At 24.9% G+C, this 42308-nt stretch carries 43 protein-coding genes and 3 pseudogenes; 37 read left to right on the top strand and 9 right to left on the bottom strand.

Going from position 1 to position 42308, the window contains the following annotated elements; genetic code table 11:
- Nucleotides 1-62: 62 nt before the first annotated feature.
- The 7 genes from CSGHG_RS05845 (at nucleotide 63) to CSGHG_RS05815 (ending at nucleotide 6562) form a co-directional block, all read left to right on the top strand.
- Entirely contained in the window at nucleotides 63-1817 is a 1755-nt protein-coding gene (locus CSGHG_RS05845; protein ID WP_010293418.1) for an ABC transporter ATP-binding protein, read from the top strand.
- A 97-nt stretch (nucleotides 1818-1914) separates the two neighbouring features.
- Entirely contained in the window at nucleotides 1915-2067 is a 153-nt protein-coding gene (locus CSGHG_RS22530) for a CLI_3235 family bacteriocin precursor (protein WP_081496236.1), read from the top strand.
- A gap of 104 nt (nucleotides 2068-2171) precedes the next feature.
- Entirely contained in the window at nucleotides 2172-3608 is a 1437-nt protein-coding gene (gene ccpM / locus CSGHG_RS05835; RefSeq protein WP_026022248.1) for a Cys-rich peptide radical SAM maturase CcpM, read from the top strand.
- Nucleotides 3609-3631: 23 nt separating this feature from the next.
- Entirely contained in the window at nucleotides 3632-4750 is a 1119-nt protein-coding gene (locus CSGHG_RS05830; RefSeq protein ID WP_010293415.1) for a TIGR04066 family peptide maturation system protein, read from the top strand.
- A gap of 14 nt (nucleotides 4751-4764) precedes the next feature.
- Complete coding sequence (locus CSGHG_RS05825; protein WP_042316083.1) at nucleotides 4765-5061, top strand: peptide maturation system acyl carrier-related protein; 297 nt, start codon at nucleotides 4765-4767, stop codon at nucleotides 5059-5061.
- A complete protein-coding gene (locus CSGHG_RS20000) occupies nucleotides 5062-6207 on the top strand; it encodes a S8 family serine peptidase (protein ID WP_010293412.1) in 1146 nt (381 codons plus the stop codon).
- Nucleotide 6208: 1 nt separating this feature from the next.
- Entirely contained in the window at nucleotides 6209-6562 is a 354-nt protein-coding gene (locus tag CSGHG_RS05815; RefSeq protein ID WP_162130906.1) for a hypothetical protein, read from the top strand.
- Between the two features lie 75 nt (nucleotides 6563-6637).
- On the opposite strand, the gene CSGHG_RS05810 is transcribed toward CSGHG_RS05815, so the two are convergent.
- The 3 genes and pseudogenes from CSGHG_RS05810 to CSGHG_RS19995 all read right to left on the bottom strand — a co-directional run bounded on the left by CSGHG_RS05810 (nucleotide 6638) and on the right by CSGHG_RS19995 (nucleotide 7871).
- Nucleotides 6638-7006 (bottom strand): DUF6483 family protein, encoded by a 369-nt coding sequence (locus CSGHG_RS05810; RefSeq protein WP_010293410.1) that lies wholly within the window; start codon nucleotides 7004-7006, stop codon nucleotides 6638-6640.
- A gap of 209 nt (nucleotides 7007-7215) precedes the next feature.
- Nucleotides 7216-7293 (bottom strand): annotated as a pseudogene (locus CSGHG_RS25050) (hypothetical protein); the annotation flags it as partial.
- Nucleotides 7294-7334: 41 nt separating this feature from the next.
- Nucleotides 7335-7871 (bottom strand): Crp/Fnr family transcriptional regulator, encoded by a 537-nt coding sequence (locus tag CSGHG_RS19995; protein ID WP_010293406.1) that lies wholly within the window; start codon nucleotides 7869-7871, stop codon nucleotides 7335-7337.
- A gap of 336 nt (nucleotides 7872-8207) precedes the next feature.
- On the opposite strand from CSGHG_RS19995, the gene CSGHG_RS05800 reads away from it, so the two are divergent.
- Entirely contained in the window at nucleotides 8208-8615 is a 408-nt protein-coding gene (locus CSGHG_RS05800; protein ID WP_010293405.1) for a cupin domain-containing protein, read from the top strand.
- A 3-nt stretch (nucleotides 8616-8618) separates the two neighbouring features.
- Nucleotides 8619-8954, top strand: coding sequence for a cupin domain-containing protein (locus CSGHG_RS05795; RefSeq protein WP_010293403.1), 336 nt, complete (start codon nucleotides 8619-8621; stop codon nucleotides 8952-8954).
- 142 nt (nucleotides 8955-9096) lie between these two features.
- Here the strand turns inward: CSGHG_RS05795 and CSGHG_RS05790 are convergent, their stop codons facing one another.
- Complete coding sequence (locus tag CSGHG_RS05790; protein WP_010293402.1) at nucleotides 9097-9819, bottom strand: hypothetical protein; 723 nt, start codon at nucleotides 9817-9819, stop codon at nucleotides 9097-9099.
- Between the two features lie 411 nt (nucleotides 9820-10230).
- Between CSGHG_RS05790 and CSGHG_RS05785 the strand changes: the two genes are divergently transcribed.
- From CSGHG_RS05785 to CSGHG_RS05760, 8 genes and pseudogenes are all read left to right on the top strand, one after another.
- Complete coding sequence (locus CSGHG_RS05785) at nucleotides 10231-10902, top strand: response regulator transcription factor (protein ID WP_010293401.1); 672 nt, start codon at nucleotides 10231-10233, stop codon at nucleotides 10900-10902.
- Nucleotides 10890-12059, top strand: coding sequence for a sensor histidine kinase (locus CSGHG_RS05780; RefSeq protein WP_010293400.1), 1170 nt, complete (start codon nucleotides 10890-10892; stop codon nucleotides 12057-12059). Before CSGHG_RS05785 ends, CSGHG_RS05780 begins: the two co-directional genes overlap by 13 nt.
- 231 nt (nucleotides 12060-12290) lie before the next feature.
- The gene (locus CSGHG_RS24850; protein ID WP_328284726.1) at nucleotides 12291-12659 is read left to right on the top strand and encodes an ATP-binding cassette domain-containing protein; all 369 of its coding nucleotides are present in this window, start codon (nucleotides 12291-12293) and stop codon (nucleotides 12657-12659) included.
- 11 nt (nucleotides 12660-12670) lie between these two features.
- Nucleotides 12671-12730 (top strand): annotated as a pseudogene (locus tag CSGHG_RS24845) (hypothetical protein); the annotation flags it as partial.
- 93 nt (nucleotides 12731-12823) lie between these two features.
- A complete protein-coding gene (locus tag CSGHG_RS24840; RefSeq protein WP_328284725.1) occupies nucleotides 12824-12955 on the top strand; it encodes a hypothetical protein in 132 nt (43 codons plus the stop codon).
- A 371-nt stretch (nucleotides 12956-13326) separates the two neighbouring features.
- Nucleotides 13327-14742 (top strand): ABC transporter permease, encoded by a 1416-nt coding sequence (locus CSGHG_RS05770; protein ID WP_010293399.1) that lies wholly within the window; start codon nucleotides 13327-13329, stop codon nucleotides 14740-14742.
- Nucleotides 14743-14746: 4 nt separating this feature from the next.
- Entirely contained in the window at nucleotides 14747-15412 is a 666-nt protein-coding gene (locus CSGHG_RS05765) for an ABC transporter ATP-binding protein (protein WP_010293397.1), read from the top strand.
- A gap of 26 nt (nucleotides 15413-15438) precedes the next feature.
- Nucleotides 15439-15825 (top strand): hypothetical protein, encoded by a 387-nt coding sequence (locus tag CSGHG_RS05760; protein ID WP_010293395.1) that lies wholly within the window; start codon nucleotides 15439-15441, stop codon nucleotides 15823-15825.
- Nucleotides 15826-16077: 252 nt separating this feature from the next.
- Here CSGHG_RS05760 and brnQ read toward each other — a convergent pair whose 3' ends face one another.
- Complete coding sequence (gene brnQ, locus CSGHG_RS05755) at nucleotides 16078-17364, bottom strand: branched-chain amino acid transport system II carrier protein (RefSeq protein ID WP_010293394.1); 1287 nt, start codon at nucleotides 17362-17364, stop codon at nucleotides 16078-16080.
- 815 nt (nucleotides 17365-18179) lie between these two features.
- Nucleotides 18180-19004 (bottom strand): TraX family protein, encoded by an 825-nt coding sequence (locus CSGHG_RS05750; RefSeq protein ID WP_010293392.1) that lies wholly within the window; start codon nucleotides 19002-19004, stop codon nucleotides 18180-18182.
- Nucleotides 19005-19628: 624 nt separating this feature from the next.
- Here CSGHG_RS05750 and CSGHG_RS05745 point away from each other — a divergent pair.
- The 7 genes from CSGHG_RS05745 (at nucleotide 19629) to CSGHG_RS19985 (ending at nucleotide 25908) form a co-directional block, all read left to right on the top strand.
- Entirely contained in the window at nucleotides 19629-19784 is a 156-nt protein-coding gene (locus CSGHG_RS05745) for a zinc-ribbon domain-containing protein (protein WP_010293390.1), read from the top strand.
- Between the two features lie 210 nt (nucleotides 19785-19994).
- Nucleotides 19995-20183 carry a hypothetical protein gene (locus CSGHG_RS05740; protein ID WP_010293389.1) on the top strand — a complete coding sequence of 63 codons (189 nt, stop codon included), beginning with the start codon at nucleotides 19995-19997 and terminating at the stop codon, nucleotides 20181-20183.
- Between the two features lie 232 nt (nucleotides 20184-20415).
- Entirely contained in the window at nucleotides 20416-21264 is an 849-nt protein-coding gene (locus CSGHG_RS05735; RefSeq protein WP_010293388.1) for an STM4015 family protein, read from the top strand.
- Nucleotides 21265-21271: 7 nt separating this feature from the next.
- Nucleotides 21272-22276 (top strand): STM4014 family protein, encoded by a 1005-nt coding sequence (locus CSGHG_RS05730; protein ID WP_010293386.1) that lies wholly within the window; start codon nucleotides 21272-21274, stop codon nucleotides 22274-22276.
- Nucleotides 22260-23117 (top strand): STM4013/SEN3800 family hydrolase, encoded by an 858-nt coding sequence (locus CSGHG_RS05725; RefSeq protein ID WP_010293385.1) that lies wholly within the window; start codon nucleotides 22260-22262, stop codon nucleotides 23115-23117. Before CSGHG_RS05730 ends, CSGHG_RS05725 begins: the two co-directional genes overlap by 17 nt.
- A gap of 29 nt (nucleotides 23118-23146) precedes the next feature.
- Nucleotides 23147-24421 (top strand): STM4012 family radical SAM protein, encoded by a 1275-nt coding sequence (locus tag CSGHG_RS05720; protein WP_010293383.1) that lies wholly within the window; start codon nucleotides 23147-23149, stop codon nucleotides 24419-24421.
- The gene (locus CSGHG_RS19985) at nucleotides 24418-25908 is read left to right on the top strand and encodes an STM4011 family radical SAM protein (protein WP_010293381.1); all 1491 of its coding nucleotides are present in this window, start codon (nucleotides 24418-24420) and stop codon (nucleotides 25906-25908) included. Before CSGHG_RS05720 ends, CSGHG_RS19985 begins: the two co-directional genes overlap by 4 nt.
- A gap of 94 nt (nucleotides 25909-26002) precedes the next feature.
- On the opposite strand, the gene CSGHG_RS05710 is transcribed toward CSGHG_RS19985, so the two are convergent.
- Both CSGHG_RS05710 and CSGHG_RS05705 read right to left on the bottom strand, forming a co-directional pair.
- Nucleotides 26003-26605 (bottom strand): methyltransferase, encoded by a 603-nt coding sequence (locus CSGHG_RS05710; protein WP_010293379.1) that lies wholly within the window; start codon nucleotides 26603-26605, stop codon nucleotides 26003-26005.
- A 102-nt stretch (nucleotides 26606-26707) separates the two neighbouring features.
- Nucleotides 26708-27550: a patatin-like phospholipase family protein gene (locus CSGHG_RS05705; protein ID WP_010293378.1), complete on the bottom strand. Its 843-nt coding sequence runs from the start codon at nucleotides 27548-27550 to the stop codon at nucleotides 26708-26710.
- Between the two features lie 198 nt (nucleotides 27551-27748).
- Here CSGHG_RS05705 and CSGHG_RS05700 point away from each other — a divergent pair, with 198 nt between their 5' ends.
- The gene (locus CSGHG_RS05700) at nucleotides 27749-29302 is read left to right on the top strand and encodes an ABC transporter permease/substrate-binding protein (protein ID WP_010293376.1); all 1554 of its coding nucleotides are present in this window, start codon (nucleotides 27749-27751) and stop codon (nucleotides 29300-29302) included.
- Nucleotides 29303-29318: 16 nt separating this feature from the next.
- Nucleotides 29319-30047 carry an ATP-binding cassette domain-containing protein gene (locus CSGHG_RS05695; RefSeq protein ID WP_010293375.1) on the top strand — a complete coding sequence of 243 codons (729 nt, stop codon included), beginning with the start codon at nucleotides 29319-29321 and terminating at the stop codon, nucleotides 30045-30047.
- A gap of 125 nt (nucleotides 30048-30172) precedes the next feature.
- Here the strand turns inward: CSGHG_RS05695 and CSGHG_RS05690 are convergent, their stop codons facing one another.
- Complete coding sequence (locus CSGHG_RS05690; RefSeq protein WP_010293373.1) at nucleotides 30173-31498, bottom strand: MATE family efflux transporter; 1326 nt, start codon at nucleotides 31496-31498, stop codon at nucleotides 30173-30175.
- 110 nt (nucleotides 31499-31608) lie between these two features.
- Here CSGHG_RS05690 and CSGHG_RS05685 point away from each other — a divergent pair, with 110 nt between their 5' ends.
- From CSGHG_RS05685 to CSGHG_RS23560, 11 genes and pseudogenes are all read left to right on the top strand, one after another.
- Entirely contained in the window at nucleotides 31609-32439 is an 831-nt protein-coding gene (locus tag CSGHG_RS05685) for a MerR family transcriptional regulator (RefSeq protein WP_010293372.1), read from the top strand.
- Nucleotides 32440-32843: 404 nt separating this feature from the next.
- A complete protein-coding gene (locus CSGHG_RS05680; protein WP_010293371.1) occupies nucleotides 32844-33968 on the top strand; it encodes an SEC-C metal-binding domain-containing protein in 1125 nt (374 codons plus the stop codon).
- 225 nt (nucleotides 33969-34193) lie between these two features.
- Nucleotides 34194-34910, top strand: a complete 717-nt coding sequence (locus tag CSGHG_RS05675) for an EcsC family protein (RefSeq protein ID WP_010293370.1) — start codon at nucleotides 34194-34196, stop codon at nucleotides 34908-34910.
- A gap of 838 nt (nucleotides 34911-35748) precedes the next feature.
- Nucleotides 35749-35919 carry a hypothetical protein gene (locus CSGHG_RS23065; RefSeq protein WP_155844733.1) on the top strand — a complete coding sequence of 57 codons (171 nt, stop codon included), beginning with the start codon at nucleotides 35749-35751 and terminating at the stop codon, nucleotides 35917-35919.
- Entirely contained in the window at nucleotides 35901-36272 is a 372-nt protein-coding gene (locus CSGHG_RS25045; protein WP_081496269.1) for a GGDEF domain-containing protein, read from the top strand. The genes CSGHG_RS23065 and CSGHG_RS25045 overlap by 19 nt, the downstream gene beginning before the upstream one ends.
- Before the next feature lie 207 nt (nucleotides 36273-36479).
- A complete protein-coding gene (locus CSGHG_RS19980; RefSeq protein WP_010293366.1) occupies nucleotides 36480-37166 on the top strand; it encodes an NAD(P)H-hydrate epimerase in 687 nt (228 codons plus the stop codon).
- Nucleotides 37167-37194: 28 nt separating this feature from the next.
- Entirely contained in the window at nucleotides 37195-37854 is a 660-nt protein-coding gene (locus tag CSGHG_RS05655) for a hypothetical protein (protein WP_010293363.1), read from the top strand.
- Nucleotides 37855-38228: 374 nt separating this feature from the next.
- Nucleotides 38229-40570, top strand: a pseudogene (locus CSGHG_RS19975) (HAD-IC family P-type ATPase).
- A 264-nt stretch (nucleotides 40571-40834) separates the two neighbouring features.
- On the top strand, nucleotides 40835-41140 hold the full coding sequence (locus CSGHG_RS05645; RefSeq protein ID WP_026022244.1) for a protein kinase family protein: 306 nt from the start codon (nucleotides 40835-40837) through the stop codon (nucleotides 41138-41140).
- On the top strand, nucleotides 41088-41603 hold the full coding sequence (locus tag CSGHG_RS05640) for an aminoglycoside 3'-phosphotransferase (protein ID WP_026022243.1): 516 nt from the start codon (nucleotides 41088-41090) through the stop codon (nucleotides 41601-41603). Before CSGHG_RS05645 ends, CSGHG_RS05640 begins: the two co-directional genes overlap by 53 nt.
- A gap of 227 nt (nucleotides 41604-41830) precedes the next feature.
- Nucleotides 41831-42308 (top strand): hypothetical protein (locus tag CSGHG_RS23560; protein ID WP_010293361.1); only part of this gene is annotated, 478 nt, incomplete at its 3' end.

Below are 42308 nucleotides of genomic sequence, written 5' to 3'. Positions count from 1 at the left end.
TATATTATTTTAGTCACAAGAAAAAATATACATGTCAAATAATTTTTTAAAGGAAAGATTTTATGAATATAAAAAAAGATGACAAAGAAATAATAAATAAGATAATACAATTATTTAAACCATATAAGTGGAAAATAGTACTAGTTATTACATGTATAATAATATCGTCTGCTCTAAGTTTAATAACTCCGTTTATTAATCAAAAGTTAATAGATGAAGGGTTAGTTATGAAAAATTTCGATATTATTACAAAGTATTCTATATATACATTGATGTTAATAATTATTATTCAATGTCTGGGTATAGTTGAAACTAGATATCGTTCTTATATAGAAAATATATTGTCATATAATCTTGAAAAAGAAGCTTTTAAGCATACTTTAAAACTTAAAATGGATTTTTTTTGTAGTACGAATTATGCAGAAATAATGAGTAATTTAAGAACTGATATTAATAATATATCTCAAATAGCTAACCAAAGTACATTTTATATTGTTACAAGCATTTTTAGAATTATGGTAGGAATTGTAGGATTGATAGTTATAGATTGGAGACTAAGTATTTTAGTGATGGTAGTAACCCCAGTAAGGTATTTTCTTGTTAAATATCTTGCTAAGAAAAGAAAGGATATATTTGAAAAATTAATTGAAAATTATGAAAAATATTATCGTTGGTATGGTGATACAATTGGTGGAGTTAAAGAGATAAAGATTTGGGGGTTAGAATCATTAAAAACAGGTGAACTTATAAAACAACAAAGAAATATAATAAGACAAAATATAAAAATGGCATATTTGAGTAAGGTTAATGAGATTTCAGAAACAGTATTCACACAGATAATAACTGCACTTATATATATTATTGGTGGATATATGATAATAGGAGAAATGTTTACTATTGGAAAATTAGTTGCATTTATTACATATAGTGCCTATGTTACCGCACCTATATTTGCAATTATGAATATTGGCTATAGTTTTGCAAGTGTAATACCATCTGCAAAACGATATTTCAATTTTATGAATATGGATGATGAAATTTCTGCAAATAATGCTAAGTTAGAAGGAATAGAAAAAAATAATGTATTAGGGAATATTGAATTTAGAAATGTTAAATTTTCATACGAAAATAATCAGTCAGTGTTAAGAAATATTAACTTTAAAATAGAGTCTGGAGAAAAAGTTGCAATAATTGGTAGCAATGGGTCAGGAAAGTCAACAATTATTAATTTGATTTTAAGGTTTTTAACACCTAGTTCTGGAGAAATTCTTTTAGATGGGAAAGATATTAATTCTATAAAATTAAGAGATTATAGAAGACTTATATCTATAGTAAGTCAAGATATATATTTATTTAATGATACTATAAGAAAAAATATAATGCTTAATTTTAGAAGAACAGATGAGGACATGTATTTAGCAACAAAAAAAACTGGAGCATATAATTTTATTGAAGAAATGCCTAAAAAATATGAAACTGTTGTAGGTGAAAAAGGAAGTAAGCTTTCAGGAGGGGAAAGACAAAAGGTAGCTATGGCTAGAGCATTTATGAGAGATTCTAAAATATTGATATTAGATGAAGCTACAGCAAATTATGATATAGAATCTGAATGTAAAGTAAATAATGTAATACAAGAAAGTTATAAAGATAAAACTGTTATTATAATAACTCATAAGCCAGATATCTTATTGAAGGTTGATAAGATTATAGTTATTAATGATGGACAAGTAGAAGCAGTTGGAACCCATTTAGAATTATACAAAATAAATAACTTTTATAGAGAGATGATAACTAAATCATTAAAAGCAACTATATAATAGCCATTAACATCCTTATTTCAGTTCTCGAGAGAAATATGGGTATTAATATAAATTAAAAAAATAAATATTTAAATTGTGGAAGGGGAAATTCAAAATGAAAAAATTAGGAAAAAAGAAATATCAAGTTATTGAAACAGTTGAGGCATATGTGGGAAACTGCTCAGATATAGCAATATGCAATTGTGGTAGTGGTTCTGCATATAAATCAGTTAACAATAGAGTGTACAATGCAATGTTCTGGAGTTAATAGAGGATAAAGTAAGCTATAGTATTAGTTGAATAAGGCGTAGGATAATAAATTTTTATCCTACGTTTTATTATAGAATTATCTTTGAAAGATTGGAATGATGTATGTTGAATAGTAAACCATTAATTAAACTTTTTAAAACAAATAATAATAATTATATATATGATGTAAATAAGAATACTGTTTTAAATATTACTAATAATCAATATAGTTTTTTAGAAAATTGTATGAAAGATGATAAAAATGATTATATAGAATCAGAAGAAATAAGTAAGTTATATAAAGAAGGATTTTTATCAACTAATAAAGCAAAAGAGATAGTTCATCCTGCTGATGAATTATTAGAATTTTATCTAGATAATAGTGTGAAAATGTTAACTCTACAAATAACACAACAATGCAATTTTAGATGTGAATATTGTGTTTATTCTGGAAGTTATTTAAATAGAGGTCATTCAAATAAAAAAATGAGTTTTGAAACAGCAAAAAAAGGTATAGATTTTCTTATTAATCATTCAAAGAACCATGATGAAATCAATATAGGATTTTATGGTGGAGAGCCCTTACTTGAGTTCAACTTTATTAAACAATGTGTAGAATATGCTGAAGAAAAAGCAGATGGAAAAGAAATAAGATTTTCTATGACTACAAATGGATCACTTTTAACTGAAAAAGTTGTAGAATTTTTATACAAGCATAATTTAGAGTTAACCATTAGTCTTGATGGGCCTAAAAAAATACATGATGATCATAGAAAACTTGCTTCAAATAATTGTGGAAGTTTTGATAAGGTAATTAGTAACATTAAAAATATAGAAAAGAAATATCCCGAGTATATAAATAATATAATTTTTAATGCAGTTATTGATGTACAAAATGATTTTTCTTGTATAGATAAATTTTTTCTTGATTATGAAACAGTAAAAGATATAGCATTAATATCATCTTTGATATCTGATAATTATAAGAAAACTGATATTGACAAAAATGAAGATTATTATGTAAAGCAAGAATATGAATTGTTTAGGATATTTTACAACTTATTAAAGAAAAAAAGTATTAAAAATTGTTCTAGAATAGTTATTGAAGATTATAATGAAATATTAAAACTTTCAAAGAAGTTGATACCTCAAAAAAGATTACCAGATAAAACACATCCTTCTGGTCCTTGTATTCCTGGTACTCAAAGATTGTTTATGGATGTAGATGGATTTTTTTATCCATGTGAAAAAGTTAGTGAGTCTTCAGAAATTATGCAAATAGGACATGTAGATAGAGGCTTTGATACAGAAAAAGTAAGATATATTTTAAATATTGGTAAGGTAAATGATGAAAGTTGTAAAAAATGTTGGGCTATAAGGTTTTGTGGAATATGTGCAGCATTAATAGATAATACTGAAAATAAATTTTCTAAAATCAAAAAAGAAGAGTTTTGTAAGAAAACTAAATTAGTTTTGGAAGAACGATTTAAAAATTATTGTGTATTAAAAGAATTTGGTCATAATTTTGAAGAAAATGAAAAAATGACTTTATTTAAATAAGTAATTGAAAAGAGGGCATAAATATGGAAAATAAGTATAAAACAATGATATATCCCTTTGATATTGAATCTATACCATTATTAAGACATAGCAATCTTATTGATAATATTGAATTTACTCATGTGGTATCTCCAAATGGATGGGGAATTAGTGGAAAAGATGTAGCATGTGAAGACGGTGGACAACCTGTTGGAATAACTATAGATAGTGATTTTGCAAAGTCATTAGAAGATTGTGATACAGTACTTTTTTCTGACTATAGTAGAAAAATGAATTTAAATAAGTTTATATATCCTAAAATTATTAAAGCTGCTGAAAGTTCAAAAAATATAATATGCACTATAAAACTTGATGATGAAATTATTAATGAAGTATCTAGAATTTGTAATGAAAATAATACATTTTTTAAATATTTTAATAAGAAATGCAATAATATTGTTAATCCTGAAAGTGAAGAAATTTATCAAATAAATACACCGGTGATTTTTGTGACAGGACTAGGAGAAAGAACACATAAATTTGAAATACAATTAAATCTAAGAGAAGATTTAATAAAAATGGGTTATAAGGTATCACAAGTAGGAACACGTAACTATTGCGAATTAATGAATTTTCACTCATTCCCTCAATTCATGTATAGTAAAGCTATTACAGAATGGGAAAAAATAATTTTATTTAATTACTATATTAAAAGTATAGAAATTAGAGAAGAACCTGATGTTATAATAATTGGTATACCAGGTGGAACGATGCCTTTTAATTATGAATTTACAAATAAATTTGGAATTTTAGCTTATGAAGTTTCACAAGCTATAGCACCAGATGCAGTTGTTTTAAGCACATTATATAATAATGTTTCACCAGATTTTTTTGAGTTAATATCAAAATCTTATAAATACAAATTTGGATATAGTGTTGATTGCTATAACATTAGTAATGTATCTTTAAATATTCCAGCTAGTAGGACAGTAGAATCATTGCAATATATCACTATGGATTGGAAGTTTATTAATGAAAAGAAAAAAACATATAGTAAAGCAGAAAAACCAGTATATAATATTTTAGATAAGAATGATCCGGGTGAACTATCAGAATTTTTAATTAATAAGTTACAGGAATATGGCCAAGATGGAGTTATATGATTGGAGGAGGTTACATGAATAATTTTTCAGAGGACATTGATATAAATGTAAGATTAAATAATATATTTAAAAAAAGATTTGATATAGATTTATTTAATAATCAGTATGATATAAATATTGAAGATAATTTATTGGGAAGAAAATTTAAATTAAGAGCAAGGGATCTTATATATTTATTGTACGATATTGAAAAAGAGTTTGACATAGAGATTTCAGAATTTCATATTGATAATATTAAATTTAATAATATTAATAACATTAGGGACATTATTAATGATGCTCTAAATGAAAAAGAAAAGGAAGCTATGTAAATGGTAAATGTTGCAGTAATTGATGATGGAGTTGGCTTGGGGATATATAGTATACCTAATATTATACGCAGTATAGAGATAACTCCACATCTTATAGTAAAAGATGTGGAGGTATACAATTTATCTAATGCTAGTCACGGTACTATTTGTTCAGCTATAATAAAAAAATATTATCCCGAAGCTGTACTTACTAGCATAAAAGTACTTAATGATGAAAGTCATAAATGTATAAAGGAACAACTTATAAAGGCTATTGAATGGTGTATTGAGAATGATATTCGAGTTGTTAATCTCAGTCTTGGCACTATAGATTATAGAGATTCAGAAATAATAAGAAAGGTAATAAATAGAGCATATAGTAGGGGGATTATTATTATAGCTGCATGCAATAATAAAGATATATTTACATACCCTGCATCTTTCACTAATGTTATAGGTGTGAAATGTTGTAAAACTAACACTTTGAAAGAAGGAGAATATATTTTCAATCTATATTCTATAGATGGTATTGAAATAACAGCTTGTAGTGAGCATAAATTATTTAAAAATAATTGTGATTCAGAAGTTACAAGAAGATGTAATAGTTATGCAGCGCCAATGATTACAGCTAAAGCTTGTAATATAATAAGTAAATTTCCTAATATAACCCTTGAAATGATAAAAAAAGAGCTGTATAAGGATTCAATTAATTATAAAAATGATAAAATAAAAATAAATAATTGTAAAAATATAGATTGGATTAACAATGTTGTAATTTTAGATGAACAGGAAAAAATTGAAAAATTGAAATTGCCATATACAAATGAAACTAAAATTTTAAAAAGTATTGAAGATATAAACATTAATAATTTTGATACATTAGTTTTAAATAGTAATACAATTAAAGATTATGAAAGAATGAGTTCTTTAATATACAAATTTGAGAAGGAAGAAAGAAACTTTATTTTTATAGATAAAAAATGGAATGGTAAGGAATTGGAGTCTATATATTTAAATGAAAATATTAAATTTTGGCACCCACTAATTATAAATAAATTTTATCAAGAATCAAAAAAGGAAAAAGTTAGATGTTCCATTAATAATAATTTATGGGGATATACAAGAGAGCATGTTAACAATATTAAAAAGCTTAATAGAGAAGTTTAAAGTGGATGGTTATTATGCATTAGGTGTATCTACAGAACCAATAGGAATATTATGTGGATTAGAATATATTCCTTTTAGTAAAAATGAAAGTTCAAAAATAAAAAATAAAATTGAATTACTATATGATGTTTATGACTTTGATATTATGATTTTAGGAATAAACATTAATAAAGAGGATGATAATATAATTGAAAAAATAAATATATGCTTAGAACCAGATAAAAATATTTTTACAAATAAAATACTTTTAGAGGAATCAAAAAATATAGATGGAAATTTAATTATAACAAAAAATGATGATATAGATTTATTTTATAAAAAAATTTTAAATATGTTTCTTTGTGAAAGTGAGTAAGTTTGAAAATAGTAAATATAATTAAAGAGGTTTAAAAAGAGAAGCTTAATTCTGTTTTTAAACCTTTTATTTTCTTTAAACATTATAAATTCTTTTTACTGTATTTAGACCATCTAAAATTTCTTCTTTTGAAAAATTACAATCAATTAACTTGTCTAAAGAAAATTTATTAATTTCTTCGTAAAAAAATAATGCCAATTCTAAAAATTCAGGTGATTTGTGAGAGTATATAGCTTCAAATAACAGGTTTTCAGCTTCATTAATTTTGCATTCATTTATATATTTTATAATTGTTAGTCGTAATGCTTGTTCCTCTGTTAGTACAAGGTTATTAGTATTATTATTTTCATCAATACTATTATCCATAGATTGTTTTCCCTTTAACACATAAGCTAATCCTTGTAATGTTGTTTTTATAATTTTCATAATGTAATCATTTTCCATTTGCAAAACACCTTCTATTCTTACTTATATATATTTACTATTATATCATCAGGTTATAAAAAATGTATGTTTAAGAGATGTTTGTAATAGAATAGGAAAGTTATAAATAGTAATTTGGGGAAATTAATAAATTATAATTAAAAATATAAGTCTGGAAATTTATAATAAATTTTTAGTTATGTTTTAAAAGACATATTAGATTAATAAAGTTAATCTAATATGTCTTTTAAAATAGTTATTTGTTTTGAATTATAATCAATAAGCTTTTCATTTTTCATTTTTTTAAGTTCGCGAAATAATGAGGGTCTTTGAACACCTAATTCATCAGCTAATTGTTTTTTGTAATTGGAAGTTTTATTATGTTAGAGTTTTGTTTTTTAGATTGTGTTTTAAGAAATTCCATAATTCCTTCTCTTAAATTTTTTCTTGAAAAAATAATCATTTTCTTATTTAAATTTAATGAATTATTAGAAATAGCTTTTATGAATTCTATCATAAAAGTATTATTTTCAATAAGGAGTTTAGAAACTACTTCTTTGCTTAAGTGTGCTATTAAACAATCAGTTTTACAATGAATATTAAGGGGATAAAAGGTTCGATCTGAAAATAATAAATTTCCACCTATAATATCGTCTTTGTGGAAATTAAGCATTGTTAAAGCATTTCCATCCTCACATAAATCATAACAGTTAAGATTTCCTGATATAATAATATCTAAATTAAAACATGGTTCACATTCGCTATGTAGTATGTGACCTTTTTTATATTGTTTAAAAGTTATTAAATTTGAGTCTATATAATGTTTTAATTGGTTAATTGAAAAATCAGTAAAAAATTTGTGTTTAATCAATTCATTTAAGTACATATTATCTCCCTTTTAAAACTATTTTACAAAAAGAAACATAAGTGTCTATTTCATTTTAAGTATATTATCTATAATGTTATCAAAAGATACAAGTAAAAAATATTTAAATTTAGTATATGCAAATATTTTTAGAATAATATTGTTAAAGGTATAGAAAAACAATTATAGATGTAAAGTTAACTTGAAAGTTCTAAAATTATATTACTAAAAGTAATAATAAAAAATTTAAAATGATAATCTGTGAAATTTTCAAAAAATTCTATAGGAATTTATAAATCAGTTTTTAACAAATAATTTATTAAAACTAAATGTAGTTTTTAGAAAGAAGGTATTAATATGACTAAATATGAATTAAAAAACTTAAAGAAAATAGATATTAATAAAAATGTAAAGGAGATAGGAAAAATGCAAGAATTAATAAAAAATGTTGAGAAAGCTAAAAGTATAGATTTTGATAGTTTAGTAAGTTGTAATGAAGGACAAATAGAAACTGTAACTATGGCACAAAAAAAAGGTGTTGGTATAACAGCATTAGCTTTTGGTAAAGGAGAAGGTGTAGGTCCTCATGCAGCTAAAGGTGATGCATTAATATATATACATCATGGAGTAGCTACAGTAAAAATAGGTGATGAAATAATGGAAGCTACTAAGGGACAAATGGTGGTTATGCCAGCAAATATTCAACATCAAGTAACAGCTAAAGAGGATATGAAAATGCTTTTAGTAGTTGTTAAGGAGGATTAAAAAATGAAATATTTAAGAAATATAAAACCATTTGAAGCTGTAGCTATGACTGACATGATAAAACATACAGGAAATAAAATAGCAAGTAAAGCATTAATAGATAATGACAATACAGAGATACGTTTTTTCTCTTTTGCAAAAGGTGAAAGTATTGATAAAGAGTACTATAATATGGAAACATTATTTGTGATGATTGAAGGTAGTGCTAAAATTTTATATAAAGAAAATGATGAAGTTATAATAAATACAGGTGATATAATAGCCATGGAATCTGAAATAAATTATGGAATAGAAGCATTAACAGATGTAAAGTTATTTAATATATTAGTAAAATCATAAAATTTATAAAAGTGTATTAAGACTATATAAGAGATTAAATATAAAATTCTTATATAGTCTTTTTTACAATCTATTATTTGGGAAATTTATGATATTAAATTATATACTTACAAAATGCATATTCAGTATGTAAATAAGTTATCTACAGACCGGATATATGGCCAGTAAGTTTACCATCTTTTTCAAAGACAGATACTCCAACTGTATTCCAATAACCTTCACTATTTCCTTCTGGATATAAGTTTATTTTTAAAGAAAATGAAACTCCTGTTTTTGTTGATAAGTCAGGACCTATAAATTCAGCTTTAGCAGGTTCTATATTTATACCTTGTCCATCTTTTAGTTCAAGTTGGATTTTTGTAGTTGCTAAAGCTTTTTCTAGATTTTTCTTATCTTTATCATTTATAGGTACTAAATCATTTTCACCAGTGCTAGAATTATATTCAGTACTTACCATATAGTCATAAGCAGTAGCATCCCCATTGAAATATGACGTTAATAAATCAAGAGCAAATTCTAGTTCTTTATACTCACCTTTTACATAAGGTATTTTATTAAAATCATCACATATTTTATCATATTGCTTTAAATCTTGTATATTTTTTTTCCCTGTATATGTATCACCTAATTTCGAATTACTTGAAGCTTTTTCCTTAGATGAAGAGTCGTCTCCATCTTTTTTAGAATTATCGCTATCTTCTTTTGTTGTAGATTTTTTATCATCTGTGGAATTTTTAGAAATGTCTTGTGTAGCTGATTCTTGTTTGGATTTATTGGAGTTTTCAGTAGGTTTTGAACAACCTACTGCTCCAAATAGGATACTTGTAGATAGAACTAGAGTTAATGCTAATTTTTTTGTTTTCATAATTTTCCCCCTCTATAATTTAATGTATAGTACTTCCTTTACATAAATTCAAATATATTATAACATTGACAAAATTTTTTTCAATGTTAAAAAAATGTTAATTAAGAATATTTCAAATGATATATACAATATTTTATTTAAAGTTAATTAATAAAATATGAATAAAATAAACAAAATATTAAAAAAGTAAAAATAAAAATTTACTAATTATATATAAAATCGTTACTATGAATATTTATATATACTTTAAAAAATAATTATATTAATTGAATGCAATAGTGAATAGGAAGTTAACTTTCGATAAACATTAGTTATGATATAATTTTATGATTATAACTTTTTTATCTATAAAGAGATAAATTCTAATATATAACATTTAAAAATTAAAGAAGGTATAAGGAGAAATAAAATATGCGTTTATTAATTATAGAAGATAATATAGAATTAGCTAATTCTATGAAAATTGGTCTTGAAAAAATGGGATTTATAATTGATGTTTCTAACACTGGAGAAGATGGTGAAGAAAAAGCTAGTGTAAATGAATATGATGCAATACTTTTAGATTTAAATTTACCGGATATAGATGGATTAGAAATATTAAGATATTTACGTAAAACAATGGTTAGTACTCCGGTAATTATAATTACTGCAAGAGATGAAACATCACAGTTAGCGTTAGGGTTAGATACTGGAGCGGATGATTATATAACAAAACCTTTTCAATTATTAGAGTTAAGAGCTAGAATTCAAGCTGTAATTAGAAGATTTCATGGTAGAACTAATCCTATTATAAATATAGGAGAACTTAAACTTAATCCGATCACTAGAACCGTTGAAATAAAAAATAAACCTGTTATTTTAGCAATTAAAGAATTTGATATTTTAGAATATATTTGTTATAGGAATCCAGCTATTGTATCAAGTGAAGAAATAGCAGAGCATATATATGATGAAAGTTTCGATCCTTTTTCATCTGTGTTAAGAGTACATATTGCAAGGCTTAAAAAGAAATTAAATAATGCATATGGGAAAGATGTTTTAGTTAATATTAGAGGAAAGGGATATGTTTTATGCGTAGAGTAAATTTAAAAAGTGGGTTAGTTATAATTGTATATTCATTAATATTAACATTAGTTTTTGTTTATGGAATTTATGGAGTGAAAAACAGTTTTAATAATTTAGAAAATAATACAAGTATGAAAAATATTAAAGTATTAGCTTTTAATTCTAGTATAGAATTAAGTAAAGATAATTATTATAGAATACCGTACAAAGAAATATTACAAAGTAGTATGGATTTATATGGAGATAACTATGATGAAAAAGCAGTTATGGTATCAGAAGAATTAGTTACTAATGTTGCTCAAATTGGAAAGGTATATGTAAAAAGTGGATTGGAAGATATAATAAGTACTATTTTAATGTTTTTTTCTATTTTTATTGTAGCATCTTTTTTATTATGGATAATTTTAAGTAAAATTCATGATAGAGAAATTGAAAATATTATAAAAAAGCTTAATATGCCAGAGAATGATTTTGATCCAGCTTTGGTAAGCAGGGCTTTTGGGATAGCATATGAAAATATAGAAGATAAATTTAAACAAAATTTAGATGAGTATAAAAGATTAAATTCGTATCTATCTCATGAGCAAAAAAATGCTATAGCTATATTAAGAACTAAAATAGAGATTGATGGAAATGAAGAATATCTTAAATTTATGGATAATCTTACAGATAGTATTGATGATGTTTTAACTTTGAGTGACTTAAAGGTTGATAGTGGTATGACGAAAGTAGATGTTGCATTAATATGTGCAAGAATTTGTGATACATATAAAAAAACATACCAATATATTGATTTTGATTTTAACGATGAAAGTAATACTGAAATTTTAGCAAAGGAAAGATGGATATATCGTGCAATAAGCAACTTGATTGATAATGCAGTAAAATATGGAGAAGGAAAACCTATAAAAGTATCTGTAAAGAATAAGAACAATAGCATTATTGTTACTGTAAAAGATAATGGTATAGGAATGGATAAGAATTTTGTAGAAAAGATATTTGATAATAAATACAGAATTAATGAATTAAATAAAGATGGATATGGAATTGGATTAAGTTTAGTATCCCATGTATGTGATTTATGTGATGGAGTTATAATGGTAGATAGTGAAATAAATAAAGGATCTTGCTTTTATTTATCTTTTTCTGAATGTAAAGAAATTAAAAAGAGATAAATTGAAAAATTTGTAGAAATGATTAAAAATAGGTTCTAAAAGCAATGATGTTGGCAGCTATGAAGATAATAAGTTAGTCACCACCAGTAGAAAAAGTTAGATGTATTTCTAATTAGTGAAATTATTTTTAAAATTAATAGTCTGTTATTTTGAGTAATATCTATTGGTATAGGAATTATATATATAATGAAATATGAATCAAGAAAAGATTATTAGAAAGGAATTATCAATATGAGTTTATTGAGTTTAAAAGATGTAAGTTATATATATGAAGGTGAAAAAAATTATGTTTTTAGTAATATAAATATAAATTTCAAAAAAGGAAGAGTTTATGGTATAGTTGGAAAATCTGGAGAAGGAAAAAGTACTTTGGTATCTTTAATGTCAGGAATTGATACCTGTAAAACAGGTGAAGTATCATATAATGGTAAAAGCTTAAAGAAAATAGATAAAGAATTATATAGAGCAAAAGATATAGGAGTAATCTTTCAAAGTCATAATTTACTTTTAAATGCAACTGCTAAAGAAAATATATTATTATCCATGAATATAAGCAATATTAAGAAAAAAATAAAAATAATTATGTATATAATTTATTAGAAGATGTAGGAATTGATATTTATACAGCTAATAAAAAAATTTTCAACTTACCTGGTGGGGAACAACAATGTGTAAGTATAGCTAGGGCGTTAGCAAATAATCCAGATATAATAATTGCAGATGAACCAACAGGGAACCTAGATAGTGATACAGAAGAAAAAATTATGAATATTTTAATATCATTAGCTCATCAACGTAATAAGTGTGTTATTATAGTCACTGATTCCAAGAAGGTATGCATGTTTGTTGATGAAGTTTGGGGATTAAAGTCTGGAAAGCTATTGTTTATAAAATAAATTAATATTTACTTTATAAAGAATAAAAAGATAAAAGGATTAAAAATTTATAAGAATAAATGTAATAAGCTTGTAATTAAATAAGAAAATCAAGGGTAGTTTAAATTTTATAGACTATCCTTTTTCGTAATTTGCAGTTACTTTAGTTGTATTTGTTTTTTCTAAAGGGATAACAATAAGTATAACTTCATTTAATTAAAGAAAGTTGTTAACTAGAAGAAAAATATTAATCTTAAATTTTCTTATTTGATAAGTGAATAAATTATAAGTTCAATTTGAAACTCTATAATAAGCAATTAAGTTAACATTGAGTAAACAATCAGTTTGGTATACTTTGTTTACAATCAAAGTTTAGAAAAGGAGAGTTCAAAATGTATGTTTTAAAGAATGCTATAAAGAATTTAACAAGAAATAAAGGAAGAAATCTCTTGATTGGAATAATAACTATAGCAATACTGTCCTGTACAGCTATTTCAGTTATAATAAACACAGCTTCCAATGAGATGATAAATGGTTATAAAAACAAGTTTGGATCAGAAGTATTTATTCAACCAAATCAAGAAAAAATGCAAGAAAAAATGAAAAATGGTGATATGGAAAGTCTTAATGATAGCCCTTCAAATGATCTTAAAGAAAAACTTTCACAGTCTGAGCATCTTAAAGAAACAATATTTAGTTCTTCTTATATAGGTTATAGTGAGAAGATTAAAGCATTAGATCAGGATGAAGTTGAAAAAAGGAAAGATGAGGGTAACTCAGGTAATTTTGTTACAATGGGAGGAACTAAAAGATCGGAAAACGCTAAAGATGGTTATTTAAATATTTTAGGTGGACTTAATAAAGCTGGTATAGAAGAATTTAATAATGGTACAAGAAAAATTACTGATGGAAAAATGCCAGAAAAAAATGGCGAAGTTATGATAAGTGAAGATTTTGCAAAATTAAATAATTTAAAGGTTGGAGATAAATTTAAGGTTAAAAACCCTGATGATCCAGATAACTTTGAGCCATTAGAATTAACTATTTCAGGAATATATTATGATGGAACAAAATCTGAAAATTATGGATTTAAGCATCCTATGATGAATAGAAAAAATGAGATTATTACAACATATGATACTTTAAAATCATATAACAATAAAGTAAAAAAAGATAAAGATTTAATTAACTTAGATGCACAATATTATTTGAAAAACCCAGATTTATTAGATGCATTTAATGAGGAGGCACATAAAAAAGGGTTAAGTGACACACTTGAAGTATCGACAGATGCTACTACGTATAATAATATTGTTAAACCTATAGAAGGTTTAAAAAAGGTTTCTAGTATTTTCATGTTTTTAGTTTTAGGTTTTGGTGGTAGTATATTAATTTTAATTTCAATTTTAAGCATTCGTGAAAGAAAATATGAAATTGGAGTTTTGAGAGCTATGGGAATGAAAAAAGGAAAAGTAGCTTTGGGGTTAATATTTGAAACATTATTTATGATTGGAATTTCATTAATAGCAGGATTAACCATAGGAGGATTTTCTGCACAACCTATTTCAAATATACTGCTACAAGGACAGTTAGATGCTCAAAAAGAAGTTTCTCAAGGAATGGTATCGGTAGCTATGGGGGCAACAAATTCTGCACCACCAATAGAAAAATTAGATGTATTTTTAAGTAGTGAAGCTATTTTAGGAATCACATTAATAGCCTTATTACTTGGAGTAGTATCTATTAGTATAGGTATTTTATATATAATGAGATATGAACCAAGAAAAATATTATCAGAAAGGAATTAGAAATATGAATTTATTAAGTTTGAAAGATGTAAGTTATATATATGAAGGTGGAAAAAAAGATGTTTTTAGTAATATAAATATAAATTTTGAAAAAGGAAAAGTTTATGGTATAGTTGGAAAATCTGGAGCAGGGAAAAGTACTTTGTTATCTTTAATATCAGGACTTGATACCTGTAAAACAGGCGAAGTATTATATAATGGTGAAAGTTTAAAGAAAATAGATAGAGATTTGTATAGAGCAAAGGATATAGGCGTAATATTTCAAGGATATAACTTGCTTTTAAATGCAACTGCTAAAGAAAATATATTACTATCTATGAATATAAGTAATGTTAAGGAAAAAAATAAAAATAATTATGTATATAATTTATTGAAAGATGTAGGAATTGACATTGATATAGCTAATAGAAAAATTTTAAATTTATCCGGTGGGGAGCAACAACGTATAGGAATAGCTAGAGCACTTGCACATAATCCAGATATAATAATTGCAGATGAACCAACAGGAAACCTAGATAGTGAGACAGAAGAAAAAATTATGGACATTTTAGTATCATTATCCCATCAGCAAAATAAATGTGTTATTATAGTAACTCATTCTAAAAAAGTATGTACTTACGTTGATGAGATTTGGGGATTAAAATCTGGGAAATTAGCATTTATAAAATAACAATAGTTTTGGATTTGGAGGTAATTATGAAATTATTTAAAATGAATAAAACTGTAAAAGTTGTACTTATGTTAAATGTATGTGCAGTAGTTATGGCTTTGTTTTCAATATTTAATATATACGCATCGTATAGACATATATCAAATTTAGTTTTACAAGGATTTGATCCCAGTAAACAAATAGTAGAAGTTATTAATTTCTATTTAACTTCTATAACTCCATATGCATTTTATGGAATATCTTTGTTTACATTAGGATATATTATTAAAAGTTTTAGTTATTTATTTGAGAGTAACGGTATAAGAAAAGTAGGCAATAAATATTTAGAAACAGAAGTATTATTAGAGAATAAATATAAACAAGATGAAATGGATGATGAAATAGATGAACTTTTAAGAGAAATAGATATATAATTTAAACAGTATATATACTTATCACTTTTCATTAAAATTAACATTAAATAAATTTATTATAAATATATTAAGGGGCTGTTGCAAAACTAACTAAAGGTTAGAGGCGATAGCTTCCTTTTTTATATGTAATTTAATAAATATATGATTAATGGCAAGAAAAAATTTAAAGAGCTATTCAGAAATGTTAATAAATATTTTTTATAACAAAAGACAGGTTCAAAAAAACCTGTCTTTTACAGTATAATTATTCTACTATTCAGTTTCTGTTAAGCATACATTAGAGTCATTACTATTTACAAAATAACCAATAACTCCACCGATAATGGCTGGTAATACCCAATCAAATCCAAGTGTTGCAAAAGGCAACTTATGAATAAATGATATACTAACAAATGAGCTATCTATTACTGTAAGTAAGCTAGTTAAAAGAGTTGCATAGGCAACACCTTTATAAATTGTAGATTTAGTAAATACCTTTCTGAAACAGTTCATTAACACTAAAGCAATTGAAATAGGATAAATAACTGTTAATATAGGAACTGAAATAGAAATTATTTTATCAACTCCAAAATTAGCAACTATTGCACTGAATGTACAAATAAAAATAACTATATGCTCATATTTTAATTTTTTATTACTTATATCTTCAAAATATTTACTTGTTACAGATGTTAAACCTATGGCTGTAGTAAGACATGCGAATGCAACAATTACACCTAATATTAATATTCCATTGTTTCCTAATAAATTTTTAATTATACTAATCAATAATGCAGTTTGAGATATGTTTTTATCATAAACAGATGAAACTGTAGCACCTAAGTAGGCTAAACCGCCATAAACTAGTATTAATCCTATGCCTGCTACTATTGCAGACTTTATAGTGAGATTTATTATTTCTGTTTTATCTTTGTAACCCTTACTTAAGAATGAAGCCATTATAAGCATTGTAATTCCTCCAGTACCAAGGGCATCCATAGTCTGGTATCCCTGAGTAAGTCCTGTTACAAATAAACTACTTGAATCAATGTTATTATTTAATGTTCCGATAGGGGAAAGTATTCCTTTTATTATCAAGAAAGCTAAAGCAATTAATAATACTGGAGTTAAAAATTTACCTATTATATCAATAACTTTAGTAGGCCTTATTGTTAGAAGTAATGTTAAAGCAAAGAATAATATTGAGAAGATAATAGGATTTAAATTAAATATAGGTGCTATGCTCATTTCAAAAGTTGTTGCTGCAGTTCTTGGAATAACAAGTATAGGACCTAAACAAAGCATCATTATAACTTCTAAGGTAATACCAAATTTTTTACCGGCTCGTCCAATTACAGCTTGAAAAGAACCAGATTTAGCTACTGCAATTATAGATAAAAGTATTATTCCTACATCTGCAAAAATAAACCCTAAGAAACTTATCAACCAACCACTACCAGAAGTCATTCCTATGTATGGAGGGAAAATTAAATTGCCTGCACCAAAATAAATTGAAAACATTGCAAAACCAACAATTATTATATCTCTAAATTTTTTCATATTGTTACCTCTTTCTTTATTAATATAGGATTTCAAAAATGATTTTTAACTTATACTTTTATCAAATGATAAATTTTAATATAAATAAAAAATTATATAAAAAAGACCACACAGCATTCACTATGTGGCCTTAAGTGCCTAGGATAAAAAAACCACATAGTATTTATCTATGTGGCCTTGCATAACAAATTAACTTTAGCCATCATAGATACAAAACATTGCATGTTTGCATCTATGATTACCGTATATCATAAATACAAACCTAACTAAAGTAGCTAAAGTAATACATATTAAGTTGTAGTACAGTGGTTAAGTTTATATTATTTATCATATTAAAAACTCCTCATTATTTAAAATTTATCTTTATTTAAGGGTTATTATACAGTTCTATTAATAAAAATGCAATAAAAATTTAAACAAAATAAAAAAGTTTTCAATTTAGACTTAATAATTTCATAAATTAAGCTTTAATTAACAATATATTAAAAAACTAAGAAACATATTAGATATATAGAAAGTGTTGTTAATAGGTAGTTTTCTAATAATTTAAACTATATATTTTTATAAGAGATAATATTTATAAAAATGAAAAGACCTGTATTAAGATGGATTTTATCCTAATATAGGTCTTATATAGGGAAATAAGCTCAAATTTAAATTTATTCAATAACCTTAAAATATTTTTATACAAGATACATTGTTGAATTCTAAGCGATTCAGAGCATGTCTCACTATTTTGGGTATCCCAGCTTTGAAATGGATAATTTTAAAAGTCAACTTGGAACCCTATGTATATTAAATTTTATACAATAATATTATTTAGTTAACAATATAGACAAGATATAAAGTATGTATATATGTGAAGGGTAAAATATATAGAAAAATTTTTTATAGCCAGTACCTTTTTTATTATTGTAAAGAAGCATGAATATTGATGCAAATATCATCATCCATTGATAATTTTCAACAAATGTTACGTGAAAATTAAATCCAGATCCCATAAACAATGAAGCTAAGGATATTATTATAAAAATTAATACTTCTTTTGTTCTATTGTTTCTAAATATGTAAAGCATAACTCCAATTATAATAAATATTATACCGCCTTCAACTAACATTGGGTTAGGAATAAATATCATGATGATTTGAAAAACAATTAAAGGAATATTTTCATTACTCATAATCATTAAAGATAATGCTGATAGCAATAAAGGAAGTAACATTAGTAAAATACTTTGAACTATAATTTTAAAACTTTTGTTTTTAATTCCAAGTTTAAATTTATCTACAAATACTATGTATAGCCCAGTTAAGAATAGTGTTGCAAAAATATTATTTATTATAATCATAGATGAATCTGTTGGAGAAGGAAATAATTTCATTACAAGTGTATTTCCTATAGCCATTAAAATTGATGCTATATATAATCTTGATAAATATTTTTTTCTATTAGAAGTATAATACATACCTTCTGCTAAAGAAAACAAAAACATTGGAGCTACAAGTCTTCCAATACAATTAAACCATGTTGGAGCAAAATTAAAAAATTCATGTATGTGATCAAAAATCATAAAAATTATACCAATTAATTTAAGCTGGGTCATAGTAATACCTTTTTTATTTAGTGTTGTTAAGTTCATAAACATACGTCCTTTCTTTTTAAGTTGATAGTAAAATTATAAGGTTTAGAGATTAATTGATTATAAATTTAATCTTAAATAAAGCTTAATAAAGATATATAGGATTGCAAATTAATATTTTATCAATAACTAACAGAGTATTTTAGTTAAGAGTTATGATTATTACTACTCACTTCGTTCCTAGTAATTCTTAACGTATTTTTTTATAAATTTGCAAAGCAAATTATATTGATAGATTTTTTAAAATTATTTTTAGAAATATGGCTGCCACTTTCATCCTAAATTCGTAACTAACTACATTTATACTTATTTTTATCAACTGATAACAAAAATTTGATGAATGAACTTAAATATAAACTTGTGTTCCTATAATTTGAATAAATTAAAAAAATGTGTTTTATTAAAATAAAATAGCTTATCTAAATTTAGAAATGTGTAAAGTTAAAAAAATGTAAAAAAATTTTAAAATTGTGTTGCAATATATAAATAACTATGGTATTATAGAAAAATAGCGTAAGAGCTAAAAAAAATAAAGAAATAAAGAGTTTAGTTTAGGTAAATAGTTTCTCATAAATTGGAGATTATTGTATCAAATTGAAATCTTTTAATTTAGGAGGAATTATTATGACAGATAAGACAATAGTATGTAAAGATTGCGGACAAGAATTCGTATTCACAGTAGGAGAGCAAGAATTCTACAAAGAAAAAGGATTCGATAACGAGCCTGTAAGATGTCAAGATTGCAGAAGAGCTAAAAAACAACAAAACAATAGAAGATAGTTTTATATTGTAGATCAACTGTTCTAAAATTTTATTTTAGAACAGTTTTTTTATGCTTTAAATAATAGTTATTTATATTAATTAAGTGCTGATTATTTTAAAATGGAGTTTATTTAAATTAAACTTATATTTTGGAACTTTATATTATGTATTCTACTTTAAAAAAAGGATAAACTAATATTAAAATTTATTTAAATAGGAGGCATTAATATGAGAAAAGGTGTTTTACCAGTAGCTTTAGGAACAGTAGTTACAGCAACAGGAGTTATTTTAGATACCAAACAAAGTAAAAGACATAAATTTAGAAAAAATGATTATAAAAATATGGCAGGAGCACTTTTAGTCGGTGCAGGTATTGCTCACATTGTTTTAGGTGGCATAGATATATCTAGAGATTAATATAAAATTTTACAAGAAAATGAACTTTTTAAAATAGAAACTTAATTCTATTTTAAAATGTTCATTTTTTTATTTTTTAAAAAGTATTTAAAAAATAAAAATAGGAATAATTTTAATAGTATTGGTGGTAATAATTAGGTGTCAAAAGTGTAAAAAAATGTTATAATATAACGAATTAAAAATAATATTATAAAAATTTAGTAATTAAAACTGAATAAAAAGGAGTAAACATATGGATAGTAAAAAATACTTTTATGATTATGAGGATTATGAAGATGGTGATAAGGATGCAAAGACGCTAGCTTCTGAGATTTTAGAAGATTCAGACTTGGGTGTTTTAAAAGAAGTCATAGTTGGATGTTGGGGAGAATCTTATGATAACGATGTACAAGCTATATTAGATATGATTGTAGAGAATAAAGAAAAATTTGCACATATAGAAAGTCTTTTCATAGGTGATATGGATTATGAAGAGTGTGAAGTATCTTGGATAGAACAGGGTGATTATAGTAGAATATGGGATGCACTTCCTAATCTTAGAAAACTAACTATAAAAGGAAGTCAGGGATTGTCTTTAGGTAATATAAATCATAAAAATCTTAAATCCTTAGAAATTATTTGCGGAGGAATTCCCAAATTAGTATTAAATCAAATAGGAAATAGTAATTTGCCAGGATTAGAAAAATTAAATATATATATAGGTATAGATAATTATGGATTTGATGGAGAATTAGAAGATATAAAAAAAGTAGTTGAAAATGAATCTTTAAAAAGTTTAAAGTATTTGGGTATAGGAAATAGCGAGATTCAAGATGATATAGTAAAAGTAGTTATAGAAAGTAACATAATAAAACAATTAGAAACTTTAAATTTTTCTAATGGAACATTATCAGATATAGGTGGTAATATTTTACTAGAGAATAAAGATAAGATAAATCACTTGAAATTTTTAGATTTACATTATCATTTTTTATCAGATGAATTAATGAATGAATTAAACAAATTACCAATAAAAATAGATTTAGATGAACAAGAAGAGGTCGATGAAGAATATGGAAATTGGCCTATGCTAACAGAGTAAAATATACATGGAGTTTTTATTAATTGGAGAAAAATTAAGTAAGCGTACTGAATTTTTTTTAAAAGCAGCAATTGAGTTAGGTTATACTATTAAATTTTTACCTTGGGAGAATTGGCAAAAAGAAGATTTACATAAAGTAAGTTTTATAAAAGTTGATCCGCCTATTCATAAAGAATATAAAATTAATAAATTACCTAAGCTTATAAATGATTATAAGAATAAATTAATGTTATTAGAAAATATAAAGGGAGTAACCTTTTTAAATAGTCCATTACAAATATACAATACTTTAGATAAATTTAAATGTAAGAATATACTTATGAAAAATGGTATTGCTACAACACCTATTATTGAAAGTAATATTAAATCTTTAGATGATTTAAGAGAATTTGTTCAGAATAAAAAGGTTTATGAAATATTCATTAAGCCTAGGTATGGTTCAGGGGCAGCTGGTGTTTTAGCATACAGGTATAATCCAAAGATGAATAAAGAGATAGTTTATACATCTATGGAAATAGATTATAAAAGTGAAATTTGCAATACGAAAAAAATGAGAAAGATTACAGATGAAAATAAAATAAGCATGATTTTAAATTTGCTTTTGAAAGAAGAAATAATAGTTGAAAAGTGGATACCAAAATCAATACATAATGGATTAAGCTATGATTTAAGAGTAGTGTACCAATATGGAAAAATTGATTTTATTGTAGGTAGAGGAAGTAAGACACCAATTACTAATTTACATCTTAATAATTGTGGAATAGATATTGAAGACATTAAACTATCAAAAGAAATTAAAGATAAAATAGAAAACTTATGTTTTAGAGCCATGCAATGCTTTAAGGGGCTTAATAGTGCTGGAATTGATATTTTAATTACACCAAAGGGAAACCCTATGATAATAGAAATTAATGGACAAGGAGATCTGATTTATAAGGATATATTTAATGAAAATAAAATATACAAATCACAGATGAGAGGAATGATATGCAAAGATGAATCAGTTAAATAATGAGGTACCTATGGGAGCTATAGGAAATATAGATAAAGAGCCTGAAATAAATATGAATGAAGTTGTAGGAACACATGATATTTTATTTGTGTGTCTGGATACATTAAGGTATGATGTGGCAAAGGAAGAACAGGACAAGGGTACAACACCTTATATAAACCAATATGGGCAGTGGAAAAAATGTCATGCACCAGGAAATTTTACATATCCTTCACATCATGCTATGTTTTCAGGTTTCTTACCAAGCCCAGCAGAGCCTACTCCTATTATGGAAAGAGAAAGTCTCTTTTTCCCTAAAAATATAGGTTTAGGAAATGCAACTCCTAAAGGGGCATTTGCATTCGAAGGTTCTACTTTTATAGAGGGATTATCTAAAGTTGGATATCATACCATGTGTATTGGTGGGGTTGCCTTTTTTAATAAACGTTCTGATATAGGAAAGGTATTACCTTCATATTTTGAAAAAAGTTATTGGCATCCATCATTTAGTTGTCATATAAAAAACAGTTTCGATAATCAATTAGATTTTATAGAAAGAAAAGTAAAAGAAGTAGAAAATAATAAAAGGATATTTATGTATGTAAATATTGATACTATACATTATCCAAATAATTTTTATTTAGATGGTGCAAAACAAGATAATAAAGACACTCATGCTGCAGCACTTAAATATGTAGATAGTAGGATAGAAAGATTATTTGATATATTTAGGGAAAGAGGAAAAACTTTTGTCATTTTATGTTCAGATCATGGAACATGTTATGGAGAAGACGGATATGAATTTCACTGTGTATCCCATGAAATAGTATATACAGTTCCATATAAACATTTTTTCCTTTAATCTAAAAACGAAGAAAGAAGGTGAGTATTTTGGATAAATCACCGGTATATTATCAGTATATGTATAGTTACCCCCATAAAAATGCTTATTATGAAATAGAAGAGGAAAAAATTTTAAATGCTATTTCAAATTTAAAAGATGACAACCTTACTCTATACATACATGTTCCCTTTTGTGAAAGCAAATGTGGATATTGTAATTTATTTTCAATACCTAACACAAGTGAAGTTTTATTAGAAAAATATATAGATACTGTATGTAACCAGATAATTCAATATGGTAATAAATTATGTAAAAATGATATTAAGTTTACAAATCTAATATTAGGTGGAGGAACACCACTCATACTTTCTATAGAACAGATGGAAAGGATTTTTAAAACTTTAGAAGAAAATCTTCCTATAAAAATAGATGAAGCTAACTTTGTTATAGAAACTTCACCAAATCAAACTGACTTAGATAAACTTTTATATCTTAAAAATAAAGGGCTTAACCGTATAAGTATAGGAATACAGTCTTTTGTAGAAGATGAATTGAAATGTATTTATAGAAATCATAAAAAAGAAAGTTGTTACAAAGCTTTAGATAAAATAATAAATCTTAAATTTGATGCAGTTAATATAGATCTAATTTATGGAATAGAAGGTCAAACAAAAGGATCATTAATCTATTCTATTAATGAAGCTTTAAGGTATAAACCGGAAGAAATATTTATTTATCCCCTTTATATAAGGGAAGATACAAAGATATTTGGAAGGATGAATTTGAATTATGACTTTCAACATGAAATGTATGATATAGCAGTAAAAGAATTAAATAAAAACGGTTATATTCAAACATCTATGCGACGCTTTGTAAAAAGAGTAAATGAAAATAATCTTAGCTGTGGTTTTGAGCAAATGCTATCAGTTGGATGTGGTGGAAGAAGTTATATAGGAAACCTACATTTTTGTGAGCCATATACTTCAAAAAGAAATGATTGTAAAGAAGTTTTAAGTAATTATGTAGATAAAGATAATTTTTTTAAAGGATTAAAGGGATATGAGTTGAACTTTGAAGAAGTAGAACGTAGGTTTATTATTAAAAATTTGGGGTATTATAAAGGCTTAGATTTAAAGGAATATAAGAAAATATTTAATAAAGATTTGTTAAAAGCTTATCCAATATTTGAAGAACTTTTTAAAGAAAAACTTATTGAACTAGAAGGAAAAAAATTAAGACTTACTAAGAAAGGCATAAAATATTCTGATGTAATTTTACCATTTTGGATTTCTGACACAGTAAAAGAAAGGATGAAAAAATGATAGAACATGCTACTGAAATTACTTATCGTGGAGAACTAAAATCTTGTAATTATAATTGTAGTTATTGTCCATTCTCTAAAAGAAAATATAGTATTAAGGAAATAGAACGAGATAAAGATAAATGGTGTAATTTTTTAAATAAAATATCAAATATAAATTTCAAAGAAAATGTTAGTGTTTTAATAGCACCTTACGGTGAAGCTCTTATACATAATTACTATGTTAAAGGAATTGCAAAACTTTGTAGAATGAAAAAAATTAGAAAAATAGGATGTCAAACTAACTTAAGTTTTAATGTTCAATCCTTTATTCAAGAATTAGAAAAAGAAAATGTGAATTTAGATAAGATAACTTTATGGTGTACATATCATCCAGAGATGACAAAAGTAGATGAATTTGTAGAAAAAATAAAATATTTACGTGAAAAAATAAATTTAAGCGTAGGTGTAGTTGGAAATCCAAAAGATATTGAAATTATAAAAAATTTAAGAAAGAGTTTACCTGTAGAAGTTTATTTATGGATTAACAGTATGGATGGACTTAATAGAAAATATACAGAAGAAGAAATAAGTATATTTAATGATATAGATCCTATGTTTGATTTAGAAGTAAAAAATTATTTAAATAAAGGGAACTGTATAGGTGGAAAAGAACATTTTTTTATAGATTTTAAAGGGGATATTTATCCATGCAATAAAGTACGTAAAACATTAGGAAATTTATATAGTAATGATACTATCAAAAAGGAGACAAGTTGTTTAAAAGGAAGATGTGATTGTTATTTATCTTATTCACATTTGAAAGGTTTAAAAAAGTTGGATTTTTTTAATAAAGATGAGTTAGTAAGGGTACCTAAAAGACTAGATATAAAAGCAATATTTTTAGACGTAGATGGAACATTAGTAAGCAAAGATGGAAAAATAAAAAATGAAGATATATTAGCTTTAGAATATTTAAGTAAAATAGCTTTAATTTATTTGAACACAGAATTACCCTATGAAAAAGCCATGAAGAAGTGTAAGAAGATAAAAAGGTTATTATCAGGTGGAAGTTTTGCAAATGGTGCACATATAGTAGAAAAAACTAATAACTATGAAGTTTATAACTATTTGTTAAAAACACCTAATTTGTGTAATGAATATAAGATTTATAGCTATAAAGATATACCATATAAGATATTGATGAGGGGTAAAATAGATAGTGAAATAATAAAACATATGAATAATAGTGGTCATTATAATATCATACATAATCATGGAAGATTAAGTATAGTCAATAATGGTGTAAATAAATTAAGTGGTTTATCAGTGATATGTGAAAAGTTAAAGTTAGATAAAGAAAAAGTTATGGTAATAGGTAACTCTAATAATGATTTATCCATGATTAAAGGAATATATCATTCCGTTGCAGAGACAGGGGCATCAAAAGAATTAATAGAAGAGGCAAGGTATAGGTTAAAAGTAGCTCAATTGCCTTATATTATTTAATAAAAAACTATATAAATAGAAAGAATTTAAAGTTTTAAAGAGCTATTCTAAAATATAATTTCACTTTAGAATAGCTCTTTAAATTTATAATAATTTAAATTGATAAATTGAAAAATCTTTCGCGAACATCAAGAGCATATAACCCATGTAACTTAACTTCTTTTTTTAATGTGAAAGGTGTAAAGTTTTCAAGATAATAGATATAGTCTTGAGAAGGATAATAAAGTATAATTTCTACCTCGCGGTTATATTCTTCTACAGAAATCAAAATATTTAATATAACTTTCATAAATATTTGCATAGAAAAAGGATTGAAAAAGTAAAATTTATTATCCTTTGGATTAACTTCATAATTTTCAGCATAACAGTTTGAAAAATTTATTTTTTTACAGTTTTTATTATGCTCTTTCAAATATTCTTTTTTGTTATCAAGAGCCTCTTGATAAAAAAAATTATTCATTTCAATTCCCGTTACATAACAATCAAAAAAGTAATTTAAATAAAAGTTAAGTCTTCCTTTACCACATCCAAAATCAATTATTCTATCATCACTTTTAAATTCATATTCTTTAGAAAGTGCTTCAAGTGCATAATATGATGTTGGCTCATATCTATTGTAGTGAAGAGATTCATAGTATTCTTTTTGTTCGCCAGAAGTTTTTATATTAAGTAGTTTTTCAAAAGTTTGATCATTCATTATAGTCCTTTCTGTTTTACAGGATAAAACATATGTTATTTTGAATAATCATAAATTCTCAACTCTTAATTAAGTATAATACCCTAAATATAACATTTAATACTATAAAAGTAGTTTTTTAATTTCATCTAACTGTTCTATTGTTTGGTTATAACCATTATTATAACCTTCAGTTAGTATATCTATGTTTTTTTCAAAACTATCAATAGCTTGATTGGATTTGGGTCTTATTATTATAGCTTTACCTTGTTTCTCTAACTCTTCACAATATTTTACAGTTTCATTATATAAATCATGTCTTGTTAAAATAGGTTTGCACAAATTTGGGTACTTTCTTTTTAAAATCTTTGAAGCCATTAAGTTTTTCTTTGAAAATTCTTTTACATATCCCTTAGGTCGAGTAAGTATTATTAAGTGCTTTTCATTACCATCTTTAATAGCTTTTCTTATAGGAATTGGATCACATATTCCGCCGTCATAATAATAATTTTCATTTATTTTTATTGGTGGAAATAAAAATGGTATAGCACAAGTTGCTCTTAGCATAGTACATTTATCATCTAAATTTTTTGCGTCTAAGTACTCTGTTTTACCAGTTTTAGCATTAGTAACACCAACTAAGGCTGTTCCTTCATATTTTAAGAAAGTCTCCATATCAAATGGATTTAGTTTGTTAGGGATTTCATCAAAGGCAAAATCTAATCCAAAAGCACTTTTACATTTAAAAAAGTTTCTGAATCCTAAGTATCTTTTATCATTTCTATAGGATTTTAATACGTCAAGGTTTCTTCCCCTTTGTTTAGATAAGTAAGAAACACCATGTGTAATTCCAGCAGATACTCCTATACAATAAGGAAAAATAATATCGTTATCTAAAAGTGCATCCATGGCACCTGAACTAAATATAGGTCTAAAAGTTCCACCTTCTAATATTAAACTAGCCATAAATATCTCCTTTCCGTTATAGAAAACATATAAAAAATTATATACCTTATATAGTTAATATACAAACGCTAAAATTATTTTAAATAAGATTATGGTGTATAAGTGGGTTTTATATAAATATAACTAAGTTAAAAGAATGTAATATATTTATATAAAAATAAATATATTAGAGTGAAGCTATTTGTTTAGGAGAAAAAAATGAATTTTATTAGAGAAGTTCTAAAACTATATATGGAGAGGATAGACTTTTTTCTAGAGCTAGTTATGCAGCATTTAGTATTATCTTTTATAGCTGTTGTGATTTCTACAATAATAGGTGTTTTTTTAGGAGTAATAGTATGTGAAAATAAAAGATTGTCTAATCCAATAAAAGGAGTTACAAATTTTTTATATACAATCCCATCAATAGCAATTTTAGGATTTTTAGTTTCTTTTTCTGGAGTTGGAAATGTTACAGCTATAATTACATTATCATTATATGGATTGCTACCTATAATTACCAATACTTATACAGGCATTGAAAATGTAGATAAGGATATTATAGAAGCAGGAAAAGGTATGGGTGCAACTAATAGAGAACTGCTTTATAAAATAAAACTACCGCTTGCTTTACCAGTAATTTTTGCTGGATTTAGAAATATGGTAGTTATGACAATAGCACTTTGTGGTATTGCATCTTTTATAGGGGCAGGAGGTTTAGGAATTGCTATATGGAGAGGAATTACAACTAATAACCCAACTATGACTTTTGCTGGAAGTTTACTTATTGCACTTATAGCTTTGACTATAGATTCAATTATGTCTTGTATTCAAAAAAACATAAATATAAGATTTACAAAAGGAAAAGTTAAAAAAGGGGGACTAGGAATTAAAAAATATATTGGAGTTATAAGTATCTTATTAGTTATAACAACATTTATATTAGTAGGTTTTAGCAGAAAAGAAACTATAATAATTGCATCAAAACCAATGACTGAACAGTATATTTTAACTGAAATTATGTCACAACTTATTGAAGAAAAAACATCAATAAAAGTTGAAATTAAAAAAGGTATAGGTGGGGGAACAGCTAATATTCATCCTGCTATAGTAAAAGGAGAGGTTGATATTTATCCAGAATATACAGGCACAGCATGGGAGTATGTATTAAAGAAAAAAAGTCAGAGTGAAAACACATATGAAGAATTAAAAAAAGAATACAAAGAAAAGTATGATTTAAATTGGTTAAATTTATATGGATATGATAGTAATTATGCAATAGTGGTTAATAAGGAATTAGCTGAAAAATATAATTTGAAAACATATTCTGATTTAGCAATAATAAGTGATAAGTTGGTGTTAGGGGCAGAATATGATTTTTATGAAAGGGAAGATGGCTATAATTCATTAGCAAAACTATATAATTTTAATTTTAAAGATACTTTAGATTTAGACATGGGATTAAAATATAAAGCCCTTACATCTAATAAAATAGATGTAATAATGGCCTCAACTACAGATGGGCAGCTTGTAAATGAAAATTATATGGTTTTAAAGGATGATAAGAGATTTTTTCCTAGGTATTTAGCAGGGACAATAATAAGAGAAGAGACGTTGAAAAAGTATCCAGAGCTCATAGAAGTGTTAAATTTATTAAATAATACTATAACAGAAAAAGAAATTATAAATATGAACTATAAAGTAGAAGTAGAGAAGAAAGAAGATTTTCAAGTTGCAAAAGAATTTCTAATAGAAAAGGGAATAATTAAGTAGGAGAGAGTTATGAAGTATGAAGGGTAAACCATTAATAAGCTTTTGTAATGTTAGTAAAATATATGATGATAAAATTGTTCTGAAAAATTTAAATTTAGATATATATAAAGGTGAGTTTGTAACGGTTATAGGTGGATCAGGAAGTGGAAAAACTACTGCATTAAAATTAATAAATGGGCTTATAACTCCAGATGATGGAAAAATAATCGTTGATGGTAAAAATTTAAAAGAGACTAATTTAGTTGAACTTAGAAAAAATATTGGATATGTAATTCAAAGCATTGGATTATTTCCGCATATGACAGTAGGAAAAAACATATCTTTTGTTTTAGATTTAAACAAAAATAAAAAAGATAGTTCTTTGGATAAGGTAAAAGAGCTTATGAATACTGTTCAGCTTGAAGAAGAATTAATAACTAGATATCCTTCGCAGTTAAGTGGAGGTCAGAAACAACGAGTAGGTATAGCAAGGGCATTAGCATCAAATCCATATATATTATTAATGGATGAGCCATTTGGTGCAGTAGATGAAATAACAAGACATGTTCTACAAGATGAATTATTAAAAATACAAAAACAATTAGGAATAACCATTTTTTTTATAACTCATGATATAAATGAAGCATTAAAATTGGGTAGTAAGATAATAATAATGAATGATGGAAAAATAGAGCAAATAGGAACTAGTGATGAAATAAAATACAACCCTAATACTGAGTTTGTAAAAAAATTAATAGCTTATTAATTAAAAAATAGTATGAATTCTAATTTGAAATAATAATTATATATATTTTAAGACTTCAGCATAATTTAGTTTTATGCTGAAGTCTTTTTGAAAAGTAATATTTATTTCTATATGTAAAAACATGATTAAATAGTATATTGTTTTTTGTACTTTTTTATGTAATGTATAGAAATGAAAGTTGTTATAATTTCTGCAAGTGGGATGCTTAGCCAAACACCGTCTATTCCCAAGAAATATGGAAGTATAAATCCAAATACAAGTGCAAAGAAAAAGGTTCTAGCAAATGAAATTATTGAAGATACTTTTCCATTGGAAAAAGCTGTGAACATTGCAGATGCAAAAATATTAATTCCTACAAATAAAAATGCAATGGAAAATAATTTTAATCCATGTACAGCAAGAATGAAAACTGGACTAGAATAAGGCACAAATATTCTCACTACGTATTTTCCTAAAATTAGTGATAATAAGAATATAATTATAGAAGATATTGAAATAAATATTTTAGAGTAATTAAAGGTTTCTTTTAGTTTATATTCATTTTTTGCTCCATAATTAAAACTTATAAGTGGTGATATACCAGATGAAAAACCTAAATATGTAGATACTAAAAGAAAATGAGTATATAGAATTATTGTTAATGCGGCAACACCATTTTCTCCAGCATATTTAAGAGTAAGCATGTTAAATAATAATGTTACAAAGCCAGTTGAAAGTTCGGTAACCATCTCAGAAGAGCCATTTAACATAGTGTTTTTTATAAGGTTTAAGTTAAATTTTGTTTTTGTAAATTTAAGTTTAGATTTTTGGGTAAAGAAATAACCAAATCCCATTAATGTAGATATAAACACTCCAAGGGAAGTTGCAATTGCTGCACCAGCTATGCCAAGGTTAAAGTATTTTATAAGAACATAATCCAAAATTATATTTATAATACCACCGACAATAGAAAGTAATAAGCTGAAGTTGAAATTACCATCAGTTCTTACGAAAAATTCAAACATAGATTTTACAACGAAAAATGGTGCAAATAGGGATATTATTCTTCCATAAGAAATGCAATAGGGTAGTAGATTATCAGTGGCTCCTAAAATCACGGAAATATCTTCTATAAATATATAACCTATTAAGCCTAGAATAATACCAATTATAGAAGCAACTAGAAAAATTAGTGAAAAAGCTTCGTTGGCTTTTTGGAGTTTATTTTCACCAAGATTTATAGCTACAAGAGCACTACCACCAGTTCCAAACATAATGGATATGCCAAAAATTAAATTTATTATAGGAAATGTTATATTGATACTTGCAAGTGCATCAGAACCCACAAGTAGTGATACAAACACTCCATCTACAATTGTATATAATGATATAAATATCATAGATATAATTGCTGGAGATACGAATCTTAAAAACTCAATGAAAGTAAATTTCTTAGAAAAAGTAGCTTCCATTAAAATCCCTCCTTGTATAATTAATTGATAAAAGTAATTATAAAGTGTATAGTAACTATACAGTCAAGGGGAAAATATTAAAGGTTTTATTATAGGATTAAGGAGGTAAAATGGGTAATAATGTTAAAGATAAATATTTTACTGTAAGTGAGTTTGCTAAATTATGTGGGGTTCAAAGAAAAACTCTCATTTTTTACGATAAAATAGGTATTTTTTCACCAGAATATAGAGATGAAAATAATTATAGACTTTACAGTTTAAGTCAGTATGATACTTTTACTATATTATTAGAATTAAGAGAACTTGATGTTTCATTAGATAAAATAAAAAAATATTTATATAATAGAACACCGGAAGAATATATAAGGCTTTTAGAAGATGAAAGAAGTAAAGTTGCACTAAAAATTAAGAAATTAGAAAAAATGACTTATAATCTAACAAACAAAATCAATATTGCTCAAAGGGGAATAATGGAACTTGAGAATAATGAAGCTTATATAAAAGAGTGTAACGAGGAATATTTAATATTATCAGATTTAAATAATTGCTCTCAAAAAGAAATAATGATGGATGTTATTAAGTTTGTTAAATATTGTGATGAAAATAATATATATGATGGATATCCAATAGGCGCAATAGTAAGAAAAAGTGATGTGGAAAATAAAAAATTTAATACTTTAAGTAAGTTATTTATAAAATTAGATAATAAAATTAATAATAACAAATTATTTATAAAACCTAGTGGAAAATATGTATGCATAAATCATAAAGGTGATTATGAAAGTACATACAAATCTTATGAAAAAATTTTAAAGTTTGTTAAAGAGAATAATTATAAAATAATTGGAGATTCTTATGAAAATACATTATTGGATTTTTTTGCACTTAAAAATGAAGAAGAATATTTAACTGAAATTATGATTAGAGTTAAAAAAATATAATATAAGGCATGGAATTACAAATTTAAAGTTTTACAAAATGATTATCCTTTTTAATTTTTAAATTTAATTTAAATTTAATATATACATATAAATAAAAATGAGCATATGCAAATTAAATTTAAAAATAATGATGTAATTTTAAATTTTATAAGCTAATTTGCATAAAAAAGTATAAAAAAGTATAATAGATAATATGTGACTATAGTAATGTATAATCTAGATTTAACTTATGATTTATAAGATTCTATTATGTTTTTAGGATAAGATGAATTTATTTGGATAGTATTAAATTAAAAGGACTAGAAATATAAGTTAAAATTAGGGTTTAGAAAGCTATATTGAAATACTATACGGACGGTATTATAGTTTAAATTTAAAAAATTATTTTGGGAGAGAGTTCAAATATGAATCAAGAATTAATTAATTACATAATTGAAGCTAATAAAGAATTAGCTATAAAAAAAGAATTAAAATTTTCTTTAAAAGAATGCTTAAGTGATCTTACAAAAAATAATCTAACTGACTTAGCTGGAATATATGAAATTGTTGGTAGACATAAAATGAAAAAGGATATGTTGGTAGATGCGTTATGTAGTAAGATTCAAGATGCTAATATATTACAAGAAGATTTAGTTCCGGTAGATGATAATGGGATGAAATTACTTCAAGAACTTAGAGATGAAAAGTACATAGAATGTACAACTATGCCAGTTGAAAATTATATATTTCTATATAACATAGGAATGGCTTTTACATATATTTCGGAAAATAAAGTATATATAGTTATGCCAACTGAAATAAAAGATGTTGTTAAAAAAATTAATTTTGAAGAGTTAGCTGTAAAACAAGAAAGATATAGAAATGTGCAAGAGTATTTATTAGCATTTTCTAATTTATATGGAATATTTGAAATAGAATTTTTTATGAATATCTTTAATGATAATAATGATGAAAAATTAGATGAAAAAGAGTTTTTATATATATTAGATAAGTTTGCAGGTAGTTTAGGTATGGTTGAGTTCGATGATGAAAGAGTTATACATCAAGCGTTACTAGTTAATGAAGGTGAATATGAAACATTACAAGAACTTAGAAAAGGCAAAGAATATAAAATTTTATCTAAGGAAGAATTACTTAAATATGCAGATGAAGATTATGTGGAATTAACAGAGGAACATATAAAATTAAAAAAATTTTTAAATGAAATGTGTGTTGATACTGAACTTGCAAAAGAAACTTTTGAAGATATATGCATGGGACTAGTAGATTCTGATTTCGATATTCAAAGAGTTCTTTTTGAGTTGGATAGAAGAAAAATAGAAATAAAAAGTAGAAAACAATTAGATGAAATTGTGAAGTTGGTAGCAAATGTTTCTAATAATTCAAGAAAATGGAGCAATAAAGGATTTACTCCGAAAGAATTATCTTTAAGAAAGTTAAATGTTAATGCTAATAAAAAGATAGTTGGAAGAAATGACCCTTGTATATGTGGTAGTGGAAAGAAATATAAGAAATGTTGTGGAAAATAACTTTATAAAGTAGAAGGCATCTCAATTTATTATGGGGATGCTTTTTATTTTTATTTAAGAATGTATATTTAAAAAATTGGATAATATAACTTAACTAGGAATTTAAAAAATCTAAGATATAAATGATTAAATTCAGAAAAAGTGTATAATTTTTTAAATGTAAAGTAGTCAATAAGCAATATAGTATTATATGTTAAAAGTATAAAGTGTGGAGTTGAAAACAGTATGGAATTTTATAATCAAGTGGCATTAAGTGAGCTTGAAAAATGGAAAAAAGAAATGAGAAAAGGACCATCTATATTTGAGAAAGCTACTAAGGGAGTTCAAAACAAGTTTAATGGAATATTGCCCAATAAATATCATGAATTTATGACTAACACAATAAAGAATATGACACAAGCAGTTTTATTTGGATCAAAGTATATTACTAAAAAACCTTATTTAGGTTTGTCTTTAAAGGAAAGGGAATATTTAGTTGAAGAAAAAACTAAAGTTTATAAGAACACAGCAATTATAGAAGGTGCTGGAACTGGTGCTGGGGGTATAGCTTTAGGAATTGCCGATTTTCCATTATTGTTAGGGATAAAAATAAAGCTTCTTTATGATATTGCTGCTATTTATGGCTTCGATGTTAAGGATTATAAAGAGCGACTATATATACTAAATATATTTCAACTAGCTTTTTCAAGTAAAAATCATGTAAACAAAGTCTTTTATACTATGGAAGATTGGGAAAATTATTGCACTATGTTACCAGATGATATAAGTTGTTTTGATTGGAAAACATTTCAGCAGGAGTACAGAGATTATATAGATCTTGCCAAACTGTTACAAATGATACCAGGTATAGGTGCTTTTGTAGGGGCTTATGTAAATAATAAACTTATAGATAAATTGAGTAAAACTGCAATACAAGCATATAGAATGAGAATACTTACTTAAAGTAAAACTGTATATTATATAATTTAAAGATATCTAAGAAAACTTATAATTAAATTTAATTATAAGTTTTATTTATGTAGAATAAACAAAAAAGAAACTTATAATACATATATTTTAATTATTGGATTAAAATGTATTTATATGCTAAAATTTAAGTGTATATTGTGTTGAATTTTAAGTAAATATTTAGAAGGGAATGAAAATTAAGTATACAAATATGTTAATGTTACTTAAGATAGAGGAAATAAAATATGAAAAAACAATTCTTATATCTAATAGGTCAATATGTTTTTACTACTTTATTAATGAGATCAGCATTATATGAAAATAAACCAAAAATAAACTTAAAAACTTTTGGAGTTTCACTTATATATTTGTTATTTTTTTCATTATATCAATGTTTTTTGAAGTAGAGGATAGTATCATGATAGCCCAATTTATATATGTCCTTTTGTTTCCTATGAAATATAAAATATATAAAGGATCAATTAGAGAGGTTGCTTTTGTATATTATTCATCACTTATAGCTAATTTATCTATAATAACAATTTATATATTGTGTGAAGACTATATAATTTTAAATGAGGTTAATAAAGGTAATGTTATCATATATAAGTTATGTTTTAGCCTTATAAGTATATTGGTATTATTATTTAATCTATTTCATGTTGCTAAAATATATAGGCCTAATATTAAGACGTTGAGGACAAAGATAGGTTATTTAATATCATTTGCCCCTTTTTCATATGTAATTTCTTTAACTTTACTATTTAGATTTATTATATTCCATAATTGTTTTTATGGAGTAATAATTTATAGTATATTTTGCTTAAGTACATTGATTTTTTATCCAGTAATATATTTTTTTACTGAAAATATAAAATCATTGGAAGAAGCTATTTTTACTGCAGAAAGAGATGATATAACGAGTGCTTATAGTAGAAGAAAATTTGAAGAGGATATTTCAGGTTTAATAAAAAAAGATATTGAATTTGGAATTTTTATTTAGATATAAATGATTTTAAAAGTATAAATGATAACAATGGTCATATTTTTGGAGATAAATGCTTAAAACACTTTATTGATATATTAAAAGAATATATTAATAAAGATGGGCAAATATATAGGATAGGTGGAGATAAATTTTCAATAATAACTACTAAATATGAAAAAATTTCAGATATTATTGAAATTATATGTAGAAACAAAATATATTTAAAGAATGATATAAATAAAAAAATTAATATTTCATTTAGTATAGGAAAAGCCATTTATCCGATAAATGGCACGGAAGTAACTGAAATTTTAACATTTGCAGACAATGAAATGTATAGAAATAAATGTTTGAAAAGACATATTTGACTATATAGTTATTTATATAGAAAATTTAAAGGCTCTAAAGGTTATAGTAGAGTTGTAGTTAGTTAATGGCTAAAAGGTAAGAATTAATAGTTTAGAATCCTATAAAATTAGAGTATAATTTTTATATGTATATTAAAATAACTAGTAATTATACTTAAAAATTGAGGGTTAAAGTTTAGTTACTGATATATTTAAGAGAGGGATAATATGAAGTACGTTGACTCAAAAAAAATGAAAGAAATAGATAATTATTGTATAAATCAATTAGGAATAAGTGGAATGATACTTATGGAAAATGCAGCAATAAAAATATTTAATGAGGTAGATGAAAAATTAAAAGAAATGCCTAATTCAAAGGTAATTATAATTTCGGGTGTTGGAAATAATGGTGGAGATGGACTTGCATTATCAAGACATTTATATTTACATAATTATAATGTTGAAGTATTTATAGTAGGAAATTTAAAAAAAGCAAGCAATGATTTTAATGAAAACTTTGAAATTATAAAGAATATAAATAAATTAGACGATAATAAGATAGGAATAAGATTTATAAATGAGGATACCGATTTAAATAAATTACAGAGTTTAATTTATGCTGATGTAATTATTGATGGAATATTTGGAACTGGTTTAAAAAGAAGAATTTCAGGTATTTTTGAAAGTTTAATTTTAGAGGTAAACAAATGTAGTGCATATACTATAGCGATAGATATTCCATCTGGAATAAATGGTGATAATGGAGAGGTTATGGGGGTAGCAATAAAAGCTGATGAAACTATAACATTGCAGTTACCAAAGGTAGGTTTTTTAAAAGAATATATATCAGAATATTGCGGCAATATAAAAGTGGTTGATATAGGAATTCCTAAAAAAGTTATACAAATATTATAATATATAAATGTTTTGGGGGATAAAAATTATGAGAATTGAAGGATTAAATACAAGAACTAATACTATATTTTCACAAATTAAAAAGGATGAGGATAATATAAATTTAAAATTTAATAAAAATATTAAATTTAAAAAAGCTGATATTATAAATAATCTTCAAGAAGCTAAAGAAAATTTAATAAAACAAAAGGAGAATTTACAAAAACAAGATTTAACACCAAAAGAGAGAATTGAAAAAAACAAAGAGTTAGATGCTAAAATAAAGCTAATAGAAGAACAAATGCAACGAGCTCTTATGATAGAAAAAGAAAAAGAATTAGAAAAAGCAAAAGAAAAACTAGAACAGAAAGAAAAGGAAAATAAAAATGGTGATGAAGAAAGAAATGGAGTTATAATTTCTGAAAGCCTTAAAAATCTAATTAAAGCTAGAAATAGCATGGATAACATACATTCATTGAATATTACTAAAGGAAATTTAAAAGTAGAGTTAGGTTATCTTAAAGATATAAAATATCCTAATAATTTTGTTTCAAAACAAAAATTAAAATTAGAAAAATCTATTAATAACATAGAAAGTAGAGCTAATAGTGAACTTAGTAGGGCGAATAGAATTATAAAAAATGAAAGTAGTAATAAAAAGGAAAATGAAGTAAAGAAAGAGGATAAAAAAGATATTATAGAAGATTAAAATATAGGGTTTTTTAAAACCCTATATTTATTTGTAAAATTATGTAATGATAATTATATTAATATGATTAAATTTTATTTGATAATAAACATTATAAGTATAAAATTAGACTTTTTAAGTTATTTTATTTTTATTTTTAGTAAATTTTATTTAAAATAAAGATATATTTCAAAAATGTAATGTAATTTTAAGATTATGTCACGTTAATTTAAGGTTAATTTAATAATGTTAATGTATAATAGAGTAAGACAAGTTTAAAAATTAATTCAACTATAAGTTGAAAATTAAAAAAGCATTTATTTAAAAATAGTTTACAACTCTATACAAAAGGTTAAAATCATAAAAACAAAAGTAAAGGCGGTGATTAAAATATTATGGAAGAAGAAATAAGAGGACTTAATGATGAGGATGTAGAAGAAAGAATTAAAAGTGGTAAGGTTAATAATATTCCTAAACCACCTTCTCGAACATTAACTCAGATTTTAAGGGCGAATATATTAACAAGCTATAATATTTTAAATATATCATTAGCAATATTGTTAATTTTAATAGGTTCACCTAAAGATGCTGTTTTTATAATAATAGTAATAGCAAATATAATATTAGGTGCATTTCAAGAAATACATGCAAAAAGAATATTAGAAAGATTAGCAGTAATTAATAGTAAAAGAGCATATGTTATAAGAAATGGGAAAACTAAAAATATTACAGCAGAAGAAATAGTGATAGATGACATAATGATTTTAAAAACAGGAGATCAGATATTAGTAGACTGTGAAGTTATACAAGATGTTGAAGTAGAAGTCGATGAATCTATGATTACTGGTGAATCAGATTCTATATTAAAACAAAAAGGGAGTAAACTTTTATCAGGTAGTGTTGTAACAGCAGGTCAGTGTTATGCAGTAGCACGTTGTGTCGGAGAAGAAACATATGCAGCAAAACTTGCAAATGAAGCAAGAAAATTTAAACTAATAAATTCTGAACTTCAAAAATCTACAGGCAAGATATTTAAAATAATAATGTGGATGATACTTCCTTTAGGCTTACTTTTAACAACTAGTCAGCTTATGTCAGGAAATGAAAGTTGGAAAAGTGCATTAATTGGTTCTGTTACAGGAATTATAGGAATGGTTCCTGAGGGGTTAATTTTATTAACTAGCACTACTTTTGTTGTAGCAGTTATAAGACTATCTAAACTTCATACTCTTGTTCAGGAATTACCAGCTACAGAAGTTTTAGCTCGTGTGGATGTTTTATGTTTAGATAAAACAGGAACAATTACTAAAGGCGATTTAAAAGTTAGCGAAATTATAGCATTAAAAGAAAATAATACAAAGGATGTAGAAAAATATACATCAGCAATAGCGTATAGTTTTTTAGGTGGAAATCAGACTAATAAAGCTATACTCAACAAATTTAAGGAAAATCCAAATTTAAAAGTAAAGAATAAGATTCCTTTTTCATCTAAGAGAAAATGGACAGCCGTAGAATTTGAAAATGAAGGAATCTGGGTATTAGGTGCACCAGAGGTTATTTTAAAAGAAGAGTATACACACATAGCTAAACGTGTCAAAAGCGCAGCAGAGGCTGGAAAAAGAATTCTTTTATTAGCAAAATTTAATGGAGAAAATTTAAATGAGAATTTAAATGGAGACATACACGGAATAGGACTTATATTTCTTGAAGATATAATAAGAGATAACGCTGAGGAAGCCATAGATTATTTTGAAAAAGAAAATGTAAAAATAAAAATTATATCAGGGGATAATCCTATAACTGTTTCGGCTATAGCTAAAAAAGTTGGAATTAAAAATGGAGAAAAATATATCGATTCTAGATTACTTCCAGAAAGTGAAGAAGAATTAGCTAAGGTTGTAGAAGAAACATGTGTATTTGGAAGAGTTACACCTCATCAAAAGAGAAGAATAGTGAAAGCTTTAAAATCCAATGAGCATACGGTAGCTATGACGGGAGACGGAGTTAATGATGTTTTAGCATTAAAGGAAGCTGATTGTGGTATAGCTATGGCTAGTGGAGCAGATGCTACAAAGGCAGTAGCACAACTTGTACTTATGAATTCAGATTTTGCTTCATTACCAAATGTTGTAACAGAAGGACGTCAACTTATAAATAATTTGGAAAAAGTGTCAGAACTTTTCTTGTCCAAAATAGTATATTTTATAATTATGTGTATATCCTTTTCTCTATTAAGGTTACCATTTCCTATTACGCCATTTCAATTAACTTTAATTGGTAGCATAACTATAGGAATACCATCATTTTTCTTAGCATTGGCACCTAACAAGGAAAGAATTAAAAAAATTTTTTAAAAAGAGTTTTACAAGTATCAATACCAAATGGTGTAATGATAGGTATAAGCACTACAATTGCATTTCTTATAGGATTCCATAGTGGACTTTCTATGAAACAGTCTTCATCATTATCTTTAGTTGTGTTTACTGCATTAAGTTTATTCGTTGTATTTAAGGTGTCAAGGCCATTAAATCTATATAGAATATTGATATTGTTTGGAATGATATTGTTATTTATAGGGTCATTCACTATACCGTTTATAAGAAATCTTTTTGATATAGCACCATTTGTTACTACAAAGGCTAATGGAATTCTTATAATAACTATTTTAGGAACATTAGGTATGATATTTATACCTAAAATAGTAAAAAAAATAATGAATAATCCACAAATTTGTTAAAACAAATGAAAATTTATTAAATATTAAATTAAATAATAGAGCAAATTACTTAATTATTTCACAAAATCTTGAGTTGACAGTATCTAATAATAAATAATTATTAATAGAATCTGACAGGCTTGAATTTTATAAAATATATATTGTAATTTGTGTCTATTATTTTCTTTGTATATACATAAAAAATAAAGTTTTATAATTTTAAAATGTTAATCAAGTTTTTGAACTATTATTTTTATAAATAATTTGTTTAAAAGGAGAATGTATATGATTTTAAATTTACCTAAGGAGATTTGTGATTTGATAGATATGGATAGCATAGAGAAAGTGTGCATTGGATGTTCTAAAGCTGAAGTATTTAAAATTAATATGCAAAATAGAATGGCCTATTTAAAAATAGCCCAAAGTAAATATGAAATATTTAGGCAAGAAGTAAAGTTATTGGATTGGCTGAAGGGAAAATTAAATGTTCCAGAAGTGTTACTGTATGTAGGTGATTGTAATAATCAATTTTTTAATAATGTCAGAAATAAAGGGAGAAAATACATTAAATTTATTAAGAGAAAATTTTAATAAAGAACTAATAGTAAAGAATTTGGCTAAAGGATTAAAAATGATTCATAATATAGATATTACAAATTGTAATGTAGTACAAACTCTAGATGTTAAATTAAAAGAAGGAAGAAAAAATATAGAACAAAAACTTGTGAATTTTAATTGTAATAAAGATAAAAGCTATTTAGAAATCGTTAATAAATTAGAGAGTATGCGGCCTCAATGTGAAGATTTAGTGTTAGTTCACGGAGATTACTGCCTACCGAATATAATTCAACATAAAGGTGAAATAAGTGGTTTTATAGATTGGGGAAGAGGTGGTATTGGCGATAGATATCAAGACATAGGAATTGCATGCAGAAGTATACGAACTAATTTTGGAAATGATCATTATGTAAAATTATTTTTAGATGAATATGGTTTGGATAAATATGATGCTAATAAAATTGCTTATTATATTTTATTAGATGAATTATTTTAAATAAATATATTATTATAATTTTAGAATACAATCTAAGTTAAACTTTAACTATAGGTTGTATTTTTTTAAAGTCGAAATTTAAATTAATTTGTAAAAATATACATAATAATGTAGACTAAAAAAAACACATGAAATATAATAACATTAAGGGAATAAATTAAAAAATAATTAAGCATCTTAATTTATTATGGTATAAGGTTATAAAAATTTTGTAGATGAGGTTTGTTATGAATTTAGAGTTAACTGAAGACAAGAAAAAAATATCAACGTTAGATATTAACAAAATAATTATGTATATATCATTAATTTTACTTATTTTAAGTTTTTTAGGGGCATTTTATATTAAGTTTTTACCAATAGATAAATATATTACAACTTATGATTTTAAAATAATAAATGGCACTTTAGCTATTATTTCTATGGCTAGTTGTTGGATTTATTATTATACATATAAGAAAAGTGATTTTTTTATAATATCTTTATTTTATTTAAGTTTTACAGTAGAAAGACTGTATATTAATTTCAGATTATATAATCAAAGTAATGAATTAAATGCAAGATTGTCATTGATTATTGGTGCATATATTTTAAGAACAATATTAATTACTTTTACAGTTAAAAAAGAACATAATAAATTACTTGGATTAATGGAAAAAAATAAATTTTATTCAATAATTTCAATAGTAATATTAACAATAATTTTAA

The organism is Clostridium senegalense JC122 (genome assembly GCF_000285575.1).
In the GTDB taxonomy this organism is placed as follows: Bacteria; Bacillota; Clostridia; order Clostridiales; family Clostridiaceae; genus Clostridium_J; species Clostridium_J senegalense.
Note: the sequence above shows the minus strand (reverse complement) of the source record. Positions and strands in the feature narration are given on the sequence as shown.

Coding starts and splice junctions, on each gene's coding strand:
- CSGHG_RS05810 (WP_010293410.1), bottom strand. CDS start 7,006: ATGGAAAATGATTACATTATGAAAATTATAAAAACAACATTACAAGGA.
- CSGHG_RS05770 (WP_010293399.1), top strand. CDS start 13,327: ATGTATGTTTTAAAGAATGCTATAAAGAATTTAACAAGAAATAAAGGA.
- CSGHG_RS05735 (WP_010293388.1), top strand. CDS start 20,416: ATGGATAGTAAAAAATACTTTTATGATTATGAGGATTATGAAGATGGT.
- CSGHG_RS05730 (WP_010293386.1), top strand. CDS start 21,272: ATGGAGTTTTTATTAATTGGAGAAAAATTAAGTAAGCGTACTGAATTT.
- CSGHG_RS05675 (WP_010293370.1), top strand. CDS start 34,194: ATGGAATTTTATAATCAAGTGGCATTAAGTGAGCTTGAAAAATGGAAA.
- CSGHG_RS05765 (WP_010293397.1), top strand. CDS start 14,747: ATGAATTTATTAAGTTTGAAAGATGTAAGTTATATATATGAAGGTGGA.
- CSGHG_RS24840 (WP_328284725.1), top strand. CDS start 12,824: ATGAATATTTTAATATCATTAGCTCATCAACGTAATAAGTGTGTTATT.
- CSGHG_RS05695 (WP_010293375.1), top strand. CDS start 29,319: ATGAAGGGTAAACCATTAATAAGCTTTTGTAATGTTAGTAAAATATAT.
- CSGHG_RS05740 (WP_010293389.1), top strand. CDS start 19,995: ATGAGAAAAGGTGTTTTACCAGTAGCTTTAGGAACAGTAGTTACAGCA.
- CSGHG_RS05745 (WP_010293390.1), top strand. CDS start 19,629: ATGACAGATAAGACAATAGTATGTAAAGATTGCGGACAAGAATTCGTA.
- ccpM (WP_026022248.1), top strand. CDS start 2,172: ATGTTGAATAGTAAACCATTAATTAAACTTTTTAAAACAAATAATAAT.
- CSGHG_RS05710 (WP_010293379.1), bottom strand. CDS start 26,605: ATGAATGATCAAACTTTTGAAAAACTACTTAATATAAAAACTTCTGGC.
- CSGHG_RS05655 (WP_010293363.1), top strand. CDS start 37,195: ATGAGAATTGAAGGATTAAATACAAGAACTAATACTATATTTTCACAA.
- CSGHG_RS05795 (WP_010293403.1), top strand. CDS start 8,619: ATGAAATATTTAAGAAATATAAAACCATTTGAAGCTGTAGCTATGACT.
- CSGHG_RS24850 (WP_328284726.1), top strand. CDS start 12,291: ATGAGTTTATTGAGTTTAAAAGATGTAAGTTATATATATGAAGGTGAA.
- CSGHG_RS05705 (WP_010293378.1), bottom strand. CDS start 27,550: ATGGCTAGTTTAATATTAGAAGGTGGAACTTTTAGACCTATATTTAGT.
- CSGHG_RS05845 (WP_010293418.1), top strand. CDS start 63: ATGAATATAAAAAAAGATGACAAAGAAATAATAAATAAGATAATACAA.
- CSGHG_RS05680 (WP_010293371.1), top strand. CDS start 32,844: ATGAATCAAGAATTAATTAATTACATAATTGAAGCTAATAAAGAATTA.
- brnQ (WP_010293394.1), bottom strand. CDS start 17,364: ATGAAAAAATTTAGAGATATAATAATTGTTGGTTTTGCAATGTTTTCA.
- CSGHG_RS05645 (WP_026022244.1), top strand. CDS start 40,835: ATGATTTTAAATTTACCTAAGGAGATTTGTGATTTGATAGATATGGAT.
- CSGHG_RS19995 (WP_010293406.1), bottom strand. CDS start 7,871: ATGTACTTAAATGAATTGATTAAACACAAATTTTTTACTGATTTTTCA.
- CSGHG_RS05830 (WP_010293415.1), top strand. CDS start 3,632: ATGGAAAATAAGTATAAAACAATGATATATCCCTTTGATATTGAATCT.
- CSGHG_RS05790 (WP_010293402.1), bottom strand. CDS start 9,819: ATGAAAACAAAAAAATTAGCATTAACTCTAGTTCTATCTACAAGTATC.
- CSGHG_RS19980 (WP_010293366.1), top strand. CDS start 36,480: ATGAAGTACGTTGACTCAAAAAAAATGAAAGAAATAGATAATTATTGT.
- CSGHG_RS22530 (WP_081496236.1), top strand. CDS start 1,915: ATGAAAAAATTAGGAAAAAAGAAATATCAAGTTATTGAAACAGTTGAG.
- CSGHG_RS05760 (WP_010293395.1), top strand. CDS start 15,439: ATGAAATTATTTAAAATGAATAAAACTGTAAAAGTTGTACTTATGTTA.
- CSGHG_RS05780 (WP_010293400.1), top strand. CDS start 10,890: ATGCGTAGAGTAAATTTAAAAAGTGGGTTAGTTATAATTGTATATTCA.
- CSGHG_RS05725 (WP_010293385.1), top strand. CDS start 22,260: ATGAATCAGTTAAATAATGAGGTACCTATGGGAGCTATAGGAAATATA.
- CSGHG_RS05800 (WP_010293405.1), top strand. CDS start 8,208: ATGACTAAATATGAATTAAAAAACTTAAAGAAAATAGATATTAATAAA.
- CSGHG_RS05785 (WP_010293401.1), top strand. CDS start 10,231: ATGCGTTTATTAATTATAGAAGATAATATAGAATTAGCTAATTCTATG.
- CSGHG_RS05690 (WP_010293373.1), bottom strand. CDS start 31,498: ATGGAAGCTACTTTTTCTAAGAAATTTACTTTCATTGAGTTTTTAAGA.
- CSGHG_RS19985 (WP_010293381.1), top strand. CDS start 24,418: ATGATAGAACATGCTACTGAAATTACTTATCGTGGAGAACTAAAATCT.
- CSGHG_RS05750 (WP_010293392.1), bottom strand. CDS start 19,004: ATGAACTTAACAACACTAAATAAAAAAGGTATTACTATGACCCAGCTT.
- CSGHG_RS05825 (WP_042316083.1), top strand. CDS start 4,765: ATGAATAATTTTTCAGAGGACATTGATATAAATGTAAGATTAAATAAT.
- CSGHG_RS05685 (WP_010293372.1), top strand. CDS start 31,609: ATGGGTAATAATGTTAAAGATAAATATTTTACTGTAAGTGAGTTTGCT.
- CSGHG_RS05700 (WP_010293376.1), top strand. CDS start 27,749: ATGAATTTTATTAGAGAAGTTCTAAAACTATATATGGAGAGGATAGAC.
- CSGHG_RS20000 (WP_010293412.1), top strand. CDS start 5,062: ATGGTAAATGTTGCAGTAATTGATGATGGAGTTGGCTTGGGGATATAT.
- CSGHG_RS05640 (WP_026022243.1), top strand. CDS start 41,088: ATGTCAGAAATAAAGGGAGAAAATACATTAAATTTATTAAGAGAAAAT.